Below are 57,671 nucleotides of genomic sequence, written 5' to 3'. Positions count from 1 at the left end.
TCGATCCACTGGTAGGGCGGATCGTCACATCTTTGGGGGCATAATCATAATATGACTTGTTTTTGCTGGCAACTTCCTGGCCCTAGCCAATTTATTGATCGCGTTGTTGAAGACTTCAGAGATGGAAAAAATGTTATTCTTTGTTTACCAGAACATTTACCCAGTGGTCTAGCAAACGCGATTCGCTCTGAACTTGGGGACGATTGGGACTGGCATAAAATTTCTGTTAGCGACGAAACTTATCTCGATCCGGTGCATTTCCTCTTTGATTTGTTTGTCGGCGAAATTAGCCCCAACGAAGTACGGAATGCACGGACATTAGCACAAAATCAAAAATTTGCTGGTAAGATTATCTGGTTAGATAATTTGACTGTCGATGTTTGGCCTGCTTGGCAAAAATTCCTTTCCGACTACGAACAACCTTGTCGCGGTATCCCCCAATTGCATCGTACGCTATTTATCGTCTCATTAGTCGGAGAAATAGCGATCGCGCCCCCAGTCGAGGATGTCTGTCTATCACATCAAACTTGGCAGGGAGTTGTCAGCTTTCTGGATATGCTATTGTTCACGGCTAACCTCTTTCCCGGAAACCGACTCTCCGATTTGCAAAAGCGGGTAGCGATATCAGTTATCACCCATCTAGCGCTGTGGGATTTTGAAGTTAGCGAACGTTTAGCCGCTGAAAAAATTGAGCATATTCTTCACCCAGAACCGATTCTACAAGAAATTGCTCAACAACATGGTTGGCAGTGCGATCGCACAAAGAATATTACTTTTGCAGAGAGTTGGTGTCAAGGATTTAAAAATACTATTGAGGGTGAAGAAAAAATTCATTCGGCTGTTTTAGCGGTTGATAATTTAGCCCAAGGAGAAATAAAATCGAGAATTTGGCGAGGTGAAGTCGGAGAAATTTTCCCCTTTATTGAAGAGAGAAGACAAGAAATTATTCAACGGTTTTCTAAAGTTTTAACAGTACCTTTTAAAACCAGCTTTGGTGAAGTTATTAAAGATTTAAGAGATTTAGAAATTGGTCACATTGAATATCAACTGAATCAGACTGATCAAATTGTGCCTCTTGATCTGCGACGACTTGTTAAACAACTTAAAGAAATGCGAAATTCCCTTTCCCATCTAGAACCTATTAACCAGGATATTTTAGTTAGTCGGGAAATTAACAATTGGTATCGAGTTTTAAGAAAGGATATTTCAGGATAAATTCATCAATTACCCTGACAACCCCTGCTAAAATCCATACTTAAAAGTAATATAACAATTTTTTATTTGTTACATAAAATACCGAGCTATTAAGGCAGAAGCCATTTTCTGGTGTTGTTCAGCTAGATATTGAGGATAGATAAATTGAGCATTGTCCATAAAACGATACACCCAGCGACAAAACTCTTCTAGCGATCGCTTAGGCAATTTAACAATATAATCTACGTAAGCAGGTTTGCCATCTTTTCCCATTGCTTCATGCCAGCAAATGGATATTTGCCGAGTTTCTTAGCCTAGTTTGGAATCAGGATCGAAAAGTTGTTGCAGAAACCATTGCCCAAATTGTTCAACTAGAACATTCAATAATTCATGAATTAGATGGAAAACCTCTAGTTCTGTCCAGAGATATTTCTGCAACGGATGAAGTTTTGTTGCTTTTGTATCATCAGTAAACCAAAAAGTTTTTCCCCAAAGAGCGATCGCTAAATATTTTGTAGCCTACGATACTTTTTAATACTCGCTCCTTTAACCAGCAGACATAGTATGGATAATGATTACTTATGATTAGCTGATTGATAATTTGTTGGTGCTAACAGTCGTGGAATATAAATGCTTTCTACTACTTGATATTTACGCTGTAGGGCTTGAGATAAAAAGGCTAACATCTGTTTAAGTACGAAAAGTGTCCGGTAAATTAATCGGCAACATGAGCCTTTTCCGACTTATTCTAAGCCAGAGGAGGTTAACCCAAATATTAACTAAAAGAAAAGATATACCAACGAATAGTAATCTTAATGCGGGATTTTTATTATTTGTTCTAATTCGACAAAGATTTTGCAGCCGATAACTACTTTCGATGCCAAATCTTTTTCGATAATCCTGATATATATAATCTAAATTAGTTTGGATTTTATAAGTAACATAAGCAAGGTATTGCACCCCATATTTTTTACGCTTTCCTTTTCTATATTTACAGACAATCCATAAGTCAAAGGTGACTGAGTCATCTTTGTCTCTTGTAATAGTATGGGTAGTTTTATAGCTTTTTCTTCCCTTCAAAAACTGTTTAATTCCTCCCTTTTTTCCTGTCTTGATAGCAGGCATCATAAATGGAATATCTAATGCTTGCAACCATCTTATTACAGGAGTATTAAAAAATCCCCTATCTAAATAGAGTTTTTTTACATTTATTTTAAGGGATTCAAGTTCCGCCAATAAATAAGTAATTATCGCTACACTAGTATCTAGTCGGCGAACACCTCTGACGGCTAGAGTTACACGCTTGTTTTTGTTAATCACATATAAAGTTGCAGCCGTCAAAAATGAATGAGTACCAGATTTAGCTTCACTTTTATATATGTATGGTAATTCTAAGAATGTTGGCTTACCATAATAACAAATTAAATTTAAATCAATCGCTATTTTTAAACATCCTTTTTTTAAACCTAAAGGAATTCGACTTTTCAATGCTTGATTAATTCGTGTCTCTAACTCCTCAAAATTGTTGATTTTATTAAGATGATATCTAATATCATTAGCTGTAGGAACATTTTTTAATAATTTGGCTGTATTCTCAATACTATCTCCACTGCTGGCTGCTTTTATAAGAATCTCAAATAAAGTTTGTTGGTCACATCCCCCCTGAGTTTCAATGGAAAAATTTTCTACTAAACACTCAATAACCTCTTCAAGGGTTTCTGAGTCTGTTAAAACCAGTTCTTCTGATGAAACAGTCAATTTTAAGAGCCAATATGCTACACACTACTTTCATCATTTCATTTTTTGAACCCCAAAAGAGCAGTATAAGCATTAATTATGCATTTAGTAATTTACACTACCTTGTTATACGTAAGAGTGATTAGCGATCGCTCTTTGGGGAAAAACTTTTTGGTTTACTGAATATTGGGGGAGGATATTACTATCTTGATGCCTGAGATTAAAGTTGTAAATTTACACCAAGTATGCATAGGTGATCCTCTATGACTTCCTGACCTAAGTGCATTGGGTATGGCAAAACGATATTTCCCATAGACCAAGCAGGTGAACATCTTAAATAGTGAGGAACGCGACATAGTGCCTTTAAAGCTTCTTCTGGTTGAAAATCTGGGCGTACAAAGAACGGTACAATTTCCACTAGCTGTTGATGTTTGAATGGAAAGTTAGCACCGAATTTATCCTCTTGATAACCGAGTTTATAAAGTTCAGGTATTGGCTTTTCATCTTGCGCCTTCTGTGTTTTTGGCAGTTTTCCCACAGAGAAGTAATGTAGTAGTTCTGGTGCTGACTTATCGTAAAAACCGCTTAGATGTTGGAAATCTCGCGCTGGATAATCTTCGTTCCAAGTTTCTCGATTGGTGATGTACTGTGGTGTTTCTTTATCAGTGCGAATCCGAATTACTGCTAGCAAGTTCTCTAGTTGGTTACTCTCACGGCTGTACTCGCAACTGTGACCAGGAACATGGCGAAAGTCTAAAACGTTGCGTTTTGCCAGCAGGTACTCATTTTTCAACTGAAACCAGACTGAGCCATCATTATCTTCGCCACGTTCGTTACGCCACCCTTCGGCTTCAATTAAAACAATAGTTGGTCTGTCTAAATGTTTGGTCACTACGCGTGCAACAAACTGTACTAATTCTGTACCGCTCAACTTGATTTTACTTTGAATGCGTTTTGTATTTTCATGGCGATCGCGTCGTGCGTTAGCAAAAATTTTTCCGACAGCAATTCCTGCCTGTGAGTAAGGAATCCAATCATCACCATCAGGAAACATTACATATACCGCACCTGTTGCACGCAAACGAACTGCAAGCACATAGTGAATATCACCTTGATATTGGTTAGTTTTGCGACGACAAAAAGCAATTACATCTAACTCTTTGGCAATTTCTTTTGGTATTTTGGCTTGCTCATAGAGTTGAGAAGGTAGTCCATATAATGCTCCAGTTTGACGTAATGTTCCATCCAGTAGGGCATTCATCACCCGTCCTTTTGTTGCTTTGCTGTAGGCTGGTGATTTGTCTTCATCATCTTCTGAGTTAATTGATTTTGGTTTACCTGTCGGTATCGACTGTATCATTTGGGAGCTAATTCCCTCTCTAACACAAGCTTCACGAATAGCTCCTTTAATGTTTTGTTGGGGGAGAATTCCCTTTTTCTTAATTCTGCCAATTTCAATAATCGCTAAACAGTGGGGATTAGTCTCAAAATCTATCAGAGGAATAGCATTTTTTTGGAGAAAAGTACGCCATAAGTCTCGTTTCACTTGATGCTGCTTGCGTATTTGATCATCGAATTTATTACGATCTTTAGGCGAAAATCCACCTGTATTAAGTGGTTGTAAAAGTGTCGCATCATCAATCAAAATTTTTGAAACTGTTATATCTTGTGGAAAATCTTCATTTTCATTGAGAAGAAATACATCGCGTAATTGCTGGTAAACTACTTCACAAGTGTCTTGTTCCCGATAAATTATAAAGATGTGCATTGGCTTACCTTGTAATGCTCGGTAAATAGCATCAGTAGCAATTTGCTGATAAGGTTGGCGTTTTGTGCGAGGTCTAGAAATAAATTCGTAATCCCGCATTGCTAGTGGTGCTTTTATACCTGATGGTGCAGGAATGTCAGATTGCATCGGATTATCTGGGATTAAAACGCCGTTGAGTAGTTCTAATACTCGTGCAATAATATCGCCCCGTTCCAAAAAACTAAAACCAGTTTTTATACTATGTCCTCGTTTATGTTGCTCATGCTCATACTTATAGCCTTCAGTATGAACTATATAATATTCGTCCCTGTCACCCCAATTATTTGAGTTATCTAAATTACCAAATCCTGCGGGATTATTCAGAATATTATCTGGCTGTTCTAGAGCGCGTGCTTTGAATGCAGCAAGTAATTCTGGTAGTTGTAACCTCCACAAATTTTCTTCTTCTTTGCTATTGTTATCAATAACAAGACGCACTAAAGTTGAATCCACCTCATAATCAGATAAACGTGCCTTATTCATACCCATGAGAACAGAGATATCACGTCCATAGTTAGCTTCTAAAAGTGGTTTATGGGGATATCTTTGACAACTCAAATGTAAGAAAATCCACGGTTCTAGATTGCCATTATCATTGAATCTTCCTGCTTGGGTTTCAACATTAAAGTCTAGACGGTAAGCAAAGTAACCTTCTTTTTCCTTACCATAATTATCTGTATAATTCGCCTTAAATGGCTTACTAACTACGTAAAGTCCTACTCTACCCGAACCACCTCCCTGTACTTTGCGCCATTGAATTTCCTGTTGTCTTTTTCCAGAGTTAATGATGCACTTTTTACCATGCAACATGGTTGCAAGCAGACTAGGAATGGCTTGAAATCCTAATCCTCTCTCTGCATTGATATCGCGTACAAGTGTTTCCGGTTTAATAGGTTGCCAATCCCAATCAGGTGGTATGGTATTTATCCTTTCAAGGAAGCGATCGCACACGCTATTCACTTCATTTTTTGTACCATACTGTTTCGTCCACTCTTGCGCCCAAATTCTCACTAATTCATGTATCTGCTGGGGTGTGGGAGTTTTCAATGGGTTCTCTGGAGTTCCTACAGCTAATGCTTGATATAAAGGAAGCTTGGTTTCCTCGTCAGAACCAACATACTCAAAGCCGTATGTCAGCGTAGATGCACAAGCAAGCAAAGCATTATTTAACTGTCGATATGGTGGTGTAACCTCCCTGTTTTTACCACGATAAAGGGTTTGTTTGATATCGTGGCAAAAGTCTCTTACTATCTGGACAAAAGGAAATGGCAACACAGCAATCTCTAGCTTGGCAAAGGCATTTTTTACCAAACTCATCCGTGCAGGTAACAGAATATTTTCTGGTGTAATTTTGCTCGTCATACTCTTTATCTATCTCTTGATCTATCTCTTGCATCTATTTCCCAGTTGAAGCCATCGATATTAACCAAAGCATCTGCAATTGATTGGTATAAAGCCTTACTTATCGTATCTTCATCAACATAATCACAAAGCAAATCGATGATTGCTGCTAGTAAACTGGTACGTGGTGTATCAAGCTGTTGCTCTTTGGCATAGTTTGGCCCCCAAGCAGCATCAACAAAGTAAGCGTGAAAGGGAACACCTCCGCGTAAAAGGCGACCTACGGCTTGAACGATTACGCCAGCCGTAGTCGCAGCTAAGTCTTGACGGGGAAAGGCGCGTAATTCTTCATTTTTATACAGTGTTTTGTAGTAAGAACGATGTTCTACCGATCGCCAGTAACGTGCAGCCAATTGGCGCACAGCTTCCGCACGCCCTAAAATTCCGTCTTTTTCCCAAGCCACGAAATTCGCATCTTCTACCCAATCCAAAGCACGACGGTTGATTTCTTGAGCGATCGCTTGAGTATCATGGGGATGAGGATAGGGACGGGTGAGAAAGTAAACCGCACCGAAAGCCGCTTTACCATTGGCATTCAAAATGTTGAATCCGCGCCCCATTGCACTTATCGGTGCAGCCAGGATTTTACCGCCAGTCAGTGCGAAAGTTTCGATGTCAGCACGGTTGAGCGCACCAACTTCCATCCTTGAGAGATAGTTGATGTCATCCTCGGTCAGAGTTTCTGTGCGATCGCGCTGCAAATGGTAAACTTGCTCCCGCATACCCCACCAACATTGACGGATTTCGTCTGCTACCCATCGCGCCTGATCGTAGGAATTAACGAGTAATAGTATGCGTTCCCTATCCTGCCAAAAATCTGGATTGCTCTGGCCAAGCTGTTTCAATTCCTCAAGTTCCTGTCCTAAATCGCTACTACCGTTGTTACCAACTAATGCTTGTGCCATCTCTTTAAACATTCCCATCTTTTGGCGTTCTGGTGTCCCAGAAATACGGATAGGTTCATCTTTGCGGTTCGATTGAGGTAAAAACTTAAAACGGCTTTGGGCGATCGCTTCTGTTGCACTCGGCTCTGGCATTAAAATACCCTGGGGATTACCCACATGAAACTTAGTGGAATCTCGTAGATAAGAAGTTCCTGATAATGCCAAGACGTTGGGGCCGCGTTGACCATCCAAGTCTGTCAGCAAGCGATGAAAGTTCAAAACATAGTAACGACCAATATTGGTATAGGCAAACAAAGATAAGGCATTATCGCTACTGTTTTCAGATTGGTTGTGATTGTCATCTTTGCGGGAATAGTAGGTACCAAACTGCCTTCCTGTTGGTGGTAACGGTAAAATATTTAACATTGCTGTCGGCATCCGACGATGTGGTGGCTCGTCATCTAAAGTGGGTGGTCGATGATGCCATTCATAAAAAACAATGCGCGTGTGCCGATCTAAAAGGGTGATGGTCAGGGCAAACTGTAAACGATAAGCTAGGGTTTCGAGGGTGTCTACGGGATCTGATTCTTCCTCCTGTTTTGAGGACTTCCGCCGTTTTTTCTTAGCTGTCTGCTGTGAATTGTTTTGACGTTTTTCCAGTTGTTCTCGCAGTCGTGCTAACCTTTTTCCTGTTTTGGGGAAAAAATCAACTATCCAGGCTTTGCAAGCACGATAAATACTATCGTCGGTAGCACTTTCGCCAATACTATTAATCTGTTGAATCAGAAGTGCCAGTCTCTGAACTTTAGAATTGGGACGAGGTTGCCCAAGTAAAGGGTCATCATCAAGTAATGCGTCAAAATTTCGCATTATCTGCTGTACGCGTCGATTATTAGCCTTAATTTCTTGCTCAGTGACATCAGGAGAATCTAACTCTTCAAGTCCAGCTAGGCGACGAGAAAATTTATACAGAAGAGAATTAGGTGTAAAGTAGCCACGTTCTATCCATTTACGTAAAAACTCGTGTCCTAAACGCTTATCCAATAGGGTTAAAGTTGCTGTAACTACACTTTGTACATGACGTTCTGCGGTTGTCCATCGCTGCATCAATGGTGGGGTAACACGGTTGAATCTCATGTAATCTTCAGTTTGTACCCCAATGTCATCAAAAACACCACCATTGGTCAATAAAACTTTCTCAGCATATACGTCATCAAACCACTTAATAACTGTGTCTACTTCATCAAACACAACAATATCGGAATGTAGATAAACGAGTTCCCCTATCTTGATGGGACGCAATTCTAGATGACGCGGTAAACCAGCCATTGCCATTGCGCCTGGAGTTGTAATCCAAACACGGGCATTTGGCATATCACGATAGACTTGCTTTGATGGGCAAGTAGCAAAAAACGGACACAAGTGAGACACACCAGGGTTATTGTTTTGTTTTTTACGCTTGCTTTCGCTTTCTGGTGCTTCTTTCAAAGCATGACATGGCTCAGTTCCAGGTATGAGTGGCTTACCATGCAAACGGTCGAAGATGTCGCTAGCTTGTAGGAGTCCTTGCAAAGCACAAGCCGTTCCCAAAAAGCGATCGCCCCAGTGTGGTTGTCCGCGTTGCCAGTGTTCCTGAAAGTCTTTTGAGGCATAGAAGCTTTTCAGGTGCGCGTCTCGTTTAGTGCGTCCTAATAACGGTACTGCAACTGGCTCATCGTTTTCTGGATCGTCACAGAACCACCAATTAATTTGATTTGCTAACCGAATTGCTGACTGTACATCACTGACAACTAAGGTGATGCGGCGGTCGGGGTGATTTCGTAATACATTAACAGCAAGCAAAGTTGACAGGGTAGACTTCCCAGAAGCAACCTGTCCCGCAATATGTACAAAACCATCCAAATCTAGTGGTTCTGTATTGCGATCGCTCAGCGTCCCGTCTTCCTGAATTTTGTGAAAGTTGATTTTGCGAAAGCGGCTTACCCAGTGTCCTTTTTGTGTTTCATGCCATCCATATCGGCGTGCTAGTAACTGTTCGCGGCGATCGAGGAACTCTGCATCTGACTCTAAATCTGAAATTCGCACTGAAAAAGGATTGCGATCGCGTGGTGTGGGAAACCAAGGCTGTTGTCTTGCACTACTTAAATGTTCTGGTGTGAACTGTACTTGCATTGTGACTGTTTCTTTTTCTGTCTTTGCCTGGAATTGGTAGGGAACTCCTGCCTTTACTGGTTCAGCCCTGCGTTGGCGAAACTCCAAATCGGCACTCAGACAGTTTTCATATAAATTTTGGTGGACTTGATGGCGCAGACCTTTTGCTGCATGAATAATCTGAGAATCTAAGTCTTGGATATTAAAATCATAATTACGCCAGTTTTGCGGAATATTGCGGATATAAAAACGTAATGCCCCCAACCATGCAAAACGTGCAGAAAATGGGATAATTTGCCGAGCGTTAGCAACTGCACGCTTCTGACTTTCATCTAAGTTTTGTAACCTTGGATGTCGCAAAGGCATACCACTGAGTATTGCCCAAACTGCTATTACTGGTTCATCATCGATTCCTAAACACTCCATCAAGGCAAAGCCAAGTTCCACCTGAAGTAATGATTGGGCTTGCTCTCGATTTAGCTCAGAGTTATCTTTCAATTCTTTGATACGTTCTGTAAAAATAACAGGTGGCTCAAATAATGTCATTTGACTCATAATGCTATTTCCCTTTACTCAGGTGCATTATCTTAGTGCTGACTCGTTCTTCAAAAGCTCTATCGCTGAAAAGATGGGTACTTTTTGGCAATCCTGTTGCTTCTTCACGCAAGATATCAATGTAATCTTGGCGTTGACGCAGACGATGGTTAGGAATCACATAAAAACTTTCGTCGTAGTGCAAATCGCCTTCCCCAAATATCGGCTTCAGTTGCAAAGCCAAATCATAGGGATTTCGGTAGTCTTTGACATCTACAGCCCACATTGAACCATCACCAAAACGTAGTTGCAAGTCGTAACGGTCAATACCAGGCCAAAGTTGAACTTCACAAAGATATTCTGGCTGTTGTTGATGCAGCTTTTTTAAAGCCTCGAACAGATTTATCTCTGGGATTCCAGGCAAACAGACACGCCAATGAATACCAAACTTGAGACGACGCAGACCTTGCTTCCAATAAATACGCCGGACATGAGACAAGTTTTTCCGATGATCGTTGCAGACGCTTGGCTTAATGCTACGTAAATGCCCATGTTTTTTAATCAAAGGGCCGCAGCGATCGCAACACCAATAAGATTCATTTTCTTTACAGTCTTCGTACAGTTCGCCCACATCATTAATAGATATGTAACGTGTTTTAGAAAAGGTCTTGCGTAGGCTCTCTAAAGTAGTATAAGGATTCTCAATTAAGAATCGCCGCAGCAAAACATATTCTTGCACAGCGCGTTCAGCATCCTTTTCATTGGCTTCTTGCAGTCTCTCCAGCAGCCTCTGAAATAGAAAGTTTTCCAGCGCAATTTGCTGTATTTTCACAGAAGCAAACTCAGGCAATTGCCCTCGTTTTACCAACTGTTCGTAGAAATATTGACTTGCTTCTTCACTTAGCGCTTTATCGTAAATCAAGCCATATTCTGAATCAAACTCTTTCGGTATCGCCAGTGGATACCATGTTTGCAAGGGTTTTTCTAAAAGACTAAAAAGACCTTCTAAAGTACGCGGATACGGAATACTTGTCATTTTCAATGCCAGAGTGTTGGAGGCACGCTGTAAAAAATCAGGGTAGGGGTATTTAGGGATTTGGTCTAGAGTATCTAAACGCAAAAACTCTGCTAACCCAACAACCAAGAAATCAAATAAGATGATTTCGCTATTATCCAAGCAGTACCTCCCTTGTATAAAATTAGTTTTGGATGAATTTCGTATCTTAAATGAAACACTGTTAATCGTATATACATAAAGAATACATAATAACTATAGCTGAGTGATACAATAAAGCAAAGCGTTTCATAAAAGCAACAAAAAACCTATGGGATACAACTTAGACACAGCTTTATTGGGTGCAATGGTGAAGACGAAGCGAGGGAGCAAGGGTTTGCGAGATACAGCTAAAGAAATAGGTAATATTAGTTCTGCTACACTCTCACGGGTAGAAAATGGCAAAATGCCCGATATGGAAACCTTTTTATTACTTTGCAATTGGCTACAAGTGCCACCATCTGAACTATTTAAGAAAACAGAAGAATCCGAAGCTCCCTCCGACTTTAATACATTAGAGACAATAGAAATTCAATTGCGAGCATCGAAAAAACTCGATCCGGCAATAGCGAATGCACTAGCAGAATTAGTCAAAGCAGCGTCTCGCGATAATGCTCAAAAAAGCGACAATTAATAGCCGGATTATAAGAATATGGCACTAACAGAGACATTACCAACTGAGTTTAGGCAAAAGTGTGAAGGCATTGCCACTGAGCAACGTAGTTTATTAAACTTACGGGCATTTGACCCATTACCAGCAGATATACTGGCAGTTCAACTAAATGCCAAAATTTTGACACCGGAACAGATTCCCAACTTAGATCCTTGTGTAGTAAAGATATTGCTCGATAGCGACCAATGGTCAGCAGGAATTATCAATCAAAGCCCACTCTGGATTGTAAACAACCCACTCCATACACCCGCGAGGCGTGAGTCGAACCTGATGCATGAGTTTGGACACCTGTTATTAAGACATAAAATTGTCCGCTTCGATCCAAATACTGGGCTTCCTTTGCGCCGACAGAGCGATGAAGATGAAGCTACTTATTTAGGTAGTTGTCTTCAGATTCCTCGGCGGGGTTTACTTTGGGCTGTTCAGCGTCAAATGAAACAGACAGAAATAGCATTACATTTTCATGCAAGTGAGGAAATGGTACGATTCCGTAGTAACGTCACTGCAGTAAATATTAGATAAAAGTTGTATAAAAAGTTTTGAAATTTTTTAAAGCAACTTCAATTTAAAATTCTTTCAATAATTTCTTGGCATTTTGTGACATTTCTGAAGATATTTGCCGGATAGGAACTTGGAAATAGGTTGCTACTTTCACTCATAATACTGCCCAAGAACTTTGAGGTTATAGATTCAATATCATCAATTTCTTCTGGGGTTAAATCAGATGATATACTAAAAAAATTATCTGGTAGAGCTTTGTAAACTAAGTGTAGAACGAGACGATTACTATGAGTAGCAAATAACTTTTCTCTTCCATCTCGTTGTTTTTGTACTTCTGATAACTTCTTCTCTACTACTCTTAGTATTTGAACTAATTTCCAAAGATTAGAACCATTCACCGATCTATTAAATAGAGTTTTGTATGGGGGTTTTTCTATATCTTCCCATAAAACACCAATTTTATCTTTAACTCTTGTGGCGAAAGAAACCTCATTCTGTTTACATGCTCGACTAATCGTAGCTTCATTTAAATCAAAACCTTTTTGTCCATCTGGAATTGATTCACCTGACTTATAAGTATAAATAATTCCCTCTAAATGAAGTTCATTTTTGATTCTTTCTTGCTCAGGATCGAGAGCCACAAATTCTCGACGATCAATTCTATTTTGAGTATTGTTGAATCTAGTTATCTCTGTAGCAAATGCTTCAGGGCAATTTTCTAAAGATATAAAACGAATGTGAACTCTTGCTTTTTCAACTTGCTCAGGAGAATTTTGATATGCTCTTGCTATTGAACCAACAGTCTGAGCACCATTGACTATTTTCACATCTTTGCATTCAAATATACCTGTATCTCTTCCACTACCTCCAAGTGGTTTTTTGCCAATACTAGAACATAAAGCTGTTATACCATTATTATAATACCAAAATTTTTCCGGTTCTTTTTTAACTGTATTGATAATACCTTCATTGACTTCACTATCTTTGACGAATAGTCTAATATTTGAAGAGAACAATTTAGGAGAATGTTTAGTCCACCAATCAGCTACTTCTCTTGCAGAAACTTGGCCATAATAAGATTGATAAGGTTCTTTAGTTTGTCCCCAATCAAAAAGGCAAACATCTAAATTTATAGGATTGCCAGATGCTCCTTGAGATATTATGTTATATATATTTGATTGGTTAAGAACTCTCATACTGACTATATCTGATGAATCGTTCATCTCACCTAGTAAATCATCAAATTCTCTTTTAGGCTCATCTGCTAGGGGAGTTTGTCCTGAATAGACAAGAATTATTTCAAATCTTGTTCCTGCGTCATTAAGTGCTTCCTCAATATCTTGAGTTTTGTTATTGAGTTTTGAGTTAAACCTATCATATCTAGCATTCACTAAGTCTTTAAATCCTCGAGTGAATTTCATCACTTCATCTGTTTTTATACTTCCTTTACTTTCCTGTTTCCATTTGGATTGTAATACATACATTATTTTTTCTCTTCTGTCAAAATAAATGGCATCTATTCCATTATCTTGTCCACCATCAACTATTGATTTTGCTGCTTCTTGAGGAGAAATATCAGCTAATACCATCAATGTAAATGCAGCTAGACTTCTTGTTAATAAAATTAACTCTCTATCTGCTTCAGATTTGTTTTGATAATCTGACAAGTCAATCAAATCATTAAATGTTTTTTGCAGGTAAGACTTGATTTGACGTAGATGGATTTCACTCATAATTTTGATAGATTGAATTAATTTTAGATGTTACCGGATCTAATTTTTACAGACTGGTTTGTAGCTTAAATATGTTATAAAAATATACATTCAAGTTTCTGCGATCGCATTTAAATAGACAATTTCAACCTTCACTGTGATATCCGGGGTAATTAAGTCTTTTGATATACAGGAATGACTTGTAGTATTTACGCAAAAAAATAGCTCTTGCAAGCTACATAACTTGCTAAGAAGCTATTTTCATATAAAATATAAAGTATAATTTTATACTATTCCACAGTCACCGATTTTGCGAGGTTCCGGGGCTGATCGACATCTAAACCGCGACGCGCCGCGATGTGATAAGCCAATAATTGCAGAGGTATGACTGTGAGGATGGGAGAGAGTAATTCATCTACAGTTGGTACTGGTAATAAATCGTTAAAGATTTCGGCTGCTTCGCCATCTTTTACAGGTGTTACCCCAATTAACCGCGAATCTCTAGCTTTGGCTTCTTGGGCATTAGAAATCACTTTTTCGTAAACACTACCAGGAACAGCGATCGCCACTACTGGTACTTTAGCATCCAAAAGGGCGATCGGGCCGTGTTTCATTTCGCCGGCTGGATATCCTTCGGCGTGAATATAGCTAATTTCTTTTAATTTCAATGCGCCTTCTAAGGCGATGGGGAAGTTAATCCCCCTTCCCAAAAAGATACAATCTTGGGTTTCTGCAAACTCGTGTGCTAATTGTTCGGTTAAACCTTCTTGAATTTCTAAAGTGGCTTCAATTTCTTTGGGAACTTGTCGCAAGCCTTCAATAATTTCTGCGATTTTATCTGGGGAAATTGTTTGACGATGGGCAGCTAAATCCAAGGCTAAGGCGTAAAATGCCATTAATTGGGCAATAAAGGTTTTTGTCGCCGCTACACCAATTTCAATTCCTGCTAAAGTATTAATAATATGGGGAACCATATGACCGAGGCTGCTTTCTGGACGATTGGTAATACCCAACAATCGCGCTTGATATTTGCTTTCTTTACCTTGACGGCGTTCTTTTTCCATTGCTAAAGCTGCCAAAGTATCAGCTGTTTCCCCTGATTGCGTCACACCAATAATCAATGTATTGGGTATTAAAGGTGATGGGGCATAGCGATATTCGGAAGCATAGTGTACCTGGGTAGAAATCCCTGCTAGTTGTTCGAGCAAGTATTTTCCTACCAATGCGGCGTGCCAACTAGTACCACAAGCAACGATTTGAATTTGTTCTATATCTGCGTAGAATTCTGGAGGTAACCCAAGATTAATTGGTGACTGGGTAGGCTGACTGGTATTAGCATCATTACTAAAGTAAGCTTCTAAACTAGCACGTACCACTCCTGGTTGCTCGTAAATTTCTTTGAGCATGAAGTGCTTGAATCCCTGCTTTTCTACCATTGTGGGATTCAAGTTGAGTAATCGGGGTTGCTTTTTGAGGCGATCGCCAGCAAAGTTGTAAATTTCCACACCCAGAGGTGTCAGGCACGCAATTTCTCCATTTTCTAATGGTAGCACTGCCCGGGTATAAGCAACGATCGCCGGCGTATCGGAAGCGCAAAATAACTCTCCTTGCCCAAATCCAATTACCAAGGGTGCTTGTTGCCGAACAGCAATCAATTCATCTGGGTAGTCTGCTGAAATCACTGCGATCGCAAATGCGCCTTGTAGGTGGTTTACAGCTTGACGAACCGCTTCTAATAAGGAAGAGGGAGATGTTTTAAAAATTTCGGCAATCAGGTGCGGAATAACTTCTGTATCTGTTTCGGAACGAAACACATGTCCTTTGGCTTTTAGTTCCTCTCGCAACTCACGATAGTTCTCAATAATGCCATTTTGCACTACCGCTACTCGCCTTGCCGTATCTAGGTGGGGATGGGCATTATACTCTTCTGGTTTACCATGAGTCGCCCAGCGAGTGTGACCGATACCAATTTGCGCGGGAGTTTCTACTTGTTCGAGTTTAGAACGTAAGTTCTGGAGTTTGCCCTTAGCCCGCACGCATTGCACATCACCTTCCCAGATAGTAGCGATTCCCGCAGAATCATAGCCCCGATACTCCAATTTCTCTAAACCAGATAAGAGAATTTCTGTCGCCGCTTGAGTGCCAATATACCCCACAATGCCGCACATTTCGTCCACCCCTCTCTGTTGAAGATGATACCAACTCGACAAGTTGGTATCATAGAAGTGTCAATTTTAGCAAAGAAAAAAGGAGTATATTACTCCTTAATACTGAATTCTTTTTAAAGAACGATACTGTAGGGTGGCAAGTTCCCACCCTACGATGCTAAAAGTGCTTGCTAACTAAAACAGTTGATTGCGAGCAAAATGAGAAATTAATAAGCTAGACCCATGCTGCGAGTTGTTTCAGCACCCAGATAAACCCGGATGCTTAAAAAGTCGGTGGGACAAGCGGTTTCGCAACGTTTGCATCCTACGCAGTCTTCTGTGCGGGGTGAAGAGGCAATTTGAGCAGCTTTGCAGCCATCCCAGGGTACCATCTCCAGTACGTCAGTGGGGCAAGCGCGGACACACTGAGTGCAGCCAATGCAGGTATCGTAGATTTTTACGGTATGAGACATTGAAAAAAGGCTCCTTTCGAGTGTTCTTCTCTGCGAAGGAATTATAATCAAGGCATAGTTTACCGCAGTGGCTGAGGCTCCGTAATCAAAAGGCTACATAACTTTAAACAATGTAATAGGCATCTAAAATTATTTGCCTTGTTCATATCGGTCTCTATCGCCTGATTCCCCGATAAATCAACCACATCATCAGCAGAAATTTACCTCACCGATTCCCTAGGGCTGCTTGGCCTTTGTGAAGATTTATGAATTTAAATCCAATCTAGATTTAACAGCCAACGAGCAGACAGGGGATTCGGCGGTGGTACTTAGCAGGAGGTTAAGTCGGGATGGAAAAACTCAACTGAAGAACTGACTAAGCGATCGCCTGGATTGATTTCGATGCCAATCATAGCATTTTGTCAATGCTAATTTGAAGTGCGATCAGCATTGGATGATGAGATGGGGAGAGAGGGGAGTGTGGGGGAGTGTGGGGAGTGTGGGGATAAATTACTTATGACCACTGACCATTGACCAATGACAAATGACCAATGACCATTGACAAATGACCAATGACAATTGACCCGCGCAGCGAGTAAATTTAGCAAACTATTAATTATAGTCTAGATTCGGTAAGCTAAAAGAGGTGAGTGCGATACTATTCTTATAATGTAAATCAAATCACATAAGCCTATGGAGCCAGACTCTTTACCAACCGAGGTGATTTTGACGCATCCGCGTCAATCCCTCGGTCGAGCGCAACTTGATTGGACACCCCAACCAGGAAATTATCTCGATTTTGACGGGAAAACTTACGCAGTTTTAGAGCGCCGCCACAAATACCAATTAAAAGCAGGGCGCTACCGTTTGCATAATATCGCCCTTTACGTACAGTCTGCTCAAAGACCAGCTGAGAAAAGTTTGGTAGAGGGACGATGGGTAATTGGCGATGCTACCTGTAGCTATAATGCTCATTCCGAAATCGTCCGTTGTGCAGTCAATCCCACTGGCCCTTGTATATCTTGCCGTTTCTATGAAAGGATGAAAGACCAAGGATGAATTTCATACTTCATCCTTTTTCAAACACTTCTCCTACAGTTAAACGGGTACCATTAACAAAATCCCAGCCCGACTGAGGACGTTTACCAGCTAACTGAACTTCTCGCAACAACAACATACCAACGCCTGTTTGGACGATCGCGCCAATTCCCTTGGTAATGCTTACCACTTCTCCCGGACTACCGGACAAAGTTGACAAATCAGGCAATTTATGTATTATGTTTTCTAATTCTGCTGGTAGCTCATGGCTGTAAGCAGAACCAAGGGGAACGGTAGCCGTAATTTTCAGCACTTGATTACGAAAACTCGCAGTGCAGTTAGGGTAAAAGCCTCTGATTTGATTGTGTAATTGTACAGCACTTTTTGACCAATCTAACCCGTAATCCTGCTTTTGAATTAAAGGTGCATAAGTCGCTTGGGAATGATCCTGAGGAATTGCTGTGATTTGCTGGCGTTCTAGTGTACATAAGGTTTCCAGCAATAAATCTGCACCAATGTCGGCTAGCCTCTCGGCTAAATTATAGGTATTATCCAGTAATCCAATCGGTGTTGTGGCTTTAAGCAGCATCGCCCCTGTGTCCATCCCTGCATCCATTAACATTGTGGTGATCCCCGTTTCGGACTCGCCATTATACAAACACCATTGAATGGGCGCTGCACCCCGGTATTTAGGCAAAATCGAGCCATGCACGTTAATGCAGCCCAACTTTGGCATTTCTAAAATTTGGGGTGATAAAATTTGCCCATAGGCGACAACAACAAACGCATCTGCATCTGATTGTTTAAGTTTAGTTAAGGTTGCTGTATGTTTTTTTAGGCGCTGGGGTTGCCATACTGGTAGGTTAACAGAACTAGCAAGTGTTTTTACTGGTGAAGGTGTTAGTTTATTCCCTCTTTCTCGGCGTTTATCGGGTTGCGTAACAACTGCCAATACTTCAATATCTTTGTGGTTCAGTAATTTTTCTAGAGTTGGGACAGCAAACTGTGGAGTACCAAAAAATACAATTTTCATGTTAGTCAATTGTCAATGGACAATAGTCAATGGTCATTGGTCAATGGTCATTGGTCAATAGTCAATCGATTATGGATTATGGACTTTTGACTTTTAACTATTGCGAAATAATCTTTCCAGAAATGAGTTTTTTGATGCTAAAGTGATTTGATAATGGTGAAACCAAAAATTCCTTGATAGACTTATAATTAAGTCTAAGTTAGCCAGCAGATAAGCTAGTAATAACTGCTTTTACTTCTAGCGTAACTCAATTATTGGTCGATGTCGGACGACAATCGGCTGTGCCTCTACCTGCTAAATATCGTTTTGTTGTGTTTCCTAGAATTAAGCTTTAGGTGTATTTACATCCAAATGTCACTGTGTCCTCACAATTAATGTAGAGCAGGTGACAATTTATGTAGTTAGGTAGATACTAGTATTTGGTTTTTTAGTAGGAAATATGTTGCGCGTCAGCTTTGGCGGTAACGTCTCAAATTTACCGTGATTTGTGATTCTGCGCTATTGTCGCAGGTTATAGGTAGGGAAGCAGCCTGCGGGTTAGCTATCCTCAACACAACTCCTAACAGTAAGCGTGATTTGTATCTCGGCTTTAGTTATTAACGGCTTAAGTGGTTCAGCTGAAGACTAATTGACTACTACCCCTAGGTAGAGTTGAGTGTCAAATGCTGAATCAGTTTGTCTTGTTCTTTATATTCCTTAATTAATCTGTGTTATTACCTAATAACAGATTATCTGTATCGAGTCAGTATACTAAAGGTCGAAAGAGGTTAACTATGATACTTAAGCTTTGTAAATCTGTAATAACTTTCAAGAAATTCTCTCGTTAAAGCTTTTAGTTTCTTGTTATACCTATATCCATAGCCTACCTCATTGCTGCACAGGTCTGCTTCTCACACAGCAACCGCCCTCTAGAGAGTCAACCCATGTTTAAACCTCTTTTGCTGTCAGGATGGTTTCGCGTACAACCATTTATCAAATATGCTGTGATTGCGATACTGATCGCACCTCTAGTAGCAGCATCAGGTCACTCTACCTCAGCTAAGCAATCAGAAGTAGCAAATATCACTTCTGAAAATGGAAATTCAGGTTCAACTGGCATAGAAATTGCTGCTGTTAGGGAACATGATTTATTAGCTGATATATTAACAGCAGATCCAAATAACACCCCAACGAGAGAATCTGACTCTCAGATGGAAGGAATGGCTACTGTTGGAGAATCACAATTATCACCAGCAGACAATATTGATTCTTTGGCAGGAACAGAAAGTATTCTCAAAGAAGACCATACTGTTTCTAGCAGCAATGTACCTGAATCAGATCCATTAGCAGTCGTGGAAATCGCACCATCGACAAAAGTCTCTTCTAGTCAATCAGGTTTATTGCAAAAGTTAAAAGGCTCGAAAATCAAGTCTTTGAAAGCTGCAAATAATTTTCAGCCCAAGGAAATAATTGTTACTCAATCATTGGCAGCAACTCAAGTTACACCAATTTTAAGGGAATCACAACCAAACACCAACTCAGATATACCTGTTGCGGAACAACCAGGCCCAGAGCAAGTAGCAGCAGATCCCATAGGTAGCCCTCATCCCATTCCTTGGAAATGGATTTTAGCTACTCAGGAGGCTATTGGTTCTAAGGGAGGTGGAGTACGTTACTATCGCAGTGTTCCTGTAGCTTCTCCCGATGGGAAGTATGTTGTGTATAGTAGGGTGCGACTAGAAGTAAAACCCGAAATGCACAACAGCCGTGTTACGAGTGTGTTGTTTGTCGAAGAGGTACAAACCAAGAAGTTAAGGGTAATTGCTTCTACTTCTGTCCTGGGCGATCCTTTATTACAAACAAAAGCACAGACTCAGGAAGCAACAGAGAGCAATGGTAAAATTGGCGTATTAGTTCCTGTAAGCTGGTCGGAAAAAGGCGATCGCTTCTTAGCACGTCGCTTTGAAGGTATATTCAATACAGCTGATGCAACAGATCGCGCAGTGATTTGGGATCGGCAAAACAATCAAGCTAACACTGTTTCTCCTGTAAGTGAAGCAGATGAGCATGAAAAGATTGCAGTGTTATTAGGTTGGAGTAAAGGTCAACCCGATCACGTACTCTTCCGTGCTGGCGAATTAGGTGATGAAGACTGGCCATTAGTGAAAGTAGCAATTGATGGCAAGATTGTAAATATCAATACTGATACAGATCAGCCAATTACTTTTGGTCAAAAGTTTACAGATGTTTGGGCGAATCCACAACTCGCCTCTCGCTAGTTGAGTTTATATAAAATTATATAAATTCCCGTTGTTACTAAGTTGACAACGGGAATTTTTTTATTGCGCTTAAGAGCGGGACGTTCCGCGCTAAGCGTAAAGCCTACGGCATAGCTTCGCTTAGGGCGCAGCCTCTCCGACAGGAGATAGCTATGCCGTTCGCGCAGCGTCTCGAAGAGAAGGCTTTATGCATGTCATTTGTTTGTGGGCGGTTGTTAGTTGTTTTACCACTGACAACCGACCATTGACAAAAACTCCACCCCCTTGAGGATGGAGTTTTTTTACTTACTTAGCAGTGCTTTCAGCAGTTGTAGCAATCATTTTCGCAGCATTTTCTTCGCTTTCGAGAATACCGAATTCAATCAACAACTCTTCTAATTCTTCCATTTCAATTGGTGTAGGAATTTGAAGATTCTTGTTGTTGACGATCTTGTTAGCCAATATGCGGTATTCGTTACCTTGGTTGCTGTCGGGTGCGTACTCGTTCACAGTCATCCGACGTAACTCAGCGTGTTGAACAATATTGTCACGAGGTACGTAGTGAATCATTTGAGTGTTCAAGCGTTTTGCCAGAGTTTCGATCAGTTCGATTTCTCTGTCAACGTTCCGGCTGTTACAAATCAAACCACCCAAACGTACACCACCAGTGTGTGCATATTTCAAAATACCGCGAGCGATGTTGTTTGCAGCGTACATCGCCATCATTTCACCAGAAGTAACGATGTAGATTTCTTGTGCTTTATTTTCACGGATAGGCATAGCAAAACCACCGCAAACAACGTCACCTAGTACGTCGTATGATACAAAATCAACATCTTGATAAGCACCGTTTTCTTCCAAGAAGTTGATGGCGGTGATGATACCACGACCGGCGCAACCTACACCTGGTTCTGGACCACCAGACTCTACGCACTTCACACCACGGAAGCCAGTCAGCATGACTTCTTCAAGTTCGAGATCTTCTACTGCACCACGTTCAGCAGCTAAGTGCAAAACAGTGGTTTGAGCTTTACTGTGCAGCATCAAACGAGTGGAGTCAGCTTTAGGATCGCAACCGACAATCAGGATGCGTTGACCCATTTCTGCCATAGCTGCCAGAGTGTTTTGAGAGGTAGTAGACTTACCAATACCGCCTTTACCGTAGAAAGCTATTTGTCTGATTTTGCTATCGATAGACATGGTTTGTGTTTCCCTAGAATTAATTGGTCGATGGGAGTGAAGGTTTACCTGAGACTTAACCCTTAGTAGTGTTGGCATATAGCGTTTGCCAACAAACACACCGGGCAAAAACAGTAAGAGGTTGCATAGAGGAGGATTTGATTTGTGTTTCTGGAATATTGCAAAGATGACTCTCCAGCACTTGCGATCTGATATTTTTGCGAGTATTTTCTATCAGGAGAACTTTGACATCAGCATTGTAGGTTGTTGTAACTAAATCCCCATCGGTTGCTCAAGCCTTCAGAGTTTTTACAGTGGCAATATCAAACTTTACAGGGTTTTTGCCCTGCACCCAACCAACCAAAATTGCAGTTTACTCTTAATGGTTGCTACAACTTTCCTAATGTTGCTTTTGCCATAATTGCCCCATTCGATATCCTAAAATACCGAGCGATCGCTTCTTGGTGTTTCTTCGATTTATTCCTAAAAAATCACCTAATCCTATTGCTCTTAATGCAGCGAAATAAGTCCTCAATTACAAGATAAATCTCTGCATTTACAACCTTTAACACTATGGTTTAGGCAGTGTATTGGTTAATTTTGACAATCTAGTTAAATTCCTGAATTTTGTGGAACAGTATCTACTTGCTGGAAGTTTTAATTTCCCAGTAAGCAGCTGCTAAAACATAGTTGGAGCAATGAAAATAGTTAATATTGCTTCTACCAAGTTCAGTAACTGTTCTAATTTATTTCGGATTACCAGGATGTACTAAGAGTCTTTCTCCTGCGACTCTAAGAGTAATTGAATCTGGTGGTTTAACTAACTAGTATAGCCAAACATTACTGGCTATTACCTAAGCAAGCTATGATTGACTTCAAGCCCTTACTAAGGTGTTTATCTTGCTGATCTGGCTTTTGTTATCGTTACTAAAAATCATAACGATATTGAAGCGGACTTACCAGAGCAAAAGGACTTTATTGAGTTTACCTCAATATTGTCTTGAAGTCTTTTTGCATTCTTACTTTTTGATTCCTGTTTTTAGATTAACACAGATTTACTAATTTATTTTTCCTGAGGAAAATTATTTTTTCACTTGCCATCATATTGTTTTCCAATTTTGTCATTATTGCTCACATCAAACTTATTTATATTTTATTAACTTTATTTCCCGATATAAAGTATGAATTTTAGCAATTTTTTTGAGTGAAACGCTTTAGCATCGCGCTCATCTAAACTGAAAGAGACACGTAGAGCAAGTTATATAAATTACTTTATATATACTTAGGATATAGCGCAGGTTCACAATAGTTCGCCTAAAATTAAGCTTTTAATAAAAAACTGATCTTTGTACAATCTACAACTCAGACTTTAGAAATATATTCTGTAGAGTAATTGAATATCGTGTTAAGGTTGAATATGAGAATAAAAATCGGACACAAATTTTGTTTTTATTATTAACAGGCTTTTACTCTTTGTTATTGACAGGGTTGTCTCCGAAATTTAAATCTCTACACACTTTTAATTTTGGAAGCAATTTATGTCACTTTACGTAGGTAATCTCTCATATGAAGTTACACAAGAGACTTTAAATAGTGTTTTTGCAGAATATGGTTCTGTAAAGCAGATTTCGCTACCCACTGATCGTGAAACAGGTCGTTTGCGTGGTTTTGCTTTTGTAGAAATGGGTACAGATGCAGAAGAAAATGCTGCCATTGAAGCTCTTGATGGTGCTGAGTGGATGGGACGTAACTTGAAAGTGAACAAAGCTAGACCCAGAGAAGACAGAGGTTCCTTTGGTGGGAACCGAAATAACTCCGGCTTTCGCAACCGTTACTAAAATCTCAACTCAGAAATTTAAACTCTAACGTCTTCAGGGCAGACAATGAGTCTGTCCTTTTTTTCTCAGATTTACTGCATGGATTAACACTCACCAGTACTACTTAAGTAAGGACATAGAATGACTCAAATAATCGTAGACGATCATGAAGGAATTGAATCTGCCTTGCGTCGTTTTAAGCGCAAAGTTTCTAAGGCAGGTATTTTTCCTGACATGAAAAAGAATCGTCATTTTGAAACGCCAGAGCAAAAACGTAAGCGCAAAGAAGTTGCTCGGCACAGACAAAATAAGAGAAATTTTCGCAAATGAGTCTCAAGTTTGTATCATCTCTCTATCCTTATAAGTGCTCGGAGAGCAAATTAAAAATTGCAACTTTAACGTGATAATAGTCATAAATCCCCTGCACCACCAATGTGGGGGTAGAAAATTATCGTTGGGAACGATGAACAAAAAAAAACTACAAATTCAAGATTATTTTTAGTTAATCATGTGATGACATCTATTTATGGAATCTAAAAAATTCAAAATTGAATACAAGTTTCATTCAATTCACATTGAAGAGGAATCATTAAGTAGAAAAGCTTATTACTATAAAATTTTTGGTGAATTATGTCATAATGGCGGATTCGTCAATTCAATTGCTGAGGCAGAAAAAGAAGCAAAAGATAAGATTGACGAAAAATTTAATCTAATAGAAAAAAAATCTGCATTACACAGATATTGTGTGATGCGTGATTTTGAAAGCTTTCTTGAGTTGTTAAATCAACAACAGGAAATCTCGAAAGAGGTAGCTTATCAAGTAGCTTCTCAACTAGCTTTAGCTTCAACTTTAAAGTATTTTACCAAAGAAGCAGCAAGTGTGGATGCAAATGGCTCAGTAGATGTGAATAGAGATATAAGCACAGAAAACTTGCAGTAATTATCAATTGTGGTTGTGTTTGACTGCGTTAACTAAAATACTATACTGGCTGCATCATTTTTGTGAGGAGGCAAGAAGCTTCAAGAGTCCATGCGTTATTACATAACTCAAGCGCCGGTACTTTTAATTCAAAGGGATGGGGTGGTGACTGTAGTCTTAAGGGTGCAACTTGCTCGTGGGATTCAACTAAGCTAACTATCCAAGGCAGAAAATCTAAAATTTCTCTTGGCAATACAGTTAACTCAAAGTCCCATACCAGATTAAGTCCTCGGGATTGTTGGAACTTTTTTCCCATCATGAATTGAAGAGCGCTTTTATTAATCGCCAGCCGCAGAATGAACGGGCGCAATGGGTTAAATTCGTCAGGTGCCATGTAAGCATATATATTTACATAATTCAGTTGCTGCCTTTCATCTATCCAAGATGCAATAGGAGAATTACTACTATAGGATGTGCTACTTATGCTCACTGGTTTCTTCATAGCAGCAGCAAATAGAGAGTAGAATTCACGCCTTAGTTCACTAACAATTTGTTTGGCTTCTGGGTTCATGGTTACTACACCTAGTATTGTGTAGATTGTATGTGTAGGAGAATTTTTAGGGGTAATAGAATTATGGTTGAGTACCTCCCAAAAAAATGGGAGAACTAGAAATCTCCCCAAAAACAAGCTAAAGCAGCTGCAAAACAGCACTGCTAAATTGTTCGTAAGGAGAAACTCCGACGATAGTTTCTACTAACTCACCATCTTTGAAAATTAAAACCGCTGGAATACTGCGAAGACCGAATTTTTTGAACATCGGTTTGTTGTTATCCACGTCTACTTTAACGACTTTAGCGCGGCCTTTGTATTCTTCGGCGAGTTGATCCATTAATGGACTGATCAGACGACAAGGGCCACACCAAGTAGCAGTAAAGTCCACTACAACAACTTTTTCTTGACTTAATAGACTATCAAATTCACTTTCTTGAATGTAGGCAACTACATCAGTTTCAGTAGACATTTTTTAATTCCTCACTATTAAACTGAAATTTCAAAAAAAAAAGAATTTTCGACGACATTTTAGGCAACGAAGATTCAATCTTTCACCTCAAATTGATGAAAAAGAGTTAATCAATAGAAGGCTTCTACTTTGTGCCGAAAGGCAATTAAGGCGTGCTTGCCTTGCTCCTCTTTTAGTGCCTCAAAGATAGCATCAGAGTCTTCTGATGAAACAAGAGTTTTTATTTCAATATTAGTGTTGTAACCTGCCATATCTGCCAAGCGTTTTCCATGTCCACCCTCACCTTGTACTTGACTAATGGTGTAACCGCTTACACTATGGCTTTTTAGCAGCTTCACAATCTTTTCTTTCAAGACTGTTTCACCTATGATAGTGATCAGAACAGCAGGTTGAATGGTCAAGGTTAAGTTTGTCATAAAGAATTCCAGAAAAAGGGTTTTAGCTTCTCAAGGTGACATTTTCGTTGGCAGTCTAAACTCTGTAGCAAAAAGGCTCAAGCAGTAATGCCTGAGCCGCTAATACATCAAGTTAATTTGTTGAACTAACGGTTTAGGTCAAATAACTAAATTAGTGAAGCTTAGTAACGGTTACGTCCACCGTAATTGCTACGGTTTCCACCACCACCAAACGAACCTCCTCTATCTTCCTTGGGCTTAGCCTTATTTACTTTTAGGTCTCTTCCCATCCACTCTGCACCATCAAGCGCTTCAATGGCGGCAGTTTCTTCTGCATCAGTACCCATTTCCACAAAACCAAAGCCGCGTACACGACCGGTTTCCCGATCGGTAGGTAGCTGAACCCGCTTGACAGAACCATATTCTGCAAACACAGCATTCAAACTCTCTTCTGTAACTTCGTAAGAAAGATTGCCTACATAAACTGACATAGATTGTCTCCGAAATTGTAAATGTGTAGAGATTTAGATTTCGGAGAAAAGTTTGTAAATACCAAAAACAAAAAGCCTGTCAATACTAAAAACAAACGCTGTTAACCGAATTAATTCTCATCTTCTATTATGACATAGAAATCAACTTTTAGGTGGACGAGGGGAAAAAATATTATATACTAGCTGACTAATTCGACTAAAGCGTCCCACTGGAACCTGACTACACATGAGACTAAGCAGCCACGATAATGCTCAGTTGTGAATACTGAGAGTGTGACATTAGTCTGACTGAGATCTAAAATTTGCTTCACTTTACAAATCTGCCGTTTGTTCTTGCAGTAGGCAACGATGCGATCGCCAGCTTTGACATCCAACGCTTTAATTTTCAATTTCTCCTCTCTACTATAGTTATTCATCTCAACCTTCATATATTTATGGGATTTTTTGCCTTCTTTTTGTGGGAATCTCTCTGAGGTTGTATGTAACCACTACGAGAATTCAACCACTGAGCGCAGAAAATATGCATTAAGGACAGATTAAGCTACGTCTACAATTGTCTTAGCTCTATTCACCTTCAGGCTATAACCCATCCATTCAGCACCTCTTAATCCATTAATTGCTGCTACTTCTTGGGCGTCTGTTTCCATTTCTACAACTGCAAATCCCCTCTTCTCACCTGTTTTTTGATTCGTAGATACTAGAATTTTCCTCACAGACCCATACATTAAAAAGACTTGTCTGATGTCTTCATCTTCAATTTCATGGGATAAATTACCAATATAAACTGACATAGCATATTTCCCCATATAGAGGATGTTGAAATTTATATTTGGATAGCGTCTATATAGTCCTTACCTTGACCAAAAATATTTCTCTTTTTTCTAACCATAACATAATTTAAGCTTTTAAACTTATTTAAATTAATACCAATTTCCTTTTTGCCAAATAAATCCAAAAAACAAGGTTTTATATAGCAATCCGGTTTTATTTGGGAAATTGTTTGCTTAGGGAGGAAACAGGGAATAGGGAAATCTTAACAGGGAAATAAGAATAAAAGTGTACCTAGCTTCAGATAAATCAAATAGGATACACATAGTAAATACTTATACTGATTTTAAGTAAGTCGTTGGGAAAAATCAATGTATGTTAAGAAAGGTAAAAGAGATAAAACCCTCTTTCCTTCTGCCTCCTGCCTAATCCCGATTATAAATATTCACGACGTTCTACTTATATGAGGGTGCATAGAATTATAGAATGGAGAACTAGGAATAACACTGAAAGAAACGAGAGTTTACCGGGAAATCAAGGAAGAAGGAAGACAAGAAGCAACAGCTAATTAGATTACCCGAAAGTTAACTAAGCGCTTTGGAGAAATATTTCCAGAAGTGCGATCGCAAATTTTTAGTTTGCCCTTACCTGTTCTCGAAGATTGGAGCGAAGCTTTACTTGATTTTATCAGCTTGGCTGATTTGCAGTCGTGGTTAACAGCACTGGAGAGTTAAAGTGTTCGGCTTGTCGTCAGGTATGATGTTTTGTCGATGCGATCGCTAATTTTGGTTAGGTAAATTCGGTAGTGTTATGGGCGATCGCTAATTGAAGTTGATGGAAATAGGTAGTGCGATCCCCACCCTTGAAGCGTGGGGATTTATGTCAATGAAACGATTTAGTTAAGCTCTTTTACCAATGGAAAATGCCGGACGTTCAGATATGCGTTTGATATAATCCAATACGGCTGGATAAGAACTCAAATCTAGCTTCAGCAAAAGCAAAAAGTAATTTAGGATAGATCCCACAGCTACATCAGCAACACTAAATTCATTACCCAATAAAAAAGGTTGCTGTTCAAAAATGTTATTCAAGGGAGTTAACAAACGAGTCATTTCCCGTTTTCGATTCTCTTCCCCAAAAATTCCAGGCCCCAGAGTAGCATTGGCAAAAAATACCCACTGCGACAAAACACCACGTTCCTCAGGTGAAAGTGGTGTTTTGCCATATTTATCGGCAAGATACAACAAAATTGCCCCTGATTCCCAAATCTGGAAGTCCCCATCCACTAATGCTGGAACTTTCCCCATTGGGTTAAGTTTCAAATACTCAGGCTGAAGATGTTCACCTGATTGCATATCTAGGAGTACAAATTCGTAGGGAATTCCCAATTCTTGTAAATACCACTCGATGATTGACGCACGAGTACGAGTACCACCGTAAAGTTTCAGCATAATTACTTGAGATTCAAGAACTTTGTAAGTGTGGAATGCTTTTTAATGTTAACTGTATCTCGGTGGCTGAAAAAAGCGATCGCTTGATGAAGCTGGGTGATCACACTCCATCAACTCAAACAAAAAGGCGATCGCTTGATGAAGCTGGGCGATCGCACTCCATCAACTCAAACAAAAAGGCGATCGCATGGTGAAGCTGGGCGATCGCACTTTATCCTCTCAAACAAAAGAGAGATCGCTAATTGAAGCTGCGCTAACGCATAGCCACAATAACCTAATTGAAGTGCATGAAAACTGGTACTGAGATCGCACCTTAATACCCCTCAATTTTCTTACTTACACACCTTTAACCTTTCCCGCACTTCAGGATGGGTGGAAAGATAATCTTGCAGCCAGTTGCAGCCACGGGTTAGTAAGTTATCCAAGTCTCCAACAAAAAATGTTCCAATGCTAACTCTTTGATCTCCATCAAACCCCCTTTCAACAGATACAGTCACAATACGCTGTCCATCATCAATAAAGCGCGCACCAGCAACATTTGACTTATGATATTCTTTAAAATCTGCTAGCAAAATGCCATTTAAATCCCATAACTTAGCAGTCAAGTCAGCTGAAGTAGTAACAATACGCTGTCCATCAGGGCTAAAACTGGCACGGGTGACTATATCCTGATGTCCTTTAAGATCAGCCACTAAGTTCCCCTTAATATCCCATATTTTAGCAATACGCTCGTTTGATGTGGTAACGATGTGCTGTCCATCGGAGCTAAATTCAGCAAGGGTAACTATATCCTGATATCCTTTGAGGTCAGCTAGTAATTTACCCTTCATATCCCAAATTTTTGCCGTTTGATCGCGTGAAGTGGTGACAATGCGCTGTCCATCAGGACTAAATATAGCACTGGTGACTGCATCTTGATGTCCCTTAAGCTCAGTTAGTAATTTACCCTTGATATCCCATACTTTTGCTATGTGGTCATCCGATACTGTAATTATGTGTTTTTCGTCAGGGCTAAACTTGAAATTGTTAATATTTTTTTCATGCCCTTTAAAGTCAGCTAGCAAATTACCTTTACTATCCCATATCTTGATAATTCCTTGATCTGGAATGGTGGTGATAATATACTTTCCTTTATCGCTAACTGTACCATTTGTGACATCCTTTATATTTTCTTTGATATCGGCTAATAAATTGCCCTTCATGTCCCATAATTTTACAGCATCTCTTGAGATAGTGAGAGCATACTGTCCGTCGTCACTTAAAACAGTTTTGTTAACATCCTTTTGATGACCTTTGAGTTCAGCTACTAAGTTCCCTTTTACGTCTAATATTTGGGCTTTACCGTCTTTAAATCCAACAACTATACGGTCTACTCTACCGAATGCAAGGGAGCTGATATTTTTGTTCTTGAGGTAAATGTTGTTTTTTTCTTTTATGTTCCAAACCCTAACACTTTTATCACTAGATGCAGTAACCATACGCTGTCCATCAGGACTGTAACTGGCATAATTGACAGCTTTTTGATGACCTTTAAGGATATTTAATGGGCTTGAAAAGCTCTTAAAATTACCAATAAAATCATCAGGGTGTTCAATATCTAGTAAAGGATAAATTTCAGCATTGCCGTTATTAAAAGTAACAACAATGCGTCTTCCATCTGGACTAAAATTAGCATTCATAACATTATAATTGCTTAACGGTTTAATAAATAGAGGGTCAGGATGGGGATTTAGTGAATTATTTTTAATTTCCCAAATATTTACCTCATTATCTTCAGATGCTGTAACAATACGCTGTCCATTAGGACTAAAGCTGGCACTGTAGATTGGAGCCTGATGTTCTTTCAGGTCAAAAAGCAATTGACCTTGGCTATTCCACACTTTAGCTGTTCTATCTTCAGATGCAGTAACAATACGCTGTCCATCACGACTAAAGTTGGCACTATAGACTTGACCCTGATGTCCTTTGAGGTCAAAAAGCCACTGACCTTGGCTATTCCACACTTTAGCTGTTCTATCTTCAGATGCAGTAACAATACGCTGTCCATCAGGACTAAAGCTAGCAGCATAGACTTGACCCTGATGTCCTTTGAGGTCAAAAAGCCATTGACCTTGACTATTCCAAACTTTAGCAGTTTTATCTTCAGATGCAGTAACAATACGCTGTCCATCAGGACTAAAACTGGCACGGTAGACTTTTCCTTGATGTCCTTTGAGGTCAAAAAGCCACTTACCTTGGCTATTCCAAACTTTAACAGTGTGGTCAGCCGATGCAGAAATTATACGCTGTCCATTAGGACTAAATGTGGCACTATAGACTTCGCCCTCATGCCCTTCAAGTTGATTGCTTTCATGAATATCATCCAGCATAGTTTGCAAAGTGACAATAGGACTAGTAGCAGGATATTTTTCTAAAGGGCGGTTATCTTTGACTATTTCTTTTAATTTTTGTGCTGTCTCCATCGCTGTGACTAAAGCTTTTAAAGGTTCAGAGTCAAATTGGCGTAAAGCAGCAGATCCCGTTTTTTCAAGATTTATACCTTCTTGGGCTTCTAAACGTTGTTTATTTGCAATAATAGCTAGGGTTCCTGCAACAATAGCCACTACAACCAAAAACCCAGAACCTAATCGAATCTGTCGCTGAGTCTTCTGTTGCACTTGCTTCAATTCATAGTTCTGGCTGGTAGATAAAAATCGATAATCCTCATCACTCAAACTTTTATCAGTCGCCCACTTTGAGACATTCTCTAACTCTTTTCCCCTTAATAGCTGCGAATTATCTTGAAAGTTACTACTCTTCCATGCATTAAAACTTTCAGCATAGGGGCGCAGTTTAGATAACTCTTTTTCAACCCAATTTAAATTAAAAACATGAGCATAAATTTGGTTATAAACCTTCCACCTGCCCTGCTGTTTCACCACCAAACCAGTCAGGCGAAATTTCATATCGTCAATTGCAATATCACCGTTTTGCAAAATTTGCTGATACCATCCCAACCAACGCCCAGCAACTTGTTCCCCTCCTAATATCCAGTTGCGTATCGTCTTTAAATGCTCTGGTTCATCTTGGGCTTCCCAGTTATAAATTATATTTGCTTGTATCAATTCTTCTACCCACCGTGTAACCTCATAATTAGGAATTGCAAAATCAGCATTAAAAATTAACGAGCAGACTTTTTGGGTTAAAAAAGGTTGTCCTCCCGTCCAGCTTAATATTGCTTCCATTACTACCATTGGATTATTAGTTTTGGTAGCTAAACCCTGGGCGAGGGGATGGGTTTCTTCTAACTTAAACCCAGTCAATTCAATTGCTTTACCAATATTAAAAGGTGTGCGTCGTTCGTCTTGAATTAAATCCGAGGGTGTAGCTACGCCAACTAAAGCAAAAGTTAACCTGTGAAAATCTGGATTGAGATTGCGTTTTTCATAAAAGCTTCTAATGAGGGCAAAAAAATCATCTGTGGGAAAATTTAAATTGATAAAAGTGTCTATTTCGTCAATAGAAATAATGATATTTTTAGTAAATTTGGGCAACAATATTTCTTCAATAAAACTCCCTAAACGCTGTACGGGAGAGATTTTCATCCGTTCATCCCACCATGCATCAAACTCTCTGATATCAAGAACCTTTAAACGAGTTACTAAAGTGTAAGCAATTCCGCCATACCACATTTCAATATCAACTTCTTGACTACCCTGCTCTGTAGCATCGATTGTTATACAGGCATAGCCCTCAGCTTCCAGTCGTTTCATTGCACGGACTAGCAAGCTCGTCTTACCCATTTGCCGAGAGTTAAAAATATAACAAAACTCACCAGCTTTTAACCAGCGATAAAACTCATCATCCGCTTGTCGCACAACGTAACTGGGAGCAGCTTCTCCTAAACTTCCACCAGTTTTATACTCATAGCTTCCAGTCATGATTTCATCACCGATATACAAGAAGTGGCTAATCGCATCAAAACATGACTCAACGTGAGTTTAGTTTGGAGAAATTTGAGTTCACATTGATTTGTATTTTACTGTACTATACAAATACTTAGTTTTTATCTCCATTTAGTAAATTTTTTATTATTAGCTATGGGAAGGTCATTCAGAGTACGTACTGAGCGTATTGATGATGTGAAAAATACCCTGCTGCAAAGTAACTTTGCTAGTAACTCAAAATTAGCTGAAGCTTTGAAGCTCTCCAAAGCAACAATTGACAGCTTTTTCCGAGGGACAGCTATTGATAAAGAAAACTTTGATAAAATTTGTGAAGCGTTAAATATTAACAGACAAGATATAGCAATAACAACTGATAATTCCTCTCTCAATTCCCCGAAAAGGTCATTATACGTAAAGAAAGAATGTATTGATGATTTGAAGAAAGCCCTTTTGCGAAATGGCTTCATTAGTCAGACAGATTTAGCAGGACATTTGGGACTGTCTGAGTCAACAATCAACAGCTTTTTTAGAGGTAAAGCTATCGATCGCAATAACTTTGATGAAATTTGCAAAGCGTTAAGTGTTAGCAGGCTAGATATAGCGGCTGAGAACACCCCTGCTGATTCCCTCGAATACCCAGAAGGAGAAGTACCCCTAAATTCTTACTTTTATATTCAGCGTTTCCCCATCGAACAACGTTGTTACGAGGAAATTTCCAAACCTGGTTCTCTAATTCGTATTAAAGCACCCCAACAAACGGGCAAATCTTCGCTGTTAGTAAAAATTCTTCATCAAGCTAACAGTCAAGGTGACATGAGTGTAACTATAGACTTTCGACTTGCAGAGTCTGAACTTTTCGGTGAATTAAACACGTTTTTACGCTGGTTTTGCGACAATCTAATTCTAGAAATAACAAAAGAAAATCAGGAACTACAAACAAAGCTGCTGTCACAATTAGATGAACATTGGAACTTAGCTCGACGTATCGGTAGCATGAAAACTTGCATGGAGTATTTCGAGCAATATCTGTTTCCAGAAATCCCTCAAAGGTTAACTTTGGCATTAGAAGAAGTAGATAAAGTATTTGAATACCCAAAAATTTATAAAGACTTTTTTGGTTTACTGCGTTCTCTCCACGAAGAAGCAAAACGCCGGGATATTTGGACAAAGCTACGACTGGTGATAGTACACTCTACCGAAGCTTACGTCCCGATGAATATTCATCAATCACCATTCAACGTTGGTTTAGTAGTGGAACTACCAGAATTTACACAAGAGCAAGTTAAAGATTTAGCTCAACGACACCAACTCAATTTGAGTGATGCAGAGATTGAAAGATTGATAGAAATGGTAGGAGGACAACCATTTTTAATCCGTTTAGCTCTGTATAAAATTGCCAATCAAGAGACAACTATATCTCAACTCTTGCAAACAGCATCCACTACATCTGGAATTTTCAGTAATTATCTCCGTCGTATAGAGTCAATTTTGAAACAACAGCCTCAATTAGAAGCAGCAATGAAAGAGTTACTTTTTTCTGCTAATTCGCCAGTATTTAATAACGAAGTTAGGTATAAATTACGCGCACTTGGATTAGTAAAACTGCAAGGTGATGAAATAACATTAAGTTCTGAGTTATACCGTCAATATTTTCAGAATTTGTAGTTGCTTTCACCAACAATACCTTCAGCATTTTTTTGTAGGTTGGGTTTCGTTCCTCAACCCAATCTACGCATTGTGGCATGTTTCGATTTGGCGAAGGTATTGATCAATACACTTATTTTCTTTCCTGTGACAGAATTAAGACTGAACTCATGTAACTCAGGCTGAACTCATATAACTTCAGGCTAAAGACACGGATCGAGAAGATTGAATGTTACTCAGATAAACAATCAGTCTTCTACAAGCCATAGAGGTGCGAGATGAGCAAGCCTGAGAAACAGCAAAAATCATCCGTTAGCATACTACGACGGTTGTGGTGGCATTGTGCAGGTGCAAACCCAGAAATTCTATCACGGAATGATTGCCAAACCGAAAGAGGTAAGCAAGAAGCGATCGCCATAATGCTTTTCCTTACCGCTTCCACATCTGCGTTGTCAGCTTTCTACGCATTGTATATCGTATTTGCTTCAGTTCCAGTTGCAGTTGGATTAGGCTGTTTCTGGGGGTTAAACATTTATAACTTAGATAGATTCTTCATTTTAAGCGCTAAAAAAAAGAGAAATCATTTCTTCGGACAACTCAAAGTATTAACACCACGTTTAGCATTGGCTGGTGTTTTAGCAGTTGGTATCAGTAAGCCACTCGAATTAAAGATGTTCGAGTCAAATATTAAGGAAGTAATCTTAAAAGAAGAAACAACTAAATTTCAAGGAGAAATTCAAGAAATAGATAGTGAAATTAAATCTTTACATAGTGAATTACAAGAAAAAGACAAATACTATAAAGAACAGTTAATTTCTGCTAATCCAGAAAAGAAAGCTCAGGCTCCACGTACCGCAGCGGAAATTGATGACATCAAATCTACTCTCAAAAAAAAGCAACAACAATTAGATAAAAGTAAAAACCTTCGCAGCAATCCCCAACTGCCACATATAGGATTATCAAAGCAGCTTGAGATACTAGAAAAGCTAGCTGAAACAGACCCAATAATTGACAAAATTAACTTATTTATTACATTACTGTTTGTCATGATAGAAATTTCTCCGATCTTAGGGAAATTGATGTCAGAATACAGTGCTTACGATGCAGCTATTGAAGCTATAGAAGGTAAAAGTATATATTACCACACGCAACATTTAGCGGATGCTAAACAAGAGATTGACGAACAAATCGAGAATAAACGCAAAGTCCGCGAAGCAGTCAGAGCAAACACACGGGAAAGAATAGAAGAATTCCTCACGCATCAATTTACAGTCGTCTTAGAGGAAACAACTCAAAGCGCTGATTTAGCTGAGATTCGGAAAAATATAGTTAAATTAATTGCAACAAATATCGAAAATGAAATGATGAAACAATTTAGTCAAATCAAGATGACTGGTGTGGAAATTGAGGAACAGTTGAACCAAATTAAAGCAGATATTCTCAACAACAAACTGAGAAATAAAGTTGCTCATGTTGTAACAGAAGCAGAAGTAGACCGATTATTTAAAGACCTAGAACCTTTGAAAAAGTTTGGACAGGACTATGAAAGTAATTAAATTATCTCCTACAGAGGCAAGACCTCCACCAAATTAGCAATCAGTTCCAGATGAATGCAAGTAACACAATTTAAATGAGGTTAATTATGTCTGATTACATTGATAAAAGTAATAATTCGCTGACCAGGGTTTCAGCAGATAACCAAATCGCCAAATCTTCCAGCGTTGAAGCAGTCGCACGTTATGCCGAAATCGTTGTTGATAATAATATGGCAAAACGTGAGACATTCCTCACAAAATTGTTCCCCGATCCAGTACAACGTGCAGCAAAAATGGGCGAACTCGAAATTATTAAAACTGAGTTTGAGTTTCGCAAAAAAGCCTTAGCAATGGTGCGAGAAACCCATGTCCAAGCCTTACGAGAAACTTGCAATCAGTATTTAGTCAAAGCCAAAGCTGCGGGTCGAGCAGAAACAGCTAGTTTCTTGATGCGAAAAGCACAGGAACTCCAAGAGGAATTAGACCGAATTTTCGATAAATTCATTACTGCGATTGAAAAGAAAACTCAAAGATTGCAAGAAATGACTAATTCAATCCTTCAGAAAAAAATGGAGCAAGACTTAGACAAAGAAATTCACGATTTTATCGAAATGAAAGACAAACTTGTTAACAAATTTAGACAGATTGTTGATGAAGGAGTTTAGCTAATTTCTCTTTTTTAATGAGGGACACCGATCGGGGCACAAGATTGTTTGTGCCCCTACGAGGAATTCCTATAAGTTCGTAGTCAGGACTTTAACCAAAGAAATAAGGAATAGACCCACTGACTACAAATAAAAAAGACGACTTGTTTGTGACACTTGCGTAAGTTATATAAATACAACACTGGGTAAGGATAAATATGAATAAATCAGTTGAGACAATTTTTATTGGTTTTTTCACAGTTTGCTCTACTGCGGCGATGGTGATTTTTAGTAATTTTTCAATAGCAGTTGCAGAAACACCGATAGGTAGCGAGAATGAATGCGATTTTAACTGTCTGCAAAATACTCAACAAGCATCTATTCTGTGTAGAAGGTACGAAAATGCTCTCAGGAGCAACCCTAATAACTATTCTTTGCGGACAGGCTACAGAAGGTGTCAATTAGCTTTTTACAGATATGGTTTATGCACAAATACGATCGGAATGCGTATAGGTGCTGAACAAAGATATATTGACCCCAGAGTATGCTTTATACATTTGAGTGAATTTTATCAGAAAGAGGTAACATTTCTGAGGTAGGGATGATAGGCGATTTGCTCTAGCAATCTGTGTAGAAGTTGTAAAAATCCGCTAGTTTTAGATCCCCGACTTCTCAAAGAAGTCGGGGATCTAAGCTCTTCACAAAACCCATGCACCAAGATTAGTTGGAATTAATTTCAGATAGCTACTTGGCTTTAATTGGTGTTAGGGCTACACCTTGGTAATAATGTCCCAAAATTTGTAGGTGGTTTGCACCTCTTCGTGCCAGATTATACGCTCCCCATTGACTCATGCCAATGGCGTGACCATAGCCTAGCCCTTGTAGAATAAAACTACCATCGGCTCCTTTGCTGACGTTAAAGCGGGTACTTTTTAGCCTGAGTGCAGTACGTACCTCTTCGCCCTGTAGTGTCTTCGTACCGCGATCGCCGATAATTTTCAGGACTTTCACACTTTGGAACGGTGAGCGAGCCTCCACAATCATATCTGTGACATTGCCTACACCAGAAATAGAACTAATTTCCCCAGATGAGAAGGTTTTCACCCAGTTACACTCTTTAATATTTTGATCGTAGTCTTGAACAGCACGCAGGTAAGGCTCTTTGCTACCCCAAACATCTTCAACATTTTCAGTATGTCCGCCAGAGCAAGCGTGGAAGACTGAGAGAATAATTTTGTTTTGGTAAGTTAGTACTTGTCCGGCGGTAGCATCGACGGCGGCGTAGGTAGTAGGAGTTTCACTGCTGACACCTTTATAAATTTGCCAGCGATCTGGGCTGTCACCTAAATCGTAAATCGGGTTACTGCGCTGTCTTTCCCGTTCGTATAAAGCATAAGTGCGGGCGGCGATCGCTTGGGCTTTCAAAGCTTCTTGGGGCCATTGGGCATCCATTTCTCCACCGATAACGCTGTAGAGATATTCCTCAGTATCTACCCAGTTAACCGCAGTTAAGCCTTTTTCTGTGGGTACAACCAGAGTTCTACCGCGAAACCAGCGATCGCCTATATAAACGAATCCTTTACCTGTCGGCTCAATCCAAAATAAACCAGATTGCCATTTATCTAAAGCTACACCACCACCAACAGCTTGGGCATAAAACGAACTCATCGCTGGTAATTGTCCGAGAGTCCGCCCCGTTCCATCCTTGACTGTTGCAGTTGTCGAACTACCAACTTTTACTTGATTAACGTTTCTCTCAATGGCGATGCGTAAGATTACAGATGCTTGCGCTGGAGCAACCAAAGCTATCCACAAGAGAATACCTAACCACCAATGTCGTCCTTTAATCTGGGAAAGTATAGAGCCAAATAAAACTGAAAATTTCATGCCAATCGTTTAATCACATTAGTATCTGTTTGACGCTTTGGAGTAATCGCATCTACAACTAAAGATGTGACGCTTTTCCATCGCCGGAGGTTGCCACCTTTTACTAATTATGCATCTTAGTTCTCCTCCAGAAATGCATGGCAATCAATCCGTTGTTTTAGGTTTGCAATTGATTTAGAAAAAGAAAAATATTTAAGTTATCAACTGTATCTTGACAACTCAGTGTTAAGGATTATATCTTAATCTATAACGAGCGTTCGATATAAATAGCCTGAGTTATGCCCAAGATTGTTGACCACGAACAATACCGCAAAGAACTGCTCGGCAAGTGCTTCGATTTATTTGCCCAAAAAGGCTACAGTGCCATCACTATGCGGGAAATTGCTCAAGGCTTAGGAGTGTCAACGGGGACGCTGTATCATTATTTTCCCAGTAAACAGGCTTTATTTGAGCAATTACTAGAAGAAATTAGCCAGCAAGATGTGGCGATGGCCTTAGCAGAATTGGGTGGGAGAAAACCACTACCAGAGGCAATGGCAGCATTAGCAAGATACTTAGTAAAAAACGAAGATTACTTTATTAAGTGGACTTACATCTGGGTAGATTTTTGTCAGCATCAAGACTCTGAACAAATAAAGGTAAACGGTGTTTTGAAGCGGGCTAATCAGCGATATCAACAAGCCGCCTGCGATTTTTTAGGGATTCAAGATTCAGTTTTAGCAACATTTGTATTGAGTTTCGTCAATGGTTTAATTTTGGAGAAACTTTGGGGTGATGAAAATATTTGTTTTACTGAACAATGCGCTTTATTAGGTAAAATGCTCACGGCATATTTGCGAGATGAAGAGAGGGGATAGGGGATAGGGGCTAGGGAAGACTGTTGACTGTTGACTGTTGCAAGAGTGCCTTCTTGACAAATGACAAATGACAAATGACAAATGACAAATTAATAAAGAGGGGGAAATATGAGTTATAGGCTATTATTGAAACCAAAAAATAGAGGACTAATTGTATTAGGAATTGCTGCTACTGCGATTACAGGTGGAATTGCTGTTTATGCTATTTCTCAGTTTGGTCAAGTTGGGCGCACTGCTTCGGAGGAAATACCAACTGCGCCAATTTTGCAAAAAGTAACGGCTTTAGGAAGACTGCAACCAGAAGCCGAGGTAATTAAGTTATCTGCACCCCTAGCATTAGATGGCGATCGCATTGCGAAAATCCTGGTTGAAGAAGGCGATCGCGTCGAAGCCGGACAAATTATAGCAGTTTTAGATGCACGCGATCGCTTACAAACTGCGGTACTCCAAGCGCAAAAACAAGTCCAAGTCACCCAAGCTAAACTCGCACAAGTGAAAGCGGGGGCGAAAACTGGAGAAATTCAAGCACAGCAAGCAACAGTGGAACGTTTGCAGGCACAATCGATTGGCGATCGCCAAAGTCAACAAGAAGCGATCGCCCGCATAGAGGCACAATGGCAAGGTGATAGAATTGCCCAAGAAGCGACAATTAAAAAACTGACAGCCGAACTCAACAATGCCCAAGCAGAATATCTGCGTTATCAACAGTTATATAAAGATGGAGCAATTTCTAATTCTGCATTTGACACTAGGCGTTTGAGTGTAGACACCACCAAACAGCAACTAGATGAAGCGCAAGCCGTTCTCAACCGCATCAACACCACAGCTAGCAGACAACTAGCAGAAGCAAAAGTAGCACTCAACCGCATTAACGCCACTGGTAACAAAGAAATTAGCGAAGCCAAAGCCACACTCAATAGTATTGCCGAAGTCCGTCCCGTAGATATAGCCGCAGCTCAAACAGAAGTTGAAAATGCGATCGCATCCCTCAAACACGCCCAAACTGATTTAGCAGCAGCATACATCAAAGCACCAACAGCAGGACAAGTTCTCAAAATACATTACCGCGCTGGTGAAAAAATTGGTGATTCGGGTATTGCAGACTTTGCCCAAACTGACCAAATGATTGCAGTTGCAGAAGTTTATCAAACTGACATTAGTAAGGTAAGACTGGGACAAAAAGCAGTAATTACCGGTCAAGCATTTACTGGAGAAATAAGGGGTAAAGTTTCCCAGGTTGGCTTACAAGTTAATAGACAAAACGTTTTTAGCAATCAACCAGGAGAAAACCTTGATAGTCGAGTTATTGAAGTAAAAATTCGTCTAAACCCCGAAGATAGCAAGCGCGTTTCCGGGTTAACGAACTTGCAAGTACAAACAGCGATTGAATTGGGGACTGTTGACCGTGGTCACTGAGCAAAGCCGAAGTGTTGACTGTTGACAAATGACAAATGACAAATGACAAATGACAAATGACTAATACTTATGCTATCAAAATTATTTCGCAAAACTCCGCTAGCTTGGCGGCAGTTAATGAAAGAAAAAACCCGTCTTGCAGTAGCAGTGGCAGGTATTACCTTTGCTGATATGCTGATGTTTATTCAGTTAGGTTTTGAAAGTGCGCTGTTTGATGCAGCCGTCCAACCCCATCGCAATTTACAGGCAGATTTAGTTTTAATTAATCCCCAATTTCAAACTTTATTCTCAGTCAAAAGCTTTTCTCGTGAACGCTTATATCAAACATTAAGTCATGAGAGCGTGCAATCAGTAAACTCGGTTTACATCAGCACCGGACAATGGCGAAATCCCGAAACTCGTCTTGATCGCGCCATTTTGGTTTGGGGTATAGATCCAGCAAAACCAGCTTTTTTATTCCCGGAGATTAAGCAACATCAAAATGATTTGAAGCAGTTATATCAAGTCATGTTTGACCAAGCAGGTAGGCCGGAATATGGAGATATTGGTACTATCTTCAAGAAAACAGGCAACTTTGCCACCGAATTAAATAACAAAGCTATCAATGTCAAAGGCGTGTTTAGTAACGGTGCTTCCTTTGCGGCTGATGGAAATGTAGTTACTAGTGATTCTACCTTTTTGCAACTTTTCCCTGATCGCCAAAGCGATCGCATTGAGGTAGGCTTACTGACTCTTAAACCTGGTGCTAATCCGGAACAAGTGCGATCGCAACTTGCAGCTATTTTACCCAATGATGTCATAGTTCTGACTACCGAAGGATTTGCCCAAATTGAAAAAAATTATTGGGCTACTGGTACTGGTATTGGCTTCATTTTTGGCTTAGGTGTGGGAGTCGGATTCATTGTTGGGATTGTGATTGTTTACCAAATCCTCTATTCCGATGTCTCCGAACACCTACCAGAATACGCCACCCTCAAAGCAATGGGTTATAGCGATCGCTATTTACTCACAGTTCTGTTACAAGAAGCATTATTTTTAGCTATCTTAGGTTTTTTACCCTCATTTTTCCTCTCTTTGGGACTATATCAGCTAACCTACGCTGCGACATTGTTGCCTATTTCCATGAAGGTAGACCGGGCATTTAAAGTATTTATTTTAACAATTATCATGTGTAGTTTTTCTGGGGCGATCGCTATGCGTAAACTCCGCGCTGCTGACCCAGCAGATATTTTCTAGTCTTGACTGTTGACTATTGACTATTGACTCTGAAAATCTTATGTTTCCTGAATCCACATCAACAACTTTAGAACCAGTAATTAATATTAGTAACCTGAATCATTACTTTGGGGAGGGAACGCTAAAAAAACAAGTATTATTTGATATTAATTTAGAGATTAACGCTGGTGAAATTGTGATTATGACCGGACCCTCAGGATCTGGTAAAACCACGCTGTTAACTCTCATGGGTGGACTGCGATCAGCTCAATCTGGTAGTCTGAAAATCTTAGGACAGGAAATCTGCGCTGCTAGTAAACAGCAGTTAACTAAGCTACGTCGCCAGATTGGTTATATTTTCCAGGCGCATAACCTGATGACTTTTTTAACAGCTAAAGAAAATGTGCGGATGTCTTTAGAGTTACACGATCAATATCTTGATCGGGATATTGACGCTAAAGCGATCGCCATGCTGGAAACTGTGGGATTGGGAGAACGTGTCAATTACTACGCCGAAAACCTTTCTGGGGGACAAAAGCAACGAGTGGCGATCGCCCGTGCTTTAGTCAGCCATCCGAAAATTGTCCTAGCAGACGAACCAACCGCCGCACTTGATAAAAAATCGGGGCGTGATGTAGTAGAGTTGATGCAGAAGCTAGCTAAAGAACAAGGCTGTACAATTTTGTTAGTTACCCATGACAACCGTATCCTAGATATTGCGGATCGCATCATTTATATGGAAGATGGGCAATTAAAAACTGATGACATAGATGTTGTCACAAAAATGCATTGAGAGTTAAGTAAAAAAATCACATCATTATGTAGGGTGGGCAATGCCCACCTTACGTAGTTTTTACAATTAACTAAAATTTGAATATCCAAAAAATAAATATTTTTACTTCGACATATTGTCAAACATTGACTTATACATTAACTCACAGTAATGTCTTGGCAGCTATCACACCAGCTTAGTTAAACCAGCAACTTTTTAGTTTAATATTGTTGATTGTTGAGGAGTAGAGAAATAATAGATGGCATTTAGTAATTTATTTACAGCTGGCGGCGTGGTCATGTGGCCACTGTTAGGATTTTCCATATTAGCAGTGGCGCTAATTATCGAACGAGTTGTTTTTTGGGTCAAGATAACTAAACGGCAAAATCGCGTAGTGCGTGAAGTATTACAGCTTTACCGTTTAGATAATGTAGTTGGCGCTTTAGATAAGTTGCAACAAAATACTGATTTACCCATTGCCCGGATTTTTTTAGCAGCTTTAGAATTAGAAGAACCAACCCCAGAAGAATTTCGTTTAGCCTTAGAAAGTGAAGCACAAGCCGAAATTCCTTTAATCAAGCGCTTTCAAAACATTTTTGATACCATCATCGGACTTGCACCCCTGTTAGGACTTCTTGGTACTGTTTTAGGATTAATTATCTCTTTTGCTTCCTTAGATGCTCCAGGTGATTTAGGTGGTGAGAAAACAAGGAATGTTACAGGTGGAATTAGTCAAGCCTTAGTATCTACAGCCGCAGGATTGATTGTTGCTATCTTTACACTTTTCTTTGCAAATTCCTTCCGGGGACTCTACATGCGCCAGATAGCTTGGATTCAGGAGTATGGCGGACAGTTAGAATTACTCTACCGCCGTCGCTATGAAAGAGGAGAGAAATCCTATGCGCCTACCAGATGAACCAGATATCCCAGCCCAGATTAACATCGTGCCGATGATTGATGTCATTTTTGCGATTTTGACATTTTTCATCATGTCAACTCTGTTTTTAACTCGCTCAGAAGGTTTACCAGTTAATTTACCCAAAGCAGCATCAGCACAACAACAAAAATCTAGTGAGCCAATTAATGTCACAGTAGACGCAGATGGAAAAATTAGCTTGAACCGCAAATCGGTTACTCTCGATGTGTTATCAGAGCAAGTACGCACATTGATGGGTACAACTCCCGAAGCCTTGGTAATTATCAACGCCGATGAGCGAGTTACTCACGGTCAGGTAGTGGCTGTGATGGATAAATTACGCCAGGTAAAAGGAGCTAAATTAGCGATCGCTACTCAAAAACCATAGTAGGTTATCAAGAACTTCTCTATTGTTGGGGAAAAGTAAAACTTTAATCTTTTCCCCTAATATTACAATTATTGTACTATTATCAATTAATATCAAGCAGGGCTAATCACTTATTATCATAGTGTCGACCTAATCCCTTCATTTCCGTGGCTTTGCCTCACCTTTAACAATCAGTCTTTTTGCTATTTATGATTCTTAACTTAACATAGTGGTTAAATTTTACTTACTCGGCAATTTTCGGATTTAATATTATTCTAGAAGTACAAATAGATTTTTTCGCTACAGTTTTTGAGGGCACAGTCCATGACTATTTGGGTAAACGAGCAAATTGATCCGTCAGGCATGATTCATGCTTGTATTGCCTGTTGTAACGAGTCCCAAGCCAAAGATTGTCATGAATCTTTTGAAAATAATTTGAACGAGAGGCAAAAACAAGCTGGCTGGGTAGCACAATTGCGGATGGTTGATTCTTGGGATGATGTTCCAGTCAACGCTTTAAAGCTCGATTAATTTAGATAAAAGATAAAAGTTAACTCACCCTAATCCAAACGCCCCTAGCCCCTAGCCCCTCTTTCCCAACTAGCCGGCAAGAGGGTTTTTGTATAGTTTATTTTTTTACATCACTACTAACGCTTTTAGCTTGAGCAAACGACGAGTGATGACTGCTCAGATGGAAGTGTGATAATTTGTGCTGTGCGCACTATTTCCCGACGATACATATGATAGTTTTGGATGTAGGTTAACTCAATACAATGGATGAAATATTGACCTACGTAAACTTTCAGATGTGGAAATTCATAATTTAAAACTCTCCACACTACTTGCGGGACTCTTGATTTTCTTACTGGTTCAGTTGCAGAGAATCTCTATACTGCGAAAATTGAAGGTATGAAACTCCTGCCAAAACCAGTGACAACTGGCACGCAAAGCGAGTAAAAGAATCAGTTTGATGGGAAATTAAGTTAATAAAGGATAAAATTCTGATTAAAACTTAACACTTCACCCACAAATCTGTAAAATAACTCAAACGTTATGGAAATTTGCTGATTTTTATAAAGTTTTAAGAGTTATTATTAATTCCAAGGATTAAAGTCAAAACTTGCAGAAACCGAACAAATGTAGTGAACTATTTCCAAGTTTACTCTTCGGAGCAAAGCTGTCCCATTAATTTGGTTGGCAAAACGGGACAAGCTATTCAGATTTCGATTCATTCACCTAGCCAGTATATCTGTGCCAACTGCGAACGGATATTACCAGATTGGAAACAGCAATCTTTCTTATGGGTAGTTATTGTTTTACAGCAATCGCAGTATCGACTAGATAAAAGTACCGCAGTCGTTGAGGCGGAGAAAGAACGCTTACGCGAAAAGTTTATGCGGTTTGGTTTTGATTTGGCCTTTAATCTCCGCGATCGCAACTATTTAACAGATCTGATAGATCCCCGCACCGGCTATCCCTTGCTTTCCCATCCCGGAACCGTTCCCCATGACGACACCGCAGTTGTGAAAGCTTTACTCAATTACCCGGTGATTAAAAATAAATGCCGTGTACTAGTACATCCGAACTGGGGTACAGCAGTTTACCCCAGCATCATGATCTCAGAAGCGCCTCCCATCATGATTGAATGGGTCATCAAAAGCATAGCACCTATGCATGAATGGCATGAAATTCGCTAAATGTCATTGGTCATTGGTCATTGGTCATTGGTCATTATTCATTTGATTCCCTTGTCCTACTTGTCACCATCCTTATCCCCCTAGCCCTATTGTCAATACAGATGAACACAGATAAACTTGTACGTCAGATAACTAAAAAATGTAATTACGAATTACGAATTACGAATTACGAATTACGCTGTTATTTCGCGCTTGATAAATAAAGTTCGATAAATTGGTTCCCCCTTATTTTTAGTAGCAATTTCCCTTTCTGTGGCAACTGGTAAGGGATTTTCTGGCATCCACTCTTGGGAACTCAGTTTCTGAAAAGCTGGATTTTGGGAAAAGTTATTGCGCATTTCTAAGGCTAAAGATTCTATATCTGATTGCAGAAATACAACACCACCAACAGCTAGATAATTCGCTAAATCTGAGACTAATTCTGGTTGCACTATTCGCCGTTTAGCATGGCGACTTTTAAACCAAGGATCAGGAAATTGAATTGTCACGCGCTGTAAAGTACCAGCAGGCAGAGAAGATAAAAGGGTTTTCAAAGATTTATTCACATTACAAAACAAATAGTGAAGGTTTGTTAAACCTAAATCTGAACACAACTGATTAGCCTCGATCACCAGCGGTTCTCTAATCTCCAAACCGAGAAAATTCCAGTTAGTTTCTATCTTTGCCATATTCAACAAAAACCTGCCCCTAGCGCTACCAATATCTAAATGTAGTGGTTGGTGAGGTTGGGAATAAACTTTTTCCCAGTCAAGTGATTTGACTGGTGTTTGATACTTTTGGGCAAGTGGATTAACATGTTGACGTACTCGCACCGGGGACAAAATAGACTCTCCTTGACGTCACAATATAGGATCTAATATTTTACACCATTCTCAATAGCTTTAGTTAGGGCAATGCAGACACCTTAACCAGGAAAAACAAAAAATATTCAGTATTTCTTGTGTATGAATGCCTGGGAATTTTTTACTTGTTCGATAAATATTGCTAACTATACAAAACTTGCCATAGAGTCACTAATGCCAGATGTGAGCCTGCCGACTATAAATAAACATCTATGACCAACATCATATGTCTCAAGGTATAGCTGCTAAATTTTTCAGATATTTTTATGTCGGGATCACAAGAGCTTAATGTGTATAAATGTTAAGCAAAAGCGATCCTGCCCAGGGTTACAAAGCAAGAGTTATACTCTTTGGAAAAGGCTTGTTTTAACCCTACTTTTAAAAGTATCCTGAAATCAATGGCTCTAAATTTTCGTTTTGCCATAGTTAGTGATTTACACATCGCGCTTCCCCACACTATCTGGGATCATCCCAGCCGATTTCATTTAGTGGAGGTCAGCATCCCAGCTTTTGAAAGTGTATTAGAACATTTAACACAACTCGATTTAGATTTTGTTCTCCTCCCAGGAGACTTAACCCAACATGGCGAACCAGATAATCACGCTTGGTTGCAACAACGTTTAGCGAAGTTACCTTTTCCTGTATATGTCGTCCCTGGTAATCATGATGTTCCCGTACTAATGGCAGATCAGCAGTCGATCGCTTTTGCTGATTTTCCTAACTATTACCACAAGTTTGGTTATGAAAATCCAAATCAACTTTACTACACTAGTCAATTACTGCCTGGAGTTAGGCTGATTGGGCTAAATTCCAACAATTTTAATGACCAAGGTCAACAGATAGGGCGTTTGGATAATCAACAGTTCCGTTGGTTAGAAGAAGTGCTAGCAGCAACCACGAATGAATTAGTGTTGGTTATGGTGCATCACAATGTGGTTGAACATCTGCCTAATCAATCCTGCCATCCAATGGCAAATCGCTATATGTTGGAAAACGCGCGGGAACTCGTACAGTTGCTACAGCACTATGGAGTTAATTTAGTATTCACAGGACATTTACATGTTCAGGATGTTGCCCATTCAGGAGGGGTATACGATATAACTACTGGTTCCTTAGTCAGTTATCCCCATCCTTACAGGGTGTTGGAGTATCACAGCGATCATCTCGGCAGGCAATGGCTGCAAATTTTGTCACATCGTGTCGAGTCAGTACCAGATTTTCCCAATTTGCAAAAGCTGTCTAGACAATGGATGGGCGATCGCTCTTTTCCCTTCTTGATGAAATTATTAACTCTACCGCCATTAAACTTACCAACTCAGCAAGCAGAAGAACTAGCGCCGAGTTTGCGTGATTTTTGGGCAACCATTGCCAATGGGGATGCATTATTAGATTTTCCCCAATTTCCCAGCAAAGTGCGTCGCTATATCCAAAAATATGGTGCGATCGCCACCGGTGGTACTCCAACTTTCATTGACAACAACAGCACCATCTTGCTAGAGAAGACGGGGGGATGAGGAGGACGCGGGGACGCGGAGATGGGGGGACGCGGGGAATGAGGGGGACAAGGAGGACAAAAAAGATAAATCAGAAATGACTTATGCCCCATGCCCATTACCCCATCTTCTCACCTTCTTTATCCAATGCGCGGCAAATGCCAAATACTGAGGTGTAACCATGTAAAAATGTGCTACCAGCAACAGGGCCAATTTCGCCGTTACAGAAAAAACCTCCGACCGGGATATCTTTGATGTAGCGCCTAAATAGCTCAGAATCAAAATTAGGTTTGCCGTAGAGTCCTTCGCCACGTCCCACACAGGAAAACATTAAAGCACCTGCGGCAGCAACTGAAGCTGCTGGTCGGTTTTGATACTGTTGGAGGAGAAATTCTAAATCTTCTGCGGAAGCTTCAGCATCGCGCAGGTGAAATTGCAGGCGTTGACCGGGACGCACGCGATCGCCAATTGCGATCGCACCGGCTGTTGGATCTACGCCCAAAATACCGCGAATTAAAAAGTCTCCCTGCTGCAAAGAAGGCTTAAATCCATCCATTGCTACCCCCACAAACAGAGAATGTTGGGCTAAAATCCGCTCTTGTTCGCTGAGATTGGCAATTAGTTCCCGCAATATCATTAACGGTACTTGCTCATCTAGTTCTAAGATGATATTGCGTTCGGCTTTGGTGACTTGCATCGGAGAGCCAATTGGTCGGCATCCTTGAGCCACGATGGTTTCTAAGACAATATTGCCACTCAAAGCCAATCCTACTGTGCCTTCGCGATACAGGCGATCGTTACAAAACAGAGCCATGCGACCACTCATAGAGCCAGCGCTAGCCTGTCCTCCCACCGTTACCGATCCAGGATAAGCAAAATCTAGCCCCTGCAATAAATCGTTAATTCCCGAAGCAAAGGAACCACACAGCAAGATAAACTGGGGTGTTGGTGATGGTGGTACGCCAATCAAATCAATCCAAGCATCTGGTGAGCTATCCAAGTCAGGTAATTCTTCAGCCAGCACATGAAAGACTTTGAGATCCACCCCTGGTAGATGTGCCAAAGTCAGGCTTAAGGCTGCTTCTGCTTCCAGTTCTTGAGTTTGTCCCTTAGTTGTGGTGCCAACCACACCACCGCCACTACAGCCAATAAGTATAGGTACGGAAAGTTTCTCAGCCAGCAAAGGTAACAGCCGGGAATACTCGCTAGCAAATGCAGAGGAAATGAATACTAGCCCAAGATCTGGTGGTGCTGTTAACGATGAGACAGCCCGTTCTACCACATCTGTAATAGCTGCTTCTAAAGAAGGACGGGTTGACAGGGCATTTGTCCATTGCATTTGATCTGCCATGAGTTTTAGGCTTCTTTCTGGAGTTGGGCTGTTGTTGACTTTTGCTCCTGGGTAGAATTCTATGCGACAAGAGTTGACCCCGATTTAATTTCTCTGTTCTCAGTAACCTGTCTATCCCAGGCAGCTAGGGTTTTGATTCCCTACTAGATTTATTAAATATATTGTATGATTATACTTTTGTAGTACCGACTCTACAAAATCTTCAAAGATAAAAATAGATTTAGTACATATGCCATCGTTTATTGTATTAGTTATATATCATCAGACTAAAACACTAACTTAACAGCTAAGTGGTTAGAATGGTGAACGATACACCCAAAAACCGTCATTTTTGAGATTTTTCTATACTGGTATTAACACCACACAACGAAACTAAAGCTATGAGCGACATCCAAGAAAAAATCCAAGAAGAAGTTGAACAAGCTCGTGCTGTCTGTGACATTACAGGTAGCAACTCGGCTGAATGTGCTGCGGCTTGGGATGCAGTTGAAGAATTGCAAGCTGAAGCCTCTCATCAGCGCCAAAGTAAGCCAAAAAATTCTTTAGAAAAATACTGTGATGACAATCCAGACGCAGTTGAATGCCGGGTTTACGATGACTGAAAATGGAATTGCTAAACTTGCTTTTTGTCTGCTAGGCAAGTAAGCAGGATCGATTTGACTAAAAGTGAGCCAAGACTTCTAGCCACACCTCCCATGAGAAATGGGAGGTGTGGCTAAAAGCTAAAGCTACTGTAGCGAAGCATTTTCCAGCTTTTTTTCGTGTGGAACAATATTTTACATTGTCTGCGTTGCCCTAACGACAGCGATTAAGAATGTTAAAACTTATCAATATCAAAAGAATTAGCTTTATCTAGTATCGAAATTGTTGGTTTTATGTAAACTGTTAGCTATCATGTAACGGCTATTAGCTAGCTAGTAGCTGTTAAGTATCCCATGAGGGAGTACCAAAAACTAAAAACTATGGAAAATGATGTTTGGTTTCGCCAATTTGTGTGGCTTGACTACAGACTGGCGCTGATATTTATGGTGATTATTCCCCTAATTCTTCTAATTTGGGCATTTGTACAAAAAGCCGAAGGAGTACAACGCTTATTAACAATTTACTGGCGAGTATCGAGTTTATTGACAATTACCGTTTATTTAATGATTGGTGGTTTTGGGGTAAGTTTTCTCTCTGGATTGATAGGTCGCATCTTGATCCCCATTTCTTTGTGGTTCTGGGTAGATCTAAATGATGAAATCGAGTATCAAGCTAGCGGGACGTTAAAACTAATTTTAACTTCTTGGCGTTGGGCTATGACTATATATGGGATTTTAGGTACCATAGCTTTCTTACCTTTTTTGGGTTGTGCTTTTTCTGCCACTGCACTCAAAACTCCCTATTGTCGCGTTTGGTTAGAAGCCCCATTGCTATTTAAAGAATATTTTCATGCCAATAGTAAGCCTGCATTTCTCGGCTTTCTTGGCATCATGGGCTTAATCTTTTACGTGCTTTACTTGAGCTACTTTGTCTTAATTAAACTAGGTAAGCAGGGACGTTCCGCCACCCTACAGTGATCCTATTGAAAATAGCCCACAGTCGTCTACAAATTCTCTATTCAAAAAAATGAATTCCATTGGCAAGCGACTGGAACAATATACTGTCAAACGCCCCCAAGAAGTCTTAATTGTCAACGTGGCAGTTGGTAGCGAAGAAGATACAATTGCTATATTTAAGGGCTTTTCTAGTTCCTTAGTGCGCCCAACAGCATTTGATCCAGATGTACCCGTGCTGCCAGATGGAGCTAAAATTATCAGTATTGATCGAGTAGCGACTCCTTACGATCCTGAAGCGCCTCTTTATATCCAACAAGGATTATTGTGGGAAGACATGGAAGCTCTATTATTAAAAGTAGGAGTGTGAGTAGCCAGCAAAGACATTGGGGATAAGGGGATGAGGAAGACAAGGGAGACAAGGAAGCAGAGGGGCAGAGGGGATAAAGAGAAATAATAAATGACTATTGCCCAATGCCCAATAGCCCCATGCCCAATGACAACTGACAAATGACAATTTCCCGTTCTGGATACACTCTTCCCGTTTTTGCTTGTGCTTCTGCGATCGCGGCTTTACACTGGTTACGCTATCGTCAACCCTTAACAGTAGTAACCGTAGATTTAATTGAACCAGCCCAAGTGGCGGAAATCCCCATTGAACAGGTAGCAGGGTTATCTGAAAATCTGGCTTTGGCAATTACCCGCAGCGATCCTGGTGATAATCTGGATCTGACTAAAAATACACCAATTTGGGCAATGGTGGAATGGCTGGAGGGAGAAGGGGAAGCGGTAATTATTCAAGGGGGAGAGGGGATTGGTAAGCAGGAGAATGGTGAGGGTAAAGCGGCTATTTACGCTTATGCCCAGAGGCTCTTGCAAGAGAACTTACGGCGACTGCTAGCACCAAACCAAAGAATTACAGTCACAATTATTTTACCAGAAGGGCGATCGCTCGCTGTTCGCACTTCTAACGCTGCTTTTGGTGTAGTTGAAGGACTTTCGCTTTTGGGAACTTCGGGAATTTCCCAACCTTTAAGTACACCAGAACAACTCACAGCTTTCCGTACTGACTTACAACAAAAAGCCAGTCAATTTGATAGCTTGGTATTTTGTATTGGTGAAAATGGGTTAGATTTAGCGCGAAAAATCGGTATTAATCCGGAAAGATTAGTCAAAACTGCTAATTGGCTGGGGCCAATGTTAGTAGAAGCTGATATTCTCGGTGTTAAAGAAATCTTATTGTTCGGGTATCATGGAAAACTGATGAAATTGGCAGGGGGAATCTTTCATACCCATCATCACCTTGCCGATGGTCGTCGAGAAATTCTCACTACTTACTGTAGTTTAGCGGGATTAAAGCAATCAGATATCCAAGTCGTGTTTGAAAGTCCCACGGCGGAAGCCGCACTAACATACCTGAGATCTATAGATGCGACAACAGGTAGTGATTGGGTAAACCAAGTTTATAATGCGATCGCCGAAGCAATTGATGAGCGTTCCCAAGAATATATCCAAAATCATAGCAATACTGGTATCTCCACCACAGTCTGTGGTTCGGTACTATTTGACCGCGATCGCAAAATTATCGTGAAGAGCAAAACTGCTTGTATGATATCCGGAAAATTATGTTAACTTAATATGAATAATCATAAATAATCCCAATAAATAAGTTTTTCAGCAGCAACTCTAGGGTAATTTTGTCTTTTTAATACCAGTCCAGATTCCGAGGCTAAACTGACGCGTTTAACAAGCGCGTTTGTAGGGGATTTATTTACCATTATTAAGCTGAATCAGCCCAAAAAATGGTAGCACTTAGACCACAGAGCGACCATCTATCCTAACACACACTCTCTTGCCATCATGAATACAGCGGTGACTCTACTAACTGAACAAGCACCCCAAGTCACAGAGAATTGGGGAAGGCTCAATCGCCAAATAATTGTGATCCTCGACTTCGGTTCTCAGTATTCTGAGCTAATTGCCCGTCGCATCCGCGAGACCCAAGTATACTCTGAAGTCCTGTCCTATCGTACGACAGCTGAGCATTTACGGCAACTTAATCCCAAAGGAATTATCCTCTCTGGTGGTCCTAGTTCAGTTTATGGAGAAAAAGCTCCCCATTGTGACCCAGAAATTTGGAATTTGGGAATCCCCATTCTGGGTGTGTGCTATGGTATGCAACTGATGGTCAATCAGCTGGGTGGGGAAGTAGCAAAGGCCGATCGCGGTGAGTATGGTAAAGCCTCACTATATATAGATGATCCCACAGACTTGCTGACTAACGTCGAAGATGGCACGACGATGTGGATGAGTCATGGCGACTCTGTAACAAAAATGCCATCAGGATTTGAATTGTTAGCACATACAGAAAATACCCCTTGTGCAGCGATCGCCGATCATGAGAAGAAACTTTATGGTGTACAGTTCCATCCAGAAGTAGTCCATTCTCTGGGAGGATTGGCTTTAATCCGCAACTTTGTTTATCATATCTGCGAGTGCGAACCCACCTGGACAACAGCCGCTTTTGTGGAGGAAGCAGTGCGGGAAATTCGCGCTAGAGTCGGTGATAAGCGTGTGTTATTAGCTCTGTCAGGCGGAGTCGATTCTTCTACCCTGGCTTTCTTACTCCATAAAGCCATTGGCGATCAGCTAACTTGTGTATTTATAGATCAAGGCTTTATGCGAAAGTATGAGCCAGAAAGATTGGTCAAGCTATTCCAAGAACAGTTTCATATTCCGGTAGAGTATGTCAATGCCCGCGATCGCTTCCTGAATATGATGCTTGGTGTCACCGACCCCGAAGAAAAGCGTCGTCGCATCGGTCATGAATTTATTAGTGTATTTGAAGAAACCTCTAAACGCCTCGGTCATTTTGACTATCTAGCTCAAGGTACACTGTATCCAGATGTGATTGAATCAGCAGATACCAACGTCGATCCCCAAACCGGTGAACGGGTAGCTGTGAAAATCAAGAGTCATCACAACGTTGGTGGACTACCCAAAGACCTAAGATTTAAACTTATAGAACCACTGCGGAAACTGTTTAAAGATGAAGTCCGCAAAGTCGGGCGTTCTATTGGCTTACCAGAAGAAATCGTTCAACGCCAACCTTTCCCCGGCCCCGGTTTAGCGATTCGCATTCTCGGTGAAGTCACCGCTGATAGGTTGAATATTTTACGCGATGCGGATTTGATTGTCCGGCAAGAAATTAACCAACGCGGCTTGTATCATGATGTTTGGCAAGCATTCGCCGTATTGCTACCCATTCGTAGTGTCGGTGTCATGGGCGATCAACGTACCTACGCCTACCCCATCGTTTTGCGGATTGTCACCAGCGAAGATGGTATGACTGCTGACTGGGCGCGTGTACCTTACGATGTGTTGGAAGTAATTTCTAACCGAATTGTCAACGAGGTTAAAGGTGTGAATCGGGTGGTTTACGATATCACCTCCAAGCCACCTGGAACCATCGAGTGGGAATAATTACAGTAGTTTTCGCCTATTTGAACCCCATCTAGTGTAGGGACAAAGCATTCCTCATTGGTGTCAACTTAAGTCAAAACGCTTATTCCACAGGCATTTTACCCCACCCCTTAATCCCCTCCCCGCTTGCGGGGAGGGGACGTTTTGGCTTTTAGACAAAACTGGGGTGGGGTAGCGCGGATCTTGGTGGTACGTGATTTTGTATCAAATCACATCCTGGCAAGGGTTTCACGTTAAGTTGACATCTATGAGCATTCCTGTGTACCTACACTATTGGTCTATCGCATTAATTTTGAATGCTTGGAGTTGCTCAGATCCCCGATTTCTTGAAGAAGTCGGGGATCTTGCAACTTAGCAACATTAATCCTTAAAACCACCAGGGATTAGGGAAAAAGGGGGATAAGAAATCTGGGGAAGAAATAACCATTGACACCTGGATAAATTCTCAACTAGAGCTTATTTTTGAACTCTCTAATAATGAAGAAATTATATAAATTTAGTTGTTTATTTCCGGATTGAGCGATCGCTTTCACTGATAATCCCTTGTATAAAGCGGGTTAGAGTGCTGTTTAAATTGGTAGGGTGTTATACCCCTAGGAGGTCTTGACCCCCGCCCAGCCTCTTATGTTACAAAAAGCTCAGTCTCAGCCGAGATATACAAATTAGATACATCGGCACTTAACCACCTGGAGTTGGGTGCAAAATAGCAATCTGCTCAAAGATATTATTATTTACCTCCAAGTCAGTGAGGTAGTTTTGTGATGCGGTTTTTTGCAAAAACTTAGTTGTTGCCTATTGCTCCAGACATCAAAAGAGATAATTAATTGAGAATATTCACAATTATATTTTCTCTATTGCATAAAAATCAAAGTCTATGTTTTATTATTAATGGTAAATTTGTAAAAATTTTAAAATTGCGGATTGTTTAAATAACAAAACTTTAAACATTTGACTCAGGCATAAATTATATTATGTATTACTGCTAAAAAATTAACAAAATGCATTACATATCCTGTGAATTGTTATCTCTTTAAAGAATTAAAAATAACCTGGTGTTTCATGTATAGGTGGCGCTAATTAGTAATAATAGAGTGAGATTAAGAGCTAATAGCTCACTTATATCCTAATATCTGCCTATATTTGGGGAATTTATACATAAAATTATCTCCCTATATTATGCCGTTTTAATATACAAATTTGTCATGGCAATTCAAGTTAAATTTGATAAAAAAATTAATATATTTATGGTTAAATACTTTACAAAAAATGAAACCCTTTTTGGATAAAGTATCAAGAAAAATCAATAAAAAAACCAGTATAATCACGGACAAAAAACTAGTGTATGCATTGAAATAAGCTGATAAAATAATTCCAAGAGAAAGAAGTTTGAGAAACTTATTGGTGAACGCCGATGCAGTAAAGGCTAGAAAACGCAATTATATGGCAAAAATCTGGTTGATCAATGCAATTGTCAGTAGCCAGGGTATGTAAAGCAAAGATTTCTAAGGATCAGCCGTTGTGTGTCTGCAAAGTAGATATGATCCAAACTTTGCCACAAGTAAATCCAGCCGGAATGAGGAAAAATTTGTGGTAGCAGTTTGTGGGCTGAAGTCGCTAATAGAAAGCAACACCAACGGATATGGAACGTCGTTAGGTAAACATGATTTTAACTGGACAGCACACCGATATGGGGAAAGAATCAATCGCTCCCCAACTACCTCAACAACTGGGGATACTCCAGCTACTAACTAACCTTACAAAGGATCGACTTACCCATTTACCCGATCTATTAGAAGCGATCGCTAGGGAAGTGCGTCAGGCGATTGATAGCGCTCAGTTTTGTCTAATATCCTTATATAACACCCAAACGCAACAGTTAGAATTAAGCAGCACAACGGGAATAGGTGCGGAAAAATTGCCTTTTATCCAACTAAATGGCAATATTAGAACTCAGGATAACCTCTGGAATTGGCCTGAAAAATCCATCTGTGGTGATCAGCCGTTTCATAGTAATTCAAGTTTACTAACTCAGGTATTTGCTACTGGTGTATCCCAACTATTTCACGGAACTAGGGAGCAGATAGACTGCGTTATTGATGACTTACCCTTATGTCCTTTAATTTCCTGCGCCCCAGTATATTCAGCTTTCACACCCGCTTGCATGTATGCTGTAGCTATTACATCAGCACAAGCAGGACGATTGGGAGTGCTGGCTATTGGTAACTGGGAAAATCCTTATGCTTTTAATGCAGCTTCACAGCACCTTTTAGATGCATTGGGTGAGGTAGCGGCGATCGCAATTAACAATACGATGATGCTGCAAGTTTTGCAGGAACGGGAAGAACGCTTAGCCAGACAAAACGAAATTTTGTTAGCGCAAAATCACGAACTAGAACAAATCCGTCAGCAAATTCAGCAACAAAACTTGCAACTTTTAGAAGCAGCAGAGTTAAAGTCACAATTTTTAGCTACCACCTCCCATGAACTCCGCACTCCCCTAAATGTAATTTTGGGGTTATCACAAGTGTTGTTGCGTCAGCGTACCTCCACCTTGTCCGAGCAACAAATAGAAATGGTGCAACGCATTCTCAATAATGGTAATCACTTACTATCGATTATTGAAGATATGCTTGACTTGGCTAATGTCGCAGCGGGGAATGTATCATTTCATCCAGAAGAATTTAACTTAAAAACTTTAGTCTTAACAACCGTTGCTGAACACCGTTCTCTAGCCGAGGAAAAGTTATTAGATTTGCAAGTAGATATTAATCTTACTTGTCCATTGATGGTCAATGATAGCGATCGCCTGCGACAGGTATTAGCCAAGCTGTTGTTAAACGCCATCAAATTCACCGCCACAGGTAGGGTCAAAGTCAAAGTTGGGGAAATTTCCGTTGACAGAATTGCGATCGCCGTTCAAGATACAGGTATTGGTATTGCGCCCGATCACCTAGAGAGTATTTTTGAGCAATTCCGACAAGTCGATCAAAGTAACAGTCGTCAGTATGAAGGTATCGGTTTGGGACTAGCGATTACCAAATCATTAGTCAAAATGATGCAAGGTACAATCGGTGTCACCAGCCACCTCGGTGAAGGCTCCACCTTTCACATCGAATTACCAAAAAAAATTAAATTAATTCGTCAATAGTCAATTGTCATTGGTCAATGGTCATTTGTCAGTTGTCATTTGTCATTGTCTCCCTTAGCCCCTAGCCCCCATCCCCCTCATCCCCTCACTCGCTCCTCTGTGCTATCCTCAGCTTGGCAGAGCGCGATCGCGGATTTTGCGCAATTTCTGCTTCTTCGGCTATAATTGGCTTTTTGGTCAAAACTCGCAACGATGGGGAATTTCGTAACCCATGTTTTACCAAGCGATCTTCTAAGCTGTGAAAACTGATAATCGCAATTCTCCCACCAGGGAGAAGGGCGTTTGGTGCTTGTTCCAAGAAGGTTTCGAGGGATTTTAACTCGTCGTTGACTACTATTCGCAGTGC

General features: G+C 40.2%; 51 protein-coding genes and 2 pseudogenes (2 of these 53 only partly in view). 31 read left to right on the top strand and 22 right to left on the bottom strand.

Annotated elements, in window-relative coordinates:
* Together AACU32_RS21470 and AACU32_RS21465 are read left to right on the top strand one after the other, a co-directional pair.
* A protein-coding gene (locus tag AACU32_RS21470) for an AAA family ATPase (protein ID WP_096603085.1) crosses the window boundary here: on the top strand, nucleotides 1–44 show its final stretch. 5,299 nt of this gene lie to the left of the window's left edge; only the last 44 of its 5,343 coding nucleotides appear in the window; its start codon lies off the left edge, out of view; its stop codon occupies nucleotides 42–44.
* 7 nt (nucleotides 45–51) lie between these two features.
* Nucleotides 52–1,215 (top strand): hypothetical protein, encoded by a 1,164-nt coding sequence (locus AACU32_RS21465; RefSeq protein ID WP_096603083.1) that lies wholly within the window; start codon nucleotides 52–54, stop codon nucleotides 1,213–1,215.
* A gap of 69 nt (nucleotides 1,216–1,284) precedes the next feature.
* Here AACU32_RS21465 and AACU32_RS21460 read toward each other — a convergent pair whose 3' ends face one another.
* A complete protein-coding gene (locus AACU32_RS21460) occupies nucleotides 1,285–1,467 on the bottom strand; it encodes a hypothetical protein (RefSeq protein ID WP_096603081.1) in 183 nt (60 codons plus the stop codon).
* Between AACU32_RS21460 and AACU32_RS21455 the strand changes: the two genes are divergently transcribed.
* Nucleotides 1,467–1,667, top strand: coding sequence for a hypothetical protein (locus AACU32_RS21455; RefSeq protein WP_096603080.1), 201 nt, complete (start codon nucleotides 1,467–1,469; stop codon nucleotides 1,665–1,667). The genes AACU32_RS21460 and AACU32_RS21455 overlap by 1 nt on opposite strands.
* A gap of 102 nt (nucleotides 1,668–1,769) precedes the next feature.
* Here AACU32_RS21455 and AACU32_RS21450 read toward each other — a convergent pair.
* From AACU32_RS21450 to AACU32_RS21435, 4 genes and pseudogenes are all read right to left on the bottom strand, one after another.
* A pseudogene (locus AACU32_RS21450) lies at nucleotides 1,770–2,952 on the bottom strand (ISH3 family transposase).
* Nucleotides 2,953–3,151: 199 nt separating this feature from the next.
* Complete coding sequence (locus AACU32_RS21445; protein ID WP_339378149.1) at nucleotides 3,152–6,100, bottom strand: RNaseH domain-containing protein; 2,949 nt, start codon at nucleotides 6,098–6,100, stop codon at nucleotides 3,152–3,154.
* Nucleotides 6,101–6,105: 5 nt separating this feature from the next.
* Nucleotides 6,106–9,729, bottom strand: a complete 3,624-nt coding sequence (locus tag AACU32_RS21440) for a pPIWI_RE_Z domain-containing protein (RefSeq protein WP_096603078.1) — start codon at nucleotides 9,727–9,729, stop codon at nucleotides 6,106–6,108.
* A 4-nt stretch (nucleotides 9,730–9,733) separates the two neighbouring features.
* The gene (locus tag AACU32_RS21435; RefSeq protein ID WP_096603076.1) at nucleotides 9,734–10,885 is read right to left on the bottom strand and encodes a restriction endonuclease-related protein; all 1,152 of its coding nucleotides are present in this window, start codon (nucleotides 10,883–10,885) and stop codon (nucleotides 9,734–9,736) included.
* 148 nt (nucleotides 10,886–11,033) lie between these two features.
* On the opposite strand from AACU32_RS21435, the gene AACU32_RS21430 reads away from it, so the two are divergent.
* Both AACU32_RS21430 and AACU32_RS21425 read left to right on the top strand, forming a co-directional pair.
* On the top strand, nucleotides 11,034–11,396 hold the full coding sequence (locus tag AACU32_RS21430; RefSeq protein ID WP_096603074.1) for a helix-turn-helix domain-containing protein: 363 nt from the start codon (nucleotides 11,034–11,036) through the stop codon (nucleotides 11,394–11,396).
* A gap of 18 nt (nucleotides 11,397–11,414) precedes the next feature.
* Nucleotides 11,415–11,957, top strand: coding sequence for an ImmA/IrrE family metallo-endopeptidase (locus tag AACU32_RS21425; protein WP_096603072.1), 543 nt, complete (start codon nucleotides 11,415–11,417; stop codon nucleotides 11,955–11,957).
* Between the two features lie 38 nt (nucleotides 11,958–11,995).
* Here AACU32_RS21425 and AACU32_RS21420 read toward each other — a convergent pair whose 3' ends face one another.
* The 3 genes from AACU32_RS21420 to psaC form a co-directional block, all read right to left on the bottom strand.
* Nucleotides 11,996–13,669, bottom strand: coding sequence for an AIPR family protein (locus AACU32_RS21420; protein WP_096603070.1), 1,674 nt, complete (start codon nucleotides 13,667–13,669; stop codon nucleotides 11,996–11,998).
* A gap of 269 nt (nucleotides 13,670–13,938) precedes the next feature.
* On the bottom strand, nucleotides 13,939–15,816 hold the full coding sequence (glmS, locus tag AACU32_RS21415) for a glutamine--fructose-6-phosphate transaminase (isomerizing) (RefSeq protein WP_096603068.1): 1,878 nt from the start codon (nucleotides 15,814–15,816) through the stop codon (nucleotides 13,939–13,941).
* A 206-nt stretch (nucleotides 15,817–16,022) separates the two neighbouring features.
* Entirely contained in the window at nucleotides 16,023–16,268 is a 246-nt protein-coding gene (psaC, locus tag AACU32_RS21410; protein ID WP_012411495.1) for a photosystem I iron-sulfur center protein PsaC, read from the bottom strand.
* A gap of 672 nt (nucleotides 16,269–16,940) precedes the next feature.
* Here psaC and AACU32_RS21405 point away from each other — a divergent pair.
* A complete protein-coding gene (locus tag AACU32_RS21405; protein ID WP_096603066.1) occupies nucleotides 16,941–17,306 on the top strand; it encodes a DUF6464 family protein in 366 nt (121 codons plus the stop codon).
* A gap of 10 nt (nucleotides 17,307–17,316) precedes the next feature.
* On the opposite strand, the gene fmt is transcribed toward AACU32_RS21405, so the two are convergent.
* Nucleotides 17,317–18,318: a methionyl-tRNA formyltransferase gene (gene fmt / locus AACU32_RS21400; RefSeq protein ID WP_096603064.1), complete on the bottom strand. Its 1,002-nt coding sequence runs from the start codon at nucleotides 18,316–18,318 to the stop codon at nucleotides 17,317–17,319.
* Between the two features lie 923 nt (nucleotides 18,319–19,241).
* Here fmt and AACU32_RS21395 point away from each other — a divergent pair.
* Nucleotides 19,242–20,576: a hypothetical protein gene (locus AACU32_RS21395; RefSeq protein ID WP_096603063.1), complete on the top strand. Its 1,335-nt coding sequence runs from the start codon at nucleotides 19,242–19,244 to the stop codon at nucleotides 20,574–20,576.
* Between the two features lie 285 nt (nucleotides 20,577–20,861).
* Here the strand turns inward: AACU32_RS21395 and nifH are convergent, their stop codons facing one another.
* Nucleotides 20,862–21,755, bottom strand: coding sequence for a nitrogenase iron protein (gene nifH, locus AACU32_RS21390; protein ID WP_096603061.1), 894 nt, complete (start codon nucleotides 21,753–21,755; stop codon nucleotides 20,862–20,864).
* Between the two features lie 1,517 nt (nucleotides 21,756–23,272).
* Between nifH and AACU32_RS21385 the strand changes: the two genes are divergently transcribed.
* From AACU32_RS21385 to AACU32_RS21375, 3 genes are all read left to right on the top strand, one after another.
* Nucleotides 23,273–23,572 (top strand): RNA recognition motif domain-containing protein, encoded by a 300-nt coding sequence (locus AACU32_RS21385; RefSeq protein ID WP_096603059.1) that lies wholly within the window; start codon nucleotides 23,273–23,275, stop codon nucleotides 23,570–23,572.
* Nucleotides 23,573–23,692: 120 nt separating this feature from the next.
* On the top strand, nucleotides 23,693–23,881 hold the full coding sequence (rpsU, locus tag AACU32_RS21380) for a 30S ribosomal protein S21 (RefSeq protein WP_096603057.1): 189 nt from the start codon (nucleotides 23,693–23,695) through the stop codon (nucleotides 23,879–23,881).
* Between the two features lie 196 nt (nucleotides 23,882–24,077).
* Nucleotides 24,078–24,491, top strand: coding sequence for a hypothetical protein (locus AACU32_RS21375; protein ID WP_096603055.1), 414 nt, complete (start codon nucleotides 24,078–24,080; stop codon nucleotides 24,489–24,491).
* A gap of 40 nt (nucleotides 24,492–24,531) precedes the next feature.
* Here AACU32_RS21375 and AACU32_RS21370 read toward each other — a convergent pair whose 3' ends face one another.
* The 6 genes from AACU32_RS21370 to AACU32_RS21345 form a co-directional block, all read right to left on the bottom strand.
* Complete coding sequence (locus AACU32_RS21370; protein ID WP_096603053.1) at nucleotides 24,532–25,041, bottom strand: hypothetical protein; 510 nt, start codon at nucleotides 25,039–25,041, stop codon at nucleotides 24,532–24,534.
* A gap of 118 nt (nucleotides 25,042–25,159) precedes the next feature.
* A complete protein-coding gene (gene trxA, locus AACU32_RS21365) occupies nucleotides 25,160–25,492 on the bottom strand; it encodes a thioredoxin (protein ID WP_096603051.1) in 333 nt (110 codons plus the stop codon).
* 110 nt (nucleotides 25,493–25,602) lie between these two features.
* Entirely contained in the window at nucleotides 25,603–25,908 is a 306-nt protein-coding gene (locus AACU32_RS21360) for a P-II family nitrogen regulator (protein WP_096603049.1), read from the bottom strand.
* Nucleotides 25,909–26,069: 161 nt separating this feature from the next.
* Complete coding sequence (locus AACU32_RS21355; RefSeq protein ID WP_096603047.1) at nucleotides 26,070–26,378, bottom strand: RNA recognition motif domain-containing protein; 309 nt, start codon at nucleotides 26,376–26,378, stop codon at nucleotides 26,070–26,072.
* Nucleotides 26,379–26,557: 179 nt separating this feature from the next.
* The gene (locus AACU32_RS21350; protein WP_339378147.1) at nucleotides 26,558–26,806 is read right to left on the bottom strand and encodes a hypothetical protein; all 249 of its coding nucleotides are present in this window, start codon (nucleotides 26,804–26,806) and stop codon (nucleotides 26,558–26,560) included.
* Nucleotides 26,807–26,914: 108 nt separating this feature from the next.
* A complete protein-coding gene (locus tag AACU32_RS21345; RefSeq protein ID WP_096608107.1) occupies nucleotides 26,915–27,169 on the bottom strand; it encodes an RNA recognition motif domain-containing protein in 255 nt (84 codons plus the stop codon).
* A gap of 471 nt (nucleotides 27,170–27,640) precedes the next feature.
* Between AACU32_RS21345 and AACU32_RS21340 the strand changes: the two are divergent.
* Nucleotides 27,641–27,880: pseudogene (locus AACU32_RS21340) on the top strand (DUF4351 domain-containing protein); the annotation flags it as partial.
* Between the two features lie 165 nt (nucleotides 27,881–28,045).
* Here the strand turns inward: AACU32_RS21340 and AACU32_RS21335 are convergent.
* Entirely contained in the window at nucleotides 28,046–28,597 is a 552-nt protein-coding gene (locus tag AACU32_RS21335) for a glutathione S-transferase family protein (RefSeq protein WP_096603045.1), read from the bottom strand.
* Between the two features lie 96 nt (nucleotides 28,598–28,693).
* Between AACU32_RS21335 and AACU32_RS21330 the strand changes: the two genes are divergently transcribed.
* A complete protein-coding gene (locus tag AACU32_RS21330) occupies nucleotides 28,694–28,843 on the top strand; it encodes a hypothetical protein (RefSeq protein WP_339378146.1) in 150 nt (49 codons plus the stop codon).
* 86 nt (nucleotides 28,844–28,929) lie between these two features.
* Here AACU32_RS21330 and AACU32_RS21325 read toward each other — a convergent pair whose 3' ends face one another.
* Nucleotides 28,930–32,517, bottom strand: a complete 3,588-nt coding sequence (locus AACU32_RS21325; protein WP_096603043.1) for an AAA-like domain-containing protein — start codon at nucleotides 32,515–32,517, stop codon at nucleotides 28,930–28,932.
* 159 nt (nucleotides 32,518–32,676) lie between these two features.
* Here AACU32_RS21325 and AACU32_RS21320 point away from each other — a divergent pair, with 159 nt between their 5' ends.
* From AACU32_RS21320 to AACU32_RS21305, 4 genes are all read left to right on the top strand, one after another.
* Nucleotides 32,677–34,188, top strand: coding sequence for an AAA-like domain-containing protein (locus AACU32_RS21320; protein ID WP_096603041.1), 1,512 nt, complete (start codon nucleotides 32,677–32,679; stop codon nucleotides 34,186–34,188).
* Between the two features lie 257 nt (nucleotides 34,189–34,445).
* Nucleotides 34,446–35,723, top strand: coding sequence for a DUF4407 domain-containing protein (locus AACU32_RS21315; RefSeq protein WP_096603039.1), 1,278 nt, complete (start codon nucleotides 34,446–34,448; stop codon nucleotides 35,721–35,723).
* Nucleotides 35,724–35,809: 86 nt separating this feature from the next.
* Nucleotides 35,810–36,367 carry a hypothetical protein gene (locus tag AACU32_RS21310; RefSeq protein WP_096603038.1) on the top strand — a complete coding sequence of 186 codons (558 nt, stop codon included), beginning with the start codon at nucleotides 35,810–35,812 and terminating at the stop codon, nucleotides 36,365–36,367.
* Nucleotides 36,368–36,564: 197 nt separating this feature from the next.
* Nucleotides 36,565–36,945 (top strand): hypothetical protein, encoded by a 381-nt coding sequence (locus tag AACU32_RS21305; RefSeq protein WP_339378145.1) that lies wholly within the window; start codon nucleotides 36,565–36,567, stop codon nucleotides 36,943–36,945.
* 145 nt (nucleotides 36,946–37,090) lie between these two features.
* Here AACU32_RS21305 and AACU32_RS21300 read toward each other — a convergent pair whose 3' ends face one another.
* Nucleotides 37,091–38,233, bottom strand: a complete 1,143-nt coding sequence (locus AACU32_RS21300) for a SpoIID/LytB domain-containing protein (RefSeq protein WP_096603036.1) — start codon at nucleotides 38,231–38,233, stop codon at nucleotides 37,091–37,093.
* A 278-nt stretch (nucleotides 38,234–38,511) separates the two neighbouring features.
* On the opposite strand from AACU32_RS21300, the gene AACU32_RS21295 reads away from it, so the two are divergent.
* The 8 genes from AACU32_RS21295 to AACU32_RS21260 all read left to right on the top strand — a co-directional run bounded on the left by AACU32_RS21295 (nucleotide 38,512) and on the right by AACU32_RS21260 (nucleotide 45,473).
* Complete coding sequence (locus AACU32_RS21295) at nucleotides 38,512–39,090, top strand: TetR/AcrR family transcriptional regulator (protein WP_096603035.1); 579 nt, start codon at nucleotides 38,512–38,514, stop codon at nucleotides 39,088–39,090.
* A gap of 108 nt (nucleotides 39,091–39,198) precedes the next feature.
* Nucleotides 39,199–40,506, top strand: a complete 1,308-nt coding sequence (locus AACU32_RS21290; protein ID WP_096603033.1) for an ABC exporter membrane fusion protein — start codon at nucleotides 39,199–39,201, stop codon at nucleotides 40,504–40,506.
* A gap of 69 nt (nucleotides 40,507–40,575) precedes the next feature.
* Complete coding sequence (gene devC / locus AACU32_RS21285) at nucleotides 40,576–41,742, top strand: ABC transporter permease DevC (protein WP_096603032.1); 1,167 nt, start codon at nucleotides 40,576–40,578, stop codon at nucleotides 41,740–41,742.
* 40 nt (nucleotides 41,743–41,782) lie between these two features.
* Nucleotides 41,783–42,514, top strand: a complete 732-nt coding sequence (locus AACU32_RS21280) for a DevA family ABC transporter ATP-binding protein (RefSeq protein ID WP_096603030.1) — start codon at nucleotides 41,783–41,785, stop codon at nucleotides 42,512–42,514.
* Between the two features lie 238 nt (nucleotides 42,515–42,752).
* Nucleotides 42,753–43,409 carry a MotA/TolQ/ExbB proton channel family protein gene (locus AACU32_RS21275; protein WP_096603028.1) on the top strand — a complete coding sequence of 219 codons (657 nt, stop codon included), beginning with the start codon at nucleotides 42,753–42,755 and terminating at the stop codon, nucleotides 43,407–43,409.
* Entirely contained in the window at nucleotides 43,393–43,797 is a 405-nt protein-coding gene (locus AACU32_RS21270; protein WP_096603026.1) for an ExbD/TolR family protein, read from the top strand. The genes AACU32_RS21275 and AACU32_RS21270 overlap by 17 nt, the downstream gene beginning before the upstream one ends.
* A gap of 303 nt (nucleotides 43,798–44,100) precedes the next feature.
* A complete protein-coding gene (locus AACU32_RS21265; protein ID WP_096603024.1) occupies nucleotides 44,101–44,307 on the top strand; it encodes a glycogen debranching protein in 207 nt (68 codons plus the stop codon).
* 611 nt (nucleotides 44,308–44,918) lie between these two features.
* The gene (locus AACU32_RS21260; RefSeq protein WP_096603023.1) at nucleotides 44,919–45,473 is read left to right on the top strand and encodes a methylmalonic aciduria and homocystinuria type D protein; all 555 of its coding nucleotides are present in this window, start codon (nucleotides 44,919–44,921) and stop codon (nucleotides 45,471–45,473) included.
* Between the two features lie 173 nt (nucleotides 45,474–45,646).
* Here AACU32_RS21260 and trmB read toward each other — a convergent pair whose 3' ends face one another.
* Nucleotides 45,647–46,294, bottom strand: coding sequence for a tRNA (guanosine(46)-N7)-methyltransferase TrmB (gene trmB / locus AACU32_RS21255; RefSeq protein WP_096603021.1), 648 nt, complete (start codon nucleotides 46,292–46,294; stop codon nucleotides 45,647–45,649).
* A gap of 419 nt (nucleotides 46,295–46,713) precedes the next feature.
* Between trmB and AACU32_RS21250 the strand changes: the two genes are divergently transcribed.
* A complete protein-coding gene (locus AACU32_RS21250) occupies nucleotides 46,714–47,829 on the top strand; it encodes a metallophosphoesterase family protein (RefSeq protein WP_096603020.1) in 1,116 nt (371 codons plus the stop codon).
* Nucleotides 47,830–47,926: 97 nt separating this feature from the next.
* On the opposite strand, the gene AACU32_RS21245 is transcribed toward AACU32_RS21250, so the two are convergent.
* A complete protein-coding gene (locus AACU32_RS21245; RefSeq protein ID WP_096603018.1) occupies nucleotides 47,927–49,159 on the bottom strand; it encodes an FIST signal transduction protein in 1,233 nt (410 codons plus the stop codon).
* 380 nt (nucleotides 49,160–49,539) lie between these two features.
* On the opposite strand from AACU32_RS21245, the gene AACU32_RS21240 reads away from it, so the two are divergent.
* The 6 genes from AACU32_RS21240 to AACU32_RS21215 all read left to right on the top strand — a co-directional run bounded on the left by AACU32_RS21240 (nucleotide 49,540) and on the right by AACU32_RS21215 (nucleotide 57,325).
* Nucleotides 49,540–49,761 (top strand): Calvin cycle protein CP12, encoded by a 222-nt coding sequence (locus AACU32_RS21240; protein WP_096603016.1) that lies wholly within the window; start codon nucleotides 49,540–49,542, stop codon nucleotides 49,759–49,761.
* Between the two features lie 360 nt (nucleotides 49,762–50,121).
* Nucleotides 50,122–50,718 (top strand): DUF3177 family protein, encoded by a 597-nt coding sequence (locus tag AACU32_RS21235; RefSeq protein ID WP_096603014.1) that lies wholly within the window; start codon nucleotides 50,122–50,124, stop codon nucleotides 50,716–50,718.
* A gap of 49 nt (nucleotides 50,719–50,767) precedes the next feature.
* Nucleotides 50,768–51,064 carry a DUF7734 family protein gene (locus AACU32_RS21230; RefSeq protein WP_096603012.1) on the top strand — a complete coding sequence of 99 codons (297 nt, stop codon included), beginning with the start codon at nucleotides 50,768–50,770 and terminating at the stop codon, nucleotides 51,062–51,064.
* A 140-nt stretch (nucleotides 51,065–51,204) separates the two neighbouring features.
* Entirely contained in the window at nucleotides 51,205–52,326 is a 1,122-nt protein-coding gene (cbiD, locus tag AACU32_RS21225; RefSeq protein ID WP_339378144.1) for a cobalt-precorrin-5B (C(1))-methyltransferase CbiD, read from the top strand.
* A gap of 228 nt (nucleotides 52,327–52,554) precedes the next feature.
* Nucleotides 52,555–54,177 carry a glutamine-hydrolyzing GMP synthase gene (gene guaA / locus AACU32_RS21220; RefSeq protein ID WP_096603010.1) on the top strand — a complete coding sequence of 541 codons (1,623 nt, stop codon included), beginning with the start codon at nucleotides 52,555–52,557 and terminating at the stop codon, nucleotides 54,175–54,177.
* A 1,660-nt stretch (nucleotides 54,178–55,837) separates the two neighbouring features.
* On the top strand, nucleotides 55,838–57,325 hold the full coding sequence (locus AACU32_RS21215) for a GAF domain-containing sensor histidine kinase (RefSeq protein ID WP_096603008.1): 1,488 nt from the start codon (nucleotides 55,838–55,840) through the stop codon (nucleotides 57,323–57,325).
* Between the two features lie 85 nt (nucleotides 57,326–57,410).
* Here the strand turns inward: AACU32_RS21215 and rsmH are convergent, their stop codons facing one another.
* On the bottom strand, nucleotides 57,411–57,671 hold the end of the coding sequence (gene rsmH, locus AACU32_RS21210) for a 16S rRNA (cytosine(1402)-N(4))-methyltransferase RsmH (protein ID WP_096608105.1). 636 nt of this gene lie beyond the right edge of the window; the window shows 261 of its 897 coding nt (coding positions 637–897); its start codon lies off the right edge, out of view — the gene reads right to left on this strand; its stop codon occupies nucleotides 57,411–57,413.

Origin of the sequence: Calothrix sp. NIES-2100 (assembly GCF_963875285.1) — a bacterium.
Classification (GTDB): Bacteria; Cyanobacteriota; Cyanobacteriia; order Cyanobacteriales; family Nostocaceae; genus Aulosira.
The sequence above is the reverse complement of the archived record's forward strand: the minus strand, read 5'-3'. Positions and strand labels throughout refer to the sequence as shown.

Bases quoted from the DNA above. Each gene is read 5' to 3' on its own strand.
- AACU32_RS21465 (WP_096603083.1), top strand. From the start codon at position 52: ATGACTTGTTTTTGCTGGCAACTTCCTGGCCCTAGCCAATTTATTGAT.
- AACU32_RS21460 (WP_096603081.1), bottom strand. From the start codon at position 1,467: ATGGGAAAAGATGGCAAACCTGCTTACGTAGATTATATTGTTAAATTG.
- AACU32_RS21445 (WP_339378149.1), bottom strand. From the start codon at position 6,100: ATGACGAGCAAAATTACACCAGAAAATATTCTGTTACCTGCACGGATG.
- AACU32_RS21440 (WP_096603078.1), bottom strand. From the start codon at position 9,729: ATGAGTCAAATGACATTATTTGAGCCACCTGTTATTTTTACAGAACGT.
- AACU32_RS21430 (WP_096603074.1), top strand. From the start codon at position 11,034: ATGGGATACAACTTAGACACAGCTTTATTGGGTGCAATGGTGAAGACG.
- AACU32_RS21425 (WP_096603072.1), top strand. From the start codon at position 11,415: ATGGCACTAACAGAGACATTACCAACTGAGTTTAGGCAAAAGTGTGAA.
- AACU32_RS21420 (WP_096603070.1), bottom strand. From the start codon at position 13,669: ATGAGTGAAATCCATCTACGTCAAATCAAGTCTTACCTGCAAAAAACA.
- glmS (WP_096603068.1), bottom strand. From the start codon at position 15,816: ATGTGCGGCATTGTGGGGTATATTGGCACTCAAGCGGCGACAGAAATT.
- psaC (WP_012411495.1), bottom strand. From the start codon at position 16,268: ATGTCTCATACCGTAAAAATCTACGATACCTGCATTGGCTGCACTCAG.
- AACU32_RS21405 (WP_096603066.1), top strand. From the start codon at position 16,941: ATGGAGCCAGACTCTTTACCAACCGAGGTGATTTTGACGCATCCGCGT.
- fmt (WP_096603064.1), bottom strand. From the start codon at position 18,318: ATGAAAATTGTATTTTTTGGTACTCCACAGTTTGCTGTCCCAACTCTA.
- AACU32_RS21395 (WP_096603063.1), top strand. From the start codon at position 19,242: ATGTTTAAACCTCTTTTGCTGTCAGGATGGTTTCGCGTACAACCATTT.
- nifH (WP_096603061.1), bottom strand. From the start codon at position 21,755: ATGTCTATCGATAGCAAAATCAGACAAATAGCTTTCTACGGTAAAGGC.
- AACU32_RS21385 (WP_096603059.1), top strand. From the start codon at position 23,273: ATGTCACTTTACGTAGGTAATCTCTCATATGAAGTTACACAAGAGACT.
- rpsU (WP_096603057.1), top strand. From the start codon at position 23,693: ATGACTCAAATAATCGTAGACGATCATGAAGGAATTGAATCTGCCTTG.
- AACU32_RS21375 (WP_096603055.1), top strand. From the start codon at position 24,078: ATGGAATCTAAAAAATTCAAAATTGAATACAAGTTTCATTCAATTCAC.
- AACU32_RS21370 (WP_096603053.1), bottom strand. From the start codon at position 25,041: ATGAACCCAGAAGCCAAACAAATTGTTAGTGAACTAAGGCGTGAATTC.
- trxA (WP_096603051.1), bottom strand. From the start codon at position 25,492: ATGTCTACTGAAACTGATGTAGTTGCCTACATTCAAGAAAGTGAATTT.
- AACU32_RS21360 (WP_096603049.1), bottom strand. From the start codon at position 25,908: ATGACAAACTTAACCTTGACCATTCAACCTGCTGTTCTGATCACTATC.
- AACU32_RS21355 (WP_096603047.1), bottom strand. From the start codon at position 26,378: ATGTCAGTTTATGTAGGCAATCTTTCTTACGAAGTTACAGAAGAGAGT.
- AACU32_RS21350 (WP_339378147.1), bottom strand. From the start codon at position 26,806: ATGAAGGTTGAGATGAATAACTATAGTAGAGAGGAGAAATTGAAAATT.
- AACU32_RS21345 (WP_096608107.1), bottom strand. From the start codon at position 27,169: ATGTCAGTTTATATTGGTAATTTATCCCATGAAATTGAAGATGAAGAC.
- AACU32_RS21335 (WP_096603045.1), bottom strand. From the start codon at position 28,597: ATGCTGAAACTTTACGGTGGTACTCGTACTCGTGCGTCAATCATCGAG.
- AACU32_RS21325 (WP_096603043.1), bottom strand. From the start codon at position 32,517: ATGACTGGAAGCTATGAGTATAAAACTGGTGGAAGTTTAGGAGAAGCT.
- AACU32_RS21320 (WP_096603041.1), top strand. From the start codon at position 32,677: ATGGGAAGGTCATTCAGAGTACGTACTGAGCGTATTGATGATGTGAAA.
- AACU32_RS21315 (WP_096603039.1), top strand. From the start codon at position 34,446: ATGAGCAAGCCTGAGAAACAGCAAAAATCATCCGTTAGCATACTACGA.
- AACU32_RS21310 (WP_096603038.1), top strand. From the start codon at position 35,810: ATGTCTGATTACATTGATAAAAGTAATAATTCGCTGACCAGGGTTTCA.
- AACU32_RS21305 (WP_339378145.1), top strand. From the start codon at position 36,565: ATGAATAAATCAGTTGAGACAATTTTTATTGGTTTTTTCACAGTTTGC.
- AACU32_RS21300 (WP_096603036.1), bottom strand. From the start codon at position 38,233: ATGAAATTTTCAGTTTTATTTGGCTCTATACTTTCCCAGATTAAAGGA.
- AACU32_RS21295 (WP_096603035.1), top strand. From the start codon at position 38,512: ATGCCCAAGATTGTTGACCACGAACAATACCGCAAAGAACTGCTCGGC.
- AACU32_RS21290 (WP_096603033.1), top strand. From the start codon at position 39,199: ATGAGTTATAGGCTATTATTGAAACCAAAAAATAGAGGACTAATTGTA.
- devC (WP_096603032.1), top strand. From the start codon at position 40,576: ATGCTATCAAAATTATTTCGCAAAACTCCGCTAGCTTGGCGGCAGTTA.
- AACU32_RS21280 (WP_096603030.1), top strand. From the start codon at position 41,783: ATGTTTCCTGAATCCACATCAACAACTTTAGAACCAGTAATTAATATT.
- AACU32_RS21275 (WP_096603028.1), top strand. From the start codon at position 42,753: ATGGCATTTAGTAATTTATTTACAGCTGGCGGCGTGGTCATGTGGCCA.
- AACU32_RS21270 (WP_096603026.1), top strand. From the start codon at position 43,393: ATGCGCCTACCAGATGAACCAGATATCCCAGCCCAGATTAACATCGTG.
- AACU32_RS21265 (WP_096603024.1), top strand. From the start codon at position 44,101: ATGACTATTTGGGTAAACGAGCAAATTGATCCGTCAGGCATGATTCAT.
- AACU32_RS21250 (WP_096603020.1), top strand. From the start codon at position 46,714: ATGGCTCTAAATTTTCGTTTTGCCATAGTTAGTGATTTACACATCGCG.
- AACU32_RS21245 (WP_096603018.1), bottom strand. From the start codon at position 49,159: ATGGCAGATCAAATGCAATGGACAAATGCCCTGTCAACCCGTCCTTCT.
- AACU32_RS21240 (WP_096603016.1), top strand. From the start codon at position 49,540: ATGAGCGACATCCAAGAAAAAATCCAAGAAGAAGTTGAACAAGCTCGT.
- AACU32_RS21235 (WP_096603014.1), top strand. From the start codon at position 50,122: ATGGAAAATGATGTTTGGTTTCGCCAATTTGTGTGGCTTGACTACAGA.
- AACU32_RS21230 (WP_096603012.1), top strand. From the start codon at position 50,768: ATGAATTCCATTGGCAAGCGACTGGAACAATATACTGTCAAACGCCCC.
- cbiD (WP_339378144.1), top strand. From the start codon at position 51,205: ATGACAATTTCCCGTTCTGGATACACTCTTCCCGTTTTTGCTTGTGCT.
- guaA (WP_096603010.1), top strand. From the start codon at position 52,555: ATGAATACAGCGGTGACTCTACTAACTGAACAAGCACCCCAAGTCACA.
- AACU32_RS21215 (WP_096603008.1), top strand. From the start codon at position 55,838: ATGATTTTAACTGGACAGCACACCGATATGGGGAAAGAATCAATCGCT.